This is a genomic window from Synergistaceae bacterium (assembly GCA_017540085.1).
In the GTDB taxonomy this organism is placed as follows: domain Bacteria; phylum Synergistota; class Synergistia; order Synergistales; family Aminobacteriaceae; genus JAFUXM01.
On the sequence record JAFYBQ010000014.1, the window covers coordinates 1 to 42209 of the forward strand.

Sequence of the window (42209 nt, forward strand, 5' to 3'; positions counted from 1 at the left end):
CAACAGAGGAGTAAAAGACGTATTTGTGTTCTGCGTGGACGGCCTAACAGGATTTCCAGATGCGATAAAAGGGGTGTTCCCCAAATCGGACATTCAGCTGTGCATAGTTCATCTTGTTCGGAACAGTTTGAAATACGTATCAAAAGCATCCCAGAAGTGGACAATGCCGATAAGCAACTGGTCAAAAGCATTAAGTCACTTCTATGTGAGATACGCAGACCGTTTCCCGAAAGTGTCATAGAAAAATCTCATACACAGTTTACTTGACAGACCCCATTCCGAGAGTCATGAAGCTGTAGAGGAAGTACGGCCTCATTGAGCGCACGACATTCGCGAAATAGAAAACGGGACGGCGTGAAATTCCTGCGGCGACTCTTCCCGCGTCAACGTAATAGAACACAGCGCACACTACAGCAAGGAGTATCACAAGGAAAAATTCCCAGCTCGTGAAAAAATCTTTTACCTTCTTCATGGCCTATATATTCCTCCCTCCTAAATCCTGCTTTGCTGAAATCCTCTGCAATATCACGTTGAGTAGAATCGCGAACAGTAACAGAATGCCTTTAATGAACTCCGTAATCATTGAGTTACCGATTCCCATCTGAGGAATCGCGCTGTCAATGAACGCCACCATAAGCGCACCGATTACGACTCCCGTGATTTTCCCGTAACCGCCCGTAACGCTGACTCCTCCGAGAACACATGCGGCAATCGTGAACATCTCATCACCTGTTGCGCTCCCTTTCTCGATAGCGGCATAGAACGCAAGCCACATTATTCCCGCAAGCCCCGCTGAAGCTCCGCATATCGTGTGAGCGAGGACTCGAATCTTGTTGAGATGTACTCCGCGCATTTGTGCCGCCTCAGCGTTTGAGCCGACAGCGTAAAGATTCCGGCCTGTTCGCGTGTAGTTGAGGAATATTGCAGTCCCAATCACAACGAGTACAGCAAGCCACACGAGGAACGGAAGCCCTAAAAATTCATGATTGATGAGGCTGTCTTTGAATGACTGTGTGAGCTGAGTCGGGTTGACTTTGTTCATGCCTAGTAGCCAGTTCATTGGGATTAACGCCCGGACTATATAGCTTGTGCCTAACGTAACAATAAGCGCGATGACTCGTCCGTAGCTCATTAAGACTCCGTTCACCGCACCGATAGCCGCGCCGATTGCAATTCCAAGCACGAACATCAATAACGTATTCTGAATCACTCCGAGTCCCATCAGTTTTCCCGCGACAGCTCCGGCGAACGCAAGCACAGCCGTTGTAGAAATGTCGATTGACCCGACAAGAAGGACGCAGAGCATTCCGCAGCACATCACCATATTTATTGAGCCGTTCTTGAGGACGTTTAGCCACGAATTAGCGAGATAACCCGGCACTCTCACATTCACCGCGAAAAGCAAAAGCGCAAGCACTCCGAGAAGGGGAAGCTCTCTGTGTTCAATCAGGAATGAATAGACCGATTTGTGTTTAGCCATTATGATTCCTCCCTCCCTATGACGCTTTCGACTGAGGCATGGCCGCGTTCAAGATTATTTCTTGCGTGAGGCTCTTTGTGTCTGTGAACTCGGCTGTGATTTTCCCCTCGCTCATGACATATATACGGTCTGACATGTTGATGACTTCTGGCAATTCTGAACTTATCATGAGGATTCCGAGTCCCTGCGAGGCTAAGTCGCTCATAATTTCGTAGATAGCGGCTTTGCTGCCAACGTCGACTCCTTTTGTCGGCTCATCAAGAATGATCATCTTTGGATTCGCGGCGAGCTGTTTCGCAACAACAACCTTCTGCTGATTTCCTCCGGATAACGCGCCCGTTAATGTGTCAGTGTCAGGGGCTTTTATCGCGAGAAGGTCTTTCATTCCGTCTGAAAGCTGACGTTCTTTCTTGGGACTGACAAAGATTCCGTTCTGGCATTCTTTAGCCATTACAGGGAGCGAGATATTATGATTGATTGACCACTGCAACAATAAGCCGTCTTTCTGCCTGTCTTCAGGAAGGTAGCCTAATCCTTTTTCCATCATCTGAGTCGGCGTATGTTCGTGAATTTCCTCTCCCATGAAGAAAATTTTTCCTGAGTCCGGCTGATGGACTCCGAAAACTGACTCCATTACCTCAGTGCGTCCTGCTCCTACAAGCCCGGTGAGTCCGACAATTTCCCCGGCCTTCACGGAGATGTTCACGTCCCGGAAAAATCCTGTCCGGCTCAGATTCTCAAGCCTCAATAATTCCCCGCCTGTTTCGGTTTCCTTCTTTGGGTAAAGCTGATTGATGTCCCTTCCGACCATCTGATGAATCAGGAATGACTGCTCGACCTCGTGAAGATTCCACGTGCCTATGTACTGAGCATCGCGGAAAACCGTAACACGTTCTGCGAGTCCGTAAATGTCCTCGAATCTGTGAGAGATTAATATTATCCCGGTGCCGTTGTCGCGGAGTCGTAACGCTATCTTGTAGAGTGCTTCTGCCTCGCGCTGAGATAATGCCGCTGTAGGTTCGTCCATGATGAGAATTTTTGCGTTCATTGAGAGGGCTTTTGCGATTTCTATAAGCTGCTGCTGCGCTACTGAGAGCGAGCCAACGGAAGCGGTTGGGCTAAAATCCGCGTCAACAGCTTCAAGAAGTTTCTTTGCCTCGCGGTTCATTTTCGCCCAGTCGATAAAAGGCCCGATCTTGTACTCATGGCCGGCAAAAATATTTTCTGCGACGCTCAAATCAGGGTAGCTTGCGGCGTGCTGATATATTGCGGCGATTCCTCGTTCCTGAGCGATTATAGGGTCAGACATCACGACTTTCTCACCGTTAAGGATGATTTCTCCTCCGTCAGGCTGGTGCGCTCCCGTGATGACTTTTATGAACGTGGATTTTCCCGCGCCGTTTTCACCTGCGAGTGCGTGAATTTCTCCGGCCTTCAAGTTGAAGTGAACATTGTCGAGAGCCTTAACGGAGAGTCGACAATCCTGACTACTTTGGTTGGGATCAAGCGTACGTAACGTATCCGGCAGTTTTCCCAACAGTTTTAGTTCCTATCGAGGCAACTAATGAGCTGTACAGATTAGCGGCAGAGGCACGGGGAAAATCAGTAGAGCAGGATAAGGAGGTTTACGATTTCTTCATTGGCCTGAATGGTTTTCTTCCGCTGAAGACTGACACGTGCATTGAGTTTCTGGACTATAACGGTATGTCGTACGTAATTGACATTGACGATGATGCTCTTCCTAAAGTCCGTAAGGTTCTTGATGAACAACTAGCAAGACATGGCCAATCCGTTGAGGGATTGCTGGAAGAGGCTGAAAAGGTCATGAGGAGATAGCCATATGAGCAACGTCAGTGTAGAGGAAAAGAAGGCTGAGGCTCTCCATCGCATGAAAAGTCTCGGCCTTTTCACGGAAGCTAAAGAGTTCGACAGAACAGGAAAGGTCAGATTGTTTTTGCAAAATGCTGACCTGTTCTTATGCGTTAAAGGAAAAGAATTAGATCAGATCAGAGCATTCGAGCTAAGTTATAACGCTCTTGTGTTTGCAGTCATTCGTACCTTTACGAGTGGTGGCATGATGGACAGCTACTTGTTCGTCGGTGATTATCCTGAAGAATGGGCTGATGACCGCAGGCTTCTGTTGGAAGGTGAAGCAACGGCATATGTCTATAACCATGACGTGCCTTATTGCTCGGAGGTAGGAAGCGTCGGTATTAAGCATTTGCCCGGTTCAGGCTTGTATCGGATTTGGTGAGAGGAGGTGAATATTGTGAAAACATATCAGGTCAATTGGGAAAAGTTATACGGAAGATGAAGTCATTGCTATTCATAGCATGTGGCAGAACATTCAGGATCGAAACAACATTAGCGAGTGTATAGAGCTTGCTCTTGCCATGCTGGGTGATGGTGAGGTCTCTGAATACGCTCGCAATAACAAGTTCCACATCATAGAGCAATGTTTGGAAGATTTGCCTGAGTGGGGTGTCTGGCAGGATGAATGCTTGAGTCAGAATTGTCTGTTGCTTGATTATCTCATTGCGGACAAGTTGAAAGCGATGTACGAAAACCACAAGAAGGAGTCCTAGCCATGAAGGAGTACACGATCAGAATCAAAGAAACGCTGGAAATGCGTGTCTTTGTCGAAGCCTCATCTGTACAAGAGGCAAAAGACAAAGTGCAAACGGCTTGGGAAAATGGCGATTACATCCTTGATGCAGAGCATTTTCAGGGCGTAACTTTTAGCATTGCGCGTAGGAGGTAACAATGTGAAAGATGTAGTTTTTACAACGAGTGGCGTAACGAGCTGGGGTTATTCGTGGGAATGGACTTTTGACGGCGGTGTTGATCTCAAAGCTCCAGACGGACACACACTCTTAGTAACTGACTTGCATACGCAGGTTCCAGAGTACAATTTCGAGGATGACTTATACGACCGTAATTTCTCGATGTCTCAGGCTCAAGATGCCGAATGGGGGCAAATATGCTGGAATTGCTATTTGCTGGAATCTGCGATTTACAGCTTGGCTTGGGAGAGCTTCAGGTCATGTGCTGGTCAGGTTGTTCAGGACTTCAAAGCAAAGAATCCACAGGCGCATTGCTTAACTGAGGATGAGTATGAAGCTATATTAGCGTCCTGCCTGAATGCTATCAGGAAACAGCAAGGTTGGGATTCTGAGAAGTTGGAATGGCTGTTTGATTGCAATGGCTCTATTAATGAGGCTGTTGATGAGTGGCTTACGGATTCTCTGGAAAGACAGGGACTCATGTAATGTCATGTTCGTGTCTGTAAACAAAAAGCAATGAAGTTTTAGCGTAAAATTTTTCTCGTATGTCTTTCTTGAAGGTCTTTATTGAAAGTGTTGACAAATACGCCTTAAAGTTGTATTATATAACCATAGAGAAAGAAAGTAGAGGCAAACTCGGCCTACTATCAAGAATGAATATAATACAGGCAGTACAACAAATAATGCTAAACCGATAAGTACCGCTCCTCTCATGGAACGCTTCACGTTAAACAACTCCTCGAATGAAAATTTATGATGGCTGTGATTTCTGCCCCTTCAGCCTGTAAACGAACGCTAAGACCTCAGCGACTCCCCTGTAGAAATCTTCGGGGACTTCCTCGCCTATCTCGACATTCTCATACAATGCCCACGCAAGCGGCTTGTTCTCTATGACCGGGACAAGATTATTCTGCGCGATTTCGCGAATCCTCTGCGCTAAGTAGTCCGCTCCTTTTGCGATAACCTGCGGCGCGCCCATCACCCCGCGGTCATATTGCAGGGCGACGGCTATATGTGTCGGGTTCGTGATTACTACGTCAGCTTTCGGGACATCGGACATCATTCGGTTTCGTGCCATTTCTCTTTGCTTCTGACGGATTTTCTGCTTGACCTGCGGATCTCCTTCCATCTGCTTGTACTCGTCTTTGACTTCTTTCTTGCTCATCTTGATAGACTTCTCAAAGTCCCATTTCTGATAGGCGTAATCCGCGAACGCCATCACCAGCAGCATTAGTGCCAGTCTCATGGCCAAAGTCCAAAGCATATCCCAAAATTGTCGGCTCCCAATCTCTAACGGCATCTGCATTGCTTTTGACGACATCGGCAGATAGTTCTTGATTGCGTTGTATATCATCACGGCAAAAATTGCTGACTTCAATAACCCCTTCAGGAGTTCCACGCACGAGCGCATAGAGATAATTTTCTTCATGCCGGAAAAAGGATTCAGCCTGTCGAATTTCGGCACAAAAGGCTCTCCCGTGAACGCGAATCCTACCTGCGCTATCACCGCGCTTGTCGCAAAAAGAACAACGAGTCCTCCCAGCGGAAGCCACGCCGCAAAGTAATCCTTGATTGCCTCCCATGATACCCACGAGAACCACCCATCCTGCAAGATTGCCCGGTCGCCTATCGCCATGAACATGAAGCGAATCATTCCCGTTAGAGTCCGCCACACTGACGCGCCCAATAACGCAAGAGCCAATAACGCCGTAATGATAGCCACCGCGGCGTTTATGTCCTTGCTGACACATACACGGCCTTCCTCGCGGACTTTCTCGCGCTTGTGAGGTGTTGCTTCCTCTGTGCGTTCCTCAGCCATTTACGGGCCTCCACATTCGCAGAACGCTTAGGGCAAATTCGACCCACCGCTCAAAGTTTGCGTGAATCAAATCCATCATCAATGGGATTACAGCCGCCAATACCATGAATCCGAGCATGACTTTCACGGGGAGTCCAACGACAAAAATATTCATCTGCGGGACAGTCCGCGCCAGAAATCCGAGTCCCACGTCAGACAAGACTAACGCGCAGTAAAACGGGATAACCATCCTCAAAGCCAGCACAAAGAGACTCTGAAGCCACGTCCCTAACTGCAAATCGCCTGACGGGAATAATGAGAGCTGGCCGGGCGGTACAAGTTTCAGCGTCTCAATTAATGCCTGAATCATAATCAAATGCCCGTTCCACCGAAAATAGAACCACATAGCGACAAAGAAATTTAGCTGTCCCAAAATTGATGTCTCACTCTGCGTTGAAGGATCCATCACCTGAGCCATAGAGAATCCGATTGTCGTCCCGGTCTGCTCGCCCGCTACCCTCAGCGCGTAAAGTGGCAATGCAGAAATGAAGCCCAGCGCGACTCCTATCAGCAATTCGCGAATGAATACCGCGGCGATAAATATAACCTCGTCAAAATATATCATCGGGATGTCCTCAGCCTTTATGATTCCGACTGAACACACCGTGAGCATTACGGCGAAAAGATAGCGGAAGGGAGTCGGCGGCATTGTTGATGTGAAAATCGGCGAGCTGAACACAAGCCCGATGTATCGCAGGTGAAGGAGCATGTAGACGGCTAATAGCTGAGACGGTAATTCAAGCCCGCGCATTTGCGAGTCAGTTTATGAATCTTTCGAGCTGGCCTAAAATTTCGCGGGTCATTACGAGCATTCGCTGACCTATCCACGGCGATAACAGCACTATGCAAAGGAAGACCGCCAAAATTTTCGGGATAAATATCAATGTCTGCTCCTGAATTGATGTCGCTGTCTGCAAAATTCCTATGAACAGTCCGATTACCATAGCCACAAGCAAAATCGGAAGCGTAACAGAAATCATTGTCCATATTGCCCCCGTCATAATATCGGGAAGGCTTAATGTTGTTACTGTATTCATTTCTCACACTCTCTTTTACGGTACGTTTGTGAAGCTCTTTAACACGCTCATCACTACGAGATTCCATCCGTCAGCCATGACAAATAATAACAGCTTGAACGGAAGCGAAATCATCATAGGCGGAAGCATCATCATTCCCATAGCAAGAAGGACGCTCGACACGACCATATCAACAACAAGGAACGGAATATATATCACGACTCCCATCTGAAAGGCCGTCTTCAGCTCGCTTAACATGAACGCGGGAATCAAAATTCTTGTGGGAACCTGCGACTGATTCGCGGGGCGGTCTGCTCCTGCCATTGAGATTATGAGCGATAATTCTTCCTGCCGGGTGTAACGGAACATGAAATTTCTTACGGGTTCTATTGACCTGTCCCAAGCCTGTTGAGCGTTGATATTGCCGGATAAATACGGGTTGAGGCCGTTATCGTAGACCTGAGTCCAAGTCGGATACATCGTGAACATTGTGAGGAATAACGAGAGTCCCGCTATGACTTGCTGAGGGGGGGACTGCTGTAGACCTATTGCCCGCTGAACGAATCCCACAACGATAATTATACGGGTGAAGCTCGTAACCATCAGCAATATTGCCGGAACGAGACTAAGCACCGTCATTAACGCTAAAATTTGGAGCGTCAATGCCACGTCCCGCGGGGAATCTGCCTGGCCGAGTCCGAGTGTGATTGAGGGTAATGGGATTGTCCCGGAAAGCTCCGGCGGTCTCGGAGGGTTGAGAATTGCCGCTGATGATACCCCGTGAAGTATCAGCACAAGCAACATCATAACGGGCGCGAGGATTCTAACAGTCCGCTTCAGCTTGGGATTTAGTCCATTCGGCATAGCTCCATCTCCCTATGAGGCTTGATCCGTGAGGCCCTGCAGTGAACGCGACAACGTCAGGCCCGCAGCGCACAACTAAAAATATATCCCTGGCAGTCAAGCGCAGGGACGTTATTATTTCAACGTTTTGCGAACCTTTCGCGTTTGGGTTGTTCTTCCTGAAATATTTTGTGAGGACGAAAGCGCACAAGGCCATCAATATCAGCGCACATACAGCCCGAATCAAATAGGCTGTGAGACTCACGCTCTGTATTTCTATGACAGCACCTTCGTTATTGCTTCTATGACTCTCTCAGGCTGGAAGGGCTTGACGATGAAATCATTTGCCCCGGCCTGAATCGCCTCGATTACCATGGGCTGCTGACCCATTGCCGAGACCATTACGACTTTCACGCTGGGATCGAGTGCCTTTATTGCCTTTACCGCGTCAATGCCGTTCATTTCCGGCATAGTTATATCCATTGTGATGATGTCGGGCTTGTATTTCTGGAACGCCGCGACTCCTGCCTTCCCGTTTTCAGCCTCTGCGACAACCTCGAAATCGTTTTTTGTGAGAATGTCTTTCAGCATCATACGCATGAACGCCGCGTCATCGACTATCAAAACTTTCTTGCCCATTCAAAAACGCTCCTTCAACGTAATTATATTTTGTGGATTTGCCCAGCATTATAACACGAAACGAGGCGAAAAATTTACGAGGCCGCCCGCGCCGCTCCTCCCGGTATTATGTCAGTGATACGGACTCCGAAATTCTCATCAATCACGACAACTTCACCATGAGCGATTAATTTCCCGTTCACGAGAATGTCAACAGGCTCTCCCGCCATTTTGTCGAGTTCAACAACCGCGCCTGCTGTGAGGGCTAAAATTTCTGATACGCTCTTTCTTGCCTTCCCAAGCTCAACCGTAACACGCACGGGAATGTCCGCGATTAAGTCAATCGGACTCGGTGCGCCTCCCCCGCTCCCGCCTCCCAAAGGCTGAAACGCCGCGGGCCTCACGTCAACCGCCGGGCCTGCGTTCTGTCTTCCTCCGCTCATATTTCCGCCTCCCATAGGGTTATTGTTCGATGCCTGGGACTGCGGCTGCTTCCCTTCGAGGGCATCACGCATAAATCCGGCTATGTCAAGCGCGTTGTCAAGCGTCAGGCATGTCCAGATATTGAACGGCTTTAGTCCGTCAATCGTAACATTAACGGGGCTGCACCAAATTTTTTTGTCGGCAGGCTCAAGCGACAGTGCGCGCCAGTCATCCTCGCCAAGTGCTGATGTCGTGTTTTCGGGCATGAGCCTTTTCCCGGCCATGAGTCCCGCAAGGCTCGTGAATGCTGACCCTACAACCTGACTCAATCCTTCCTGCGCCGCGTTCCAATATAGGTCGCTGGGTTCGGGAACGTCCCCGCCTCCGCCGCCCATCATGAGATCCGCGAGAGTCAATGCGCCTTTCTGGTCAACAACAAGCGCGAGCGGCCTGTCATCGAGTCCGCCGAAAGTTGTCGAGAAGAGAAACGGAATCTCAGCGAACTTTCCCCGGAAGTCGTCCTGCGTCAAAATTTCGGGTGTTCCAACGTTCGTGATAACATTTTTCCCGGCAAGCATGTTGATTACGCTGTTTTCGGAATTTGCGAACGTGTCAGAAACTTTCGCGAGCTGTTCCGCGTCCGCGTCTGAAATCTCGTCAGCGTCGCCGAAATCCCCTCCGCCTGAAAGAAGCGCGTTTATCTCATCGGGACTCAGTAAATCATCAGACATTAATCATTTCTCCTTTCATGCGTCATCGTCTTTTGCTGAAACCTGCGGAATTTCCCGCGTCAAAACTTTCGTCAGCTCAACCGCCATATGACCGTTCAATGTTCCCGGCCTGGCTTTGAAGCGCACCTGATTGCCGACTCTCACATCGATATGCGAGTCTTTTAGCTCGTCAAGTTTTATTACATCGCCAACCTGAAGCGCGTAAACGTCAGCAAGAGACAGCACCGTGTGTCCAAGCTCCATAGCAAGCGGCATGTTGACCTGCATAATAGAATTACTGAGCCAAGTTTTGACCTCGTCGTCTCCCTTGTGGCTTGTTGACGCGAACCACTGCTGACTCGAAAGCCTGTCCATAATCGGCTCAATCAGGAAGTACGGAAAGCACAAGCTCACCATTCCTTCAACATCTGAGACTCTCAGCTTCATTATGACAACAAGAACCATATCACTTGGAGAACATATCTGCACAAAGAACGGATTACTTTCCATCGACTCGAACCTGAAGCGGACATCAACAACAGTACTCCAGCTGTCTTCAAGCAATTCTAATATCCTCATGATTACGCGCTCGATGACGGTTTTCTCAATGTCGGTAAGCTCTCTTACATTGCCGGAAAATGTCCCGCGCCCGCCTAACATACGGTCTATTATCGTGAAGACTAATGACGGGTTAATCTCTATGAGCATTGAGCCTTCAAACGGGTGCATTTCGATTAAGCCTATAACAGTGGGCTGGACCATGTAATTCACGAACTCTTCATAGGCGAGCTGCTCAACGGAAGCAATTTCCGCTGACACAATCGAGCGTATCAGGGTAGAAAGTACCGTAGTCATCTGCCGGGCGAATGACTCGTGAATCATCTGTATCGCCCTGAGCTGATCTTTGCTGAATTTGTCGGGACGCTTGAAATCGTAGACCTTTAACTTTGCGTACTCGTCAGCCTTAGCGGCGATTTCGTCAATGTTCGCGCCGCTTGAGATTGACTTCATTAAAGCGTCAATAGCGTCCTGTGATAATACGTCGGGCATTTGTCAGAGCCTCTTACTGTAAAACTATGCTCTCGAAAAGCACGTTTGTTATTGGAGCTTCCCCGCCTACGTCCGGGAGCATTCGGTTCAGTGAGCGTTTTATGTCTCCGGCAAACTGCAGAGTCCCTTCCGCGCTTGTGAGGTCGTCATATACTCTGTCTTTCACGAGCATGAAAACTTCATTGCGTATCCTCATGAGCCATCCGGGAGTCTGAATTAATGCCGCGGCTCCTTCCTTTTCTGTAAGCTCAAGAGAGAGTCCGAAACTGATTACATGACGGCCTGCCCCTGCCAAGTTGCTGGTGAACTCGCCTATTGACACGACCGGGCCGGGGTTCTGTATGACTTTTGCGGTGCCTATGGCGTTTGTGTCTTCGGGTGCCATTGTCCTGCCTAGAATGAGTCCGCCCCCGAATCCCGCGCCGAACATTACGAGTCCTACTACTGCAAAAATTATTATGCGCTTCAAGTTTTATTGTCCTCCCTGATGAATAGTCTAGAATATTGGCGGAAGTCCCGCGTCCTTGCATACTTCATTCGCTGATATTCTGTCGAAAATTGTATGACGCTTAACCGCTACGGCTCTTCCGTCCGGGTGAACATAAAAGCTGTGGCGTTTCCCTTCACGCTTCAGATAAAAGCCGCACTGCTCTAAATACTTTACGACATCCCTGCGCTTAACTGACATGTACCATCAATGCCTCTTCCTCAGATGGTATACATTCAGGCGCAACCGATACGGACATCGGCTCAAAAATCAGCGGGATATACGGGATCTTTCTGCCGTCTTCCTCGTAAAGTTCTGCCATTTCTCCGGCTGCTTCCTGCAAAAGTTCCCGGCAGTCGTCAAGATCTTCACCCTCTGTAATAACTCCCGGCCATTCAAGAAGCCTCCCTAAATAACCGTGTTCAAGTTTCCTGTAACAAGCTGTAAATTGCATCGTAAATCCCTCCTTCAGCGTTTAGGATACTGCGACAAGAATACTATCTCCACCCGCCTGTTCAAGGCTCTGTGTTCGCTTGTGTCATTGGGTACTATAGGCTGTGCCGAGCTGTAGCCCGTCGCCTGAAGTCTCACGGGGTCAAATCCGCCCTCATGCTCCATGTAACTGGCAACCGCCGCCGCCCTCATGGCCGATAATCCCCAGTTGTCGCGGTAAGGCCCTCCGCGAAGGACTCCCGAATCCGTATGACCCTCTACCGCCGCAAACGGCACACGATCCCGGACAAGCTCCGAAATTTTGTAGAGTGCGCGCCTTCCTTCCGGCCTAAGCTCCGCGCTTCCCGGCAGAAACATGAACTGATCGCTGATTGAGACGGCGACCCCGCGCTGATTGATTGACACCTGTATGTCCCTCGTGAGATTCTCAGACCGCAGAAAGGAGTTGAGCGTGTACGCAACGTGCCTCGTGTCAATTTCTACACGCTCACTTGCCCCCGGGCTTGTGCCAACTTCCCCGCTTCTGTTCGGGTCGGTCGACTCCTCTGTCGTTACGCCGCCTTTGAGGATTCCCAGAGAACCCCGCAGGGACAGTAACGCCTTCTGAAATTTCTGCGAGTCAATCGAGGACATAGCGAACAGCAGAATGAAGAAACACAATATAAGCGTAACCATGTCCCCGTATGTACCCATGTAGAAAGGTGCTGAGAGTCCCGGCTCTTCCGGCTTTTTCTGACGCGCCATAGTTTAGCCCTCCTCCTGATTGAAGGCTTCGCGCATTGCGGGAGGAAGATATACTTTCAGTTTCTCTTCAACGATTCGAGGGTTCTCCCCTGCCTGTATCGCTAGTATTCCTTCTACCATCAATTCCATCGATTTGACTTCCTGCGCTGAACGTGCCGCAAGTTTTTTGCTGACGGGAGACCCGAACATGTTAGCCATCATTGAGCCGTACATTGTCGTGATGAGTGCGACCGCCATACCGGGACCGAGCGCGTTAACGTCCGAAAGGTTTCCCAGCATTGCTATAAGTCCGATAAGTGTACCGATCATTCCGAACGAGGGAGCGAACTCCGTCAAGTGGTCAAAAACTGCTTTGTTCGCGCTGTGCCTGTCCTCAAAGTTTCCTATCTCAGTGTCAAGAATCGCCCGCACTAATTCCGGGTCTGTTCCGTCAACAACAAGCTGTATTGCCTTCCTCATGAAGTCGCTCTCAACCTCGGCAATGTCAGCCTCAAGCGATAACAATCCCTCGCGCCGTGCTTTTTCCGCAAAGCTCACAATCATCTGAACCATTCCGACTAAATCAGGCTCATGAAACACAAATACATTCTTCAGGCATCCGGTCATAGCTTTGAGCCTTGCGCCGGGGTTTGAGATTATTGTCGCGCCGATTGCACCTCCGATTGTGATCATCAGTGAGGGAACGTCTATATATGCTCCGATGTTGCCGCCGGAAGCCATTGACGCAATAACTAGTATCCATGTCGCCAAAAATCCGATGAGACTCGTTAAATCCAATGTGTATGCACCTCTGACGCTGTATTATTCTGGTTTGTCTGCTTCGTCCGCAGTGTTTGCTATTATGCAGGTATAGCCCGCCGCTTTCCTGAAGGCTATTATTTTCCTGTACACGTCCTTCACTTTCTCTTTTACCACATAGCGGTGGCCGTTGAGGAGACGCAGTACAGTATCAGGCGTTACATCAATGGTTTCAATCATGTCGGAATTAAGCAGGAATGCCTCGCCGTTCAGACGATGTACTTCAATCATTATATTACAACGCCAGCCCTTCGCTTGAAATTTCTTAATCCGTAATATTATGCCGGGATAATCAGCTTAATATTATACGATTTTGAAGGCAAAAAGCGATAAAATAATCACACGAAAAATTTTCCCGGAGGTGCAATAAAAATTCACCATGCCAGAAAATATTAATGACCTTTACAATCATGTAGACTTTATCATTAACGGCGGGGCAGTGAAGACTCTTGCCGACTATCTCGAAAGCGCGGGCATTAAGGCGGTAATCGCAGAGTCTGGGACTCCAGGTCTCCTGAATGTTACAGGAGCGGCCGGACTCATGCCGTCATCCCTCACAATCAAGGACGAAATCACCGTGCTGTTCGCGAAATCACCCGCAAAAGAATCGTACCAGCTCGAATTTTCCGCAGGCAATGACACATGGCCGGGTGTCATCAGAATCAGGGGGGCATATTGGGAGCTGTATATACTCCTCAAAGACAAACCCGAAAATCCCGACTCCCTCCTCAAAGACCTAAAGCCCTACGCCGGACTCATAATGCTGTGGGAAAACATGCGTAACATTTCCGAGACAGAGAAAAAATTATCCCGTCTGTCGTATATGATCCTTGCCACAAAAAGCACACTCGCGTCAATCTTTGAGCCTATGCCGCTTCAGTATTTCGCCTCGTTCCTTGCTGACGTTCTGCAGGAGAGCCTGTTCCCGAAATCCGTCGCAATCCTCAAAGATGAGGGAAATTATTTGACGGTCTTCAACGGAAAGGCCGACTCCATTCCCGAACGCAGGGGAGTTTACGCGGAACAGATTCTCCCGCCCGCGCCTGTTGTCGTGAAGAGCGACTCGCCCGCTGAAGTTGTCCTGCCTGTCGCTGAAGGTGATTGCAGGCTCTTCTGCCTCATGACGTGGGACAAGCTCCCGGACAAAGAGACGATGAATTTCATTGAGCTGCTTGGGAATCTCGCAGTCCGTGCAATCGCAATCAACAATTTACGCACCCAGTCCCGGCAGGCTGAAGCGTCAATTTCCGCAGGGGAGTTCACGGTTCTTTCACTGTCGAACGTCCTGAAAGTTTTGCGCGGTGCTGAGGACAGGTCAAAATTCTTCTCGCTCCTTGTCGATATATTCATGGAGCAGTGCAGAATGAACAGCTGCATTCTCGCCACTTGGAGCAATTCCCGCAAAGGCTACGCGCTCTCGGAGCAGAGACGGGGACACATCAAAGCCGAGGCTGAGACAACATTACTCCCGTCCCCTGAAGGCCCGGTGAAGTCCGCCAATGTCGGAGAAGCATATTATGATCTCGGAGCGATGAGTCCTGACTCCGTGTTCAGGTCATGGGGGCTTGCGGGGTGTCCGTGGAAAAACGCCCTCAAAGAGTCGTCAGCAAAATACATTTTCCCCGTCTGCGATGACAATTCGCTTGTAGGAATAATCGCGCTCGGTTCGGGGACTGAAGGAAGGAATGCGCTTGACCGTTCGCAGCTGGCTTCCCTGCAATTAATCGCACAGTTTGCGGCGTATGAGTTCAGGCGGTTCGCATAAAGAGGAATTACCCCCCTCCGTAAACGGTGTCCCCCCTAAGTTAGGGGAGAGGGAGCAAGGCGGAAGAGGGGTAAACATAAAAGTGATATGAATTTTCTGCGACAAGGATTCACACATAAAGACCTGCTGAATATCGATGATGACAAACTGCCCCTGCTGGCTGACGATGTGAGGTCGGTTGTTGTTGACACAGTGAGGAAAAACGGCGGGCATTTAGGCTCATCACTCGGAGTCGTTGAGCTGACAATAGCAATGCTGAAAGTTTTTGACCCACTCAATGACCGCATAATTTTTGATGTCGGCCATCAGTCCTACCCGTACAAGATTCTCACAGACAGGTTTGACCGCTTTCACACTCTCCGAATGAAGGACGGAATATCAGGTTTCCCCCGCCGGAATGAGTCGCCCTATGACCATTTCAACACGGGACACTCAAGCACATCAATTTCTGCGGCACTGGGTTACGCAAAGGCGCGGGACTTGCTTCACGAGGACAGGAATATTATTGCCTTCATCGGGGACGCTTCATTGATTAACGGGCTTGCGTTCGAGGCACTGAATTACGTCCGCGAGACAAACACCCGCCTGATTATCATCCTCAACGACAACAGGCACTCAATCAGCAACAGGGTCGGGGGATTCTCTACGGTTCTTGCGGAGCTGTCAGCCAACACGATATACAGGAGGGCAAAAAACTTTTTCCGGCGGCATTTTGGAGGCAACAGCAGACAGCCTTACGCGGGGAACACGAATCTTTTAGCCCGCGCAAGAAATTTCTTCAAGGCATTCACCAGGCCGATAAACATTTTCGACAAGCTCGGAATAAAGTACTGGGGGCCTTTCGACGGCCACGACATGAAGACCGCTATCCGTATGATGACGCTGGCCAAGAATTACTACAGGCCGGTGATACTTCACTTCAACACCGTGAAAGGCAAAGGACTCCCGGAAGCAGAGTCAGACCCGACAAAGTATCATCAGCTTTCACCCGCAGGGACTCCGAAATTTCGAACATGGAGCGAGGCGGCCTCAGAGATTGCCGAAGAGTTAGCCATGAACGATGACAGAATAGTCTGCTTCACGGCGGCCATGATGACGGGGGTGAAGCTGGAGAAATTCTCGCGGGCATTTCCGGGACGGTTCTTTGATGTCGGAATCGCCGAGTCTCACATGCTCACGATGGCGGCAGGGCTTGCGGCGGGAGGTATGCGCCCGTGGGTGTTCATATACTCGACATTCTTGCAGAGGGCTACGGATCAGCTAATGCACGACATTGCGCTTCAGAATCTTCCTGTTGTGATTATGGTTGACCGCGCCGGGCTGTCAGGCTCAGACGGCGACACACATCAGGGAATGCTCGATATTCCGTGGGGCAGGCCGGTTCCGAACCTCGAAATTTACGCCCCCTGCGATGAAGACTCCCTCCGTGAATGTATGCTCATTGCCTCAAAACGTAACGGCCCGACATTGATACGTTACCCCCGCGGGAAAATCCCGGACGGAAAAATCACAGTCAGCACAGAAAATGGAATCGCAAAAATTTCTGACGGTCATAACTGGGCACTGTTCGGGAACGGCGCAGGCGTGAATATCATGCTTGACGTTCGTGAAACGGCGCGGCGTGAAGGCGTTGACGTTCCTGCGGTGTATGACGTTCGGAGGGTCAAGCCGATTGACGCGGAGGAATTGCGCGGGATTCTGGGACGGTACAAAGTTGCAGCGGTGATTGAGGATAACTACATGGCCGGGGGATTCGGCGAGGCTTTCGGGGCATTAATCGCGGAGAAGGGACTCGGCGTGAAATTATTGCGTTTCGGAGTGCCTGATGTCTGCGTGAAACATGCAACACAGGAGGAACAGCGCGAGCTTTACGGAATGACCGCCCGGAATATCATTGACACGTACAGGAATGAAGGACAAACAGAGACTCGATAAATTACTGCCTGAGCTGGGACTCGCTGAAACACGCGCAAAGGCTCAGGCTCTTATTATGGCCGGAAAAGTCCGGGTGAACGATCAGACCGTAACAAAAGCCGGAGCTATGTATGAGCGCGGGATAAATATCACGGTTGACGATGTGCCGAAATGGGCGGGGCGTGGTGCGCTGAAATTATTGCGGGCGTTCGAGGTTTTCGGGCTTGACGTCGCCGGGAAGGTCTGCGCTGATTTCGGAGCGTCAACAGGAGGATTCACGGACGTATTATTGTCGAACGGTGCGCGGAAAGTCTACGCGGTTGATGTCGGTTACGGCCAATTGATATGGAGGCTTGCGAGTGATTCGCGTGTTGTCGTAATGGACAGGACTAACGCAAGGTATTTGACCCGTGAAAATTTCCCTGAGACGATAATTTTTGCGGGGTGTGATGTCTCGTTCATATCGCTGAAACTGATTCTCCCGGTGCTTGATGATGTGGCTGACTCTGAAGCCGTCGTGTTAATCAAACCTCAATTTGAGGCCGGAAGGGACAGAATTTCGCGGGGGGTAGTCCGGGACAAGTCGATTCATGCAGAAGTTATTGACGAAATATTGAGCTTCATACGGGAAAAAACGCGGTTCAAAGTTGCCGGGCTTACGTATTCGCCTGTAAGAGGGCAGGAAGGGAACATAGAATTTTTGTGCCATATTACGCACGGCGGAGAGGATAAAAAGTTTGCCGTTAATGATATAGTTGACGAGGCGCACGAAAAAACGGGGAGTGATTAACGTTACATGAGGCAGAAAGAATTTCTTGAGCTTTGCGCGAATGGCAGACGTGAAGAGATAGAGTCAGCAATAAAATCCGGGATTGACGTAAACAGGAAGGCATATATATACGGGGCGAAAGTGCCGCCGATTTTTGTCGCAGTAATGGAGGAAAACGCCGAGGCCGTAAAACTGCTGCTTGAATATGGAGCGCGCTCCGGGGACGGTTTCACGGCTGCTGTGGTAAAGGGGAAAAAGAAGCTGCTGAAGCTCCTTGTTGACAGCGGCGGGGACATCAGCCAGGACGACTCGAACGGACATAATCCCCTGTTCCTTGCGGTAGTCTCGAACAAAGCAAAGGTAGTGCGGTGGCTCATTGAGCTTGGCGCGGATGTCAACAAACGGAATGAAGCGGGCTATAACGTTCTGACATACACTGTGCTTGCTCAGATGAAAGAAATGCGCGAGGACAGGAAGCAGTTTGACCCCGAAATAATACGCGCCCTCATGAAAGCCGGGGCAGATTATGACGAGGCTATGATTATCGCGGTGAAATCGGGAAATATTCCCTTCATCGATATTATTCTTGACTGCGGAGCGGACATCAACAGGCCGTGCGATTTTGAGGACGAGCAGACTCCCTTAGCGGCGGCCATGTTCACGGGAGAGAAGCCAATAGACGCTGAGATGGTGAAATTTCTTGCTGACAGGGGCGCATACCTCGATGAAATTTTCGAGTTAAGCCCGGAAGTTATGACTAACGCCCTGAACGTTTCAATCACAGCGAATCGGCCGGACATCGCAGAAATTCTCCTTTCACACGGAGCTGACCCGAATTTTCAGGATCCTACCGGGCGCACCTCGCTGGTATATGCCGTAGTTACGGATGAAGACATTGTGCGGTTACTGCTTGAGTACGGAGCTGACCCGAATATAGCGGACAAAAACAGCCGCACTCCCCTAATGCTGGCGGCTCTTGATGTCGGCACTGAGCCGGGAATAATGGAGTTGCTGATACAGCACGGGGCAGACATAAACGCGCAGGACGAGGACGGAATGACGGCACTTTTGTGGGTTGTCGCGGGCAAGGACAGGAGTCCCGGCCTCACAATGTCATCACTGATTCGGACAGGGGGCTTCATGGCTGAGGGGTGGCAGTCATGGTTCAGGCTTCTTGTGGTTTACACGGCGTTGAAGCGCGAGGCACAGCTCGACAGCATTCGGCTTCTTGTGAATCACGGTGCTGATGTCTATATGCCTGACAGCAAGGGGATAAACGCATTGATGTGCGCGATGATGAATTTCGATGACGAGGCAGCAGAAATTATGACAAACAATAAGGATGAATAATATTTTGTTTCTGCAATGGTTAAAACGCTGGATAAAGCCGGCCAAGCTGGGACAGTTCGACATGATAATAGAGCCGAACAAAACGACAGCAGATTTCATTTACGAGCTTGTGAAGTTCCGCGAGCTTTTTGTGTTCATGGCACTGCGCGACATTCTTGTGAGGTACAAGCAGACTGTCATAGGCGTTGCGTGGAGCGTTATACGTCCGCTTCTCAGCATGGTGATATTCACCGTGATATTCGGGCGTGTGGCAAAACTTCCCAGCGAGGGAGTCCCGTATCCGATAATGGTATTCTCGGCTCTGCTTCCGTGGCAGTATTTCGCAAACTCAATATCAAGCAGCTCCGAGTCATTCCTGAGAGCGTCAACAATGATAAGCAAGATATATTTCCCGCGCATAATTCTTCCCACGTCAGCCGTGTTAGTGAGTGCGGTTGATTTCGTAATATCGTTCGTGCTTCTGTGTATATTGATGCTGGTGTACAGGTTCATGCCGTCGCCAATGATATTTTTGCTTCCCGTGTTCTTTATCCCCGCAACGACAACGGCACTGGGCATAGGCTATTTCTTCTCCGCTGTGGGAGTGAGATACCGCGATTTCCGGCACATTATGCCCTTCATTGTGCAGTTCGGGCTTTATGTTTCGCCTGTAGGATTCTCAAGCTCCGTAATCCCGGACAGATGGCGGCTTCTTTACAGCCTGAATCCTATGGTAGGAGTCATTGACGGCTTCAGATGGTGCATACAGGGCACGGCCTCTTCTCTGTACCTTCCCGGCTTCATAATATCGCTGATAAGCTCAACGCTCATTTTCTGGTACGGCCTAAAATATTTCAGGAAGACTGAGCGGACATTTGCCGACTACATTTAGAGGGGGCATGAGAAATGTTAGCACTGAAAATTGAAGACCTGGGAAAACGCTATGTGATAGCCCACAGGGGAAATAATCGGCTTTATGATGTTCTTGCGGATTATACAGCGAGGCTTGCGCGCAGGGTCAGGCATCCTTTTGCGCCGAGGTCAAAGCCGAAAGGAGTCGAAGATTTCTGGGCGTTGCGGAACATAACATTTGACGTTGAGCAGGGCGAGCGAATCGGAATCATCGGCCATAACGGTGCGGGAAAGTCAACACTTCTGAAGCTCCTAAGCCGCATAACAGATCCCACAGAAGGCAGGATTTCCATCAAAGGAAGAGCGTCAAGCCTGCTTGAAGTCGGTACGGGATTTCACCCGGATTTGTCAGGCCGCGAAAATATTTACATGAACGCCGCGATTCTGGGAATGAAAGTACACGAGATACGCCGCAATTTTGACGCTATCGTTAATTTTGCCGGGGTCGAGAAATTTCTTGACACGCCCGTGAAACGCTATTCGTCCGGGATGTATGTCCGTCTTGCGTTCGCGATTGCCGCTCATCTCAATTCCGAAATACTGATTGTTGATGAGGTTCTTGCTGTCGGTGATATGAACTTCCAGAAAAAATGTCTCGGAAAAATGGACGAGATTAGCCGCGGGGAAGGGCGCACCGTTCTTTTCGTCAGCCACAATATGGGAGCTATCATGCAGCTTTGCAACAGGATAATATGCCTCGACAGCGGCAGGATGATTCTTGATACGCCTGACGTAAATGAAGGTGTCGAGAAATATATGGATATGTCCCATCTTCAGACGACAGATGCGGAATGGAACAATCCCGGCGGGAAATTCGATAACGATTACTTCACGCCGCTTAGATTCGGAGTGTATAACGCTCAGGGGGAAATCAATCTTTCGTCAGTCAGACGCAATGATGAGCTGTATGTTGAAATTGAAGGCATAGTGAAGAAACCCGAAAAGGGACTCGGAGTCGGATACTCGCTTTACTCGCAGGAAGGAATATTGTTATACAGGACGTACCAAGCTGATCAGGACGACACGCCCGGAGCACTTCCGATTCTTGAAGGCCGCGTAGTTCTGCGGGGAAGGCTTCCGCTTGAGGTGCTTAACATGGGTCAGTTCAGGCTTGATTTGTCGGTTACCATGAATAATGTGAGCTGGATTGTTGTCCCTAACGTGAGGGGTAACCCGTCTGTGTCATTCACGATTGAGCCTCACCTCGACAGCTCATCGCCATACAGGACAATAAAGAAGCCCGGCCCTATGATGATAAACAGCAATTGGATCCTCAAAGGAGAGTAGCGCATGAAGAAAGCATTAATCACAGGAGTTACGGGGCAGGACGGTGCATATTTGACGGCGTTCCTGCTGAAGAAGGGCTACGAGGTTCACGGCCTGAAGCGGAGAAGCTCAATCTTCAACACAATGAGGATTGACGAGTTCTATAAGGACTTGCACGAGGAGGGGCATAAATTTTTCCTGCATTACGGCGACCTTACCGACTCCAGCAACTTAATACGAATGGTGCAGGAGATTCAGCCCGATGAAATATACAACCTTGCGGCGCAGAGCCATGTAAAAGTCTCGTTCGAGGAGCCTGAATACACCGCCGACTCTGACGGACTCGGAACACTCAGACTACTTGAGGCCATAAGAATACTGGGGCTTGAGTCCCGCACGAAATTTTACCAGGCATCAACGAGCGAATTATTCGGGAAAGTCCAAGAGACTCCGCAGAAAGAGTCAACGCCCTTTTACCCCCGAAGTCCATACGCCGCTGCGAAATTATATGCTTACTGGATAACGGTAAATTACCGTGAAGCCTATAACATTTTCGCCTGCAACGGAATACTCTTCAACCATGAGTCAGAATTACGCGGGGAAACTTTCGTAACGCGCAAAATCACAAGAGCCGCCGCCCGAATCGCGCTGGGTCTTCAGGAGAAAACATATCTCGGCAATCTCAACGCAAGACGCGACTGGGGATACTCTGAAGACTACGTGCGGGCTATGTGGATGATACTTCAACAGGAAAAGCCCGACGATTTTGTGATTGCCACAGGTGAAACGCATTCGGTGAGGGAGTTTGCGACTCTGGCATTCCACGAGGCCGGAATAAATATCGAATGGCATGGAGAAGGCATCGGCGAGAAAGGAATAGACACAGCGACAGGAAGGACAGTTGTTGAGGTTGACTCGCGTTATTTCCGCCCGACTGAAGTAGATTTGCTGCTGGGAGACCCGTCAAAGGCCGAGCGCGTTTTAGGGTGGAAAAGAAAAGTAACATTCCCGGAATTAGTCAAACGCATGGTGAAATATGACATGGAGCTTTTCAGGAAGGATATATTAATCCGGGACGCAGGCTATAAGGTAACAAGCGCGATTGAAGAAGTTTAGCGTAAAAACCGGGGGGCCGGGCTAATTCCCGGTGTCCCCGCCATTTTCATTGTCGTCATCATTCACGGCTTCCCCGCGAAATTCTCCCTTACGGCAAATGCTCTTTATGTGGCAGTAACGGCACCTGCCCGAATCATAATCAGGCAGAAATTTCCCAGTCTCAAGAATCCTCACGGCACACTCCGCGGCGTATTTGCCCTCGTCATTTCTCCCGGCAATGTCAGAATCAAGCGTGATATTTTTCCCGTCATTGTTCAGCTGCGAGAACGGCGCGAAAATTCCCCGTACAGAATCCGTGAACGTTCCCCAGATTCGCCCGTCCTCATGGCCGAGAATGTATACACCCGCGACATCACAGCCGTATTTCTCCCGGAACATGGCCGAGTAAAGCGACAACTGTAGCCCCCGCTCGAACTTGTCGCGCTTTGTGTCAGTGTTCCATGACTTTCCCGCAATATTCTTCATGCCCTCGTCATAGCTTTTTGCCGACATTCTGCCCTCTTTGTAGTCTGCGATAAATGCGGCTTTCGCTCCGTCATTCCCGCGCAAAATCTCTATCCTGTCGCACTGCCCGAAAAATTTTACCCCGCTCAATTCATACTCTAACCGCGCTTCATCCTCAAGCAGTATAGATTCATGGGTGTAATTTTCGTGAAGGGAGTCGAGAATTACGGCTTGGACTCCCGCGAGCCTGTTTGCACGGAATCTCAGCCCCTCACGCTTTCGGGCAAGGCGCGAATCCCTCAGAAGGTGCGAAAACTCAGCGTAAGTATCATCTGCGGACTCTAATTTCTCCCATTCTGATTTTGCGGCTGACATGAATTTTTCACCGGGGGCAGCCATGTCCTGACGGTATATCGTCCACACTGACTCCCAGTATTTATGGAGAAGGTTACCCCATTGGGACGGCGGGACTAACTCCGAGTCGGGCTGGTAGAGTCTCGCGGAATGATGCTGATACCACAAGAACGGACACTCTAACAGCTCCTGTATATCACTCGCGCCGACTGATTCAGCCTTTGCCCTTACGCACGGAGTCTTACGGGAAATTTTTCCCCCCGCGTCAATTTCCGGGAACGTGAAGCCGTCTGACCCAAGCAATATATTTATCCCCTCGGATTTCTGCGGTACTTTCTTCCATCCGGGCATGTCGTTAAGGAATTTCGGCATAAACGGCGACTCAGATACCGGCCTTCCCTCGTCATCAAGAAGCGGGCGCGTAATAATCGTTAGAGTCTCCCCTGTCATGATTAATCGCCGGAATAATGCCTCGCGCTGTTCTGCCTTCTCCTTTGTGCGCGGGAGAAATGCTCCGTTTTCGTTGAGCTTTGAGCGTTCCTCGTTGCCTAAAAGCGGGGAGGCTTTCTCGTTCGGAGACCATGATTTTTGTGTTACGCCTGACATTATCCACACGGGGAATGACTCTAGGACAGGAGGATTCCCGGAGAATACAGCGACCGAGTCCGACAACTGAATCGGGGCGCGTATGTGGGAGTTCCTGCACCAGTCCTCAAGAAATGTATACGCTTTCTCGTCCTCTAACTTGTCATCTTTCGCGCTGCCCAAGTCCGGCAATAATTCATGAAGTGCCGTAACTTTCTCGCTGACCGTCTCAATTGCGCTGGCCGTGAATCTCAATGACTCGTCAAGCTCCGGGAACGGCGAAATATTGTCCCTGCGGTTAAGCCAGATTCCCGGCGTGTGAAGGAAGCTGTCAAAAGCCTCCATGATTTTCCGGGGAGTATGCCTGCCGTTAAGGACACTGCAGAAAGTTTTGACCGCCTCGACTGCTACAAGTGCCGTGCGGAATACATCGGGTGATTTCTCGTCAGGGTCATTGATTCGCTCCGTGAGATATTCCGCCCAGTTATCGAGACCCGAACGCCCCGCCCTGTATGCCCTCATCACGGGGAAGCTAGTCCCGGCGAAACATGGCTGTGTCAGCATTATGGCAGTGTCATACGCCGGAAAGTTACGGGTGCTGAGATAGCGCAATGACGAGACAACGCGCCCGGGCAAAGTCTCATTTATCGTAACGCCGTCCCTAAAGTTATACGGGACTCCGTAGCGCGTGAATGCCTCCGCGAAAGATTCCCCGCGCCCCTCGTCAATCATGAGTCCGATTTTGCCGAATCCCGGAAAATTCCCGGCCATGTCCCATTTCCCCGAATGCCAAAGCGAAAGAGTCCGGGCGATAATTTCGGGTTCGAGTCCGGGTTCTGCTGACGGAATTTCGATTATCCGGCCTGCTGACGGGGGAGCCTTCACAGTTTCGCCGAGCTGAATACCTGCGTCATGAAATCCGCACATGTTGGCTTCAGGCTTCAGGACTCGAACGTCATAGCACCTGTCGCACACTGCCTGAACGAGTCCCAACTGCGAATGATTGAACGACAAGAAGCCCGCGAAAATCAACACTAGTCCTTTTCCCCAGTCCTGATTTGCGATTATGGCTTTATGCGCCTCGGAGTAGACCTGCGCGCTGTCTAACAGTCTGTAATCCTCAAGATATTTCAGGTAGTCGCGGTAAATTTCAGGGAGGAGAAATTCTGCGGGGTTATCACTTTCCGGGACTAATGGAAGGCTATCGGGACTCACTCCTTCATTCAGCAATTCACGTATATCACTCGACAGCACTGACAGAAAGCCGGAACGCTCGACTCCGGGCAATGCCTCTATTTTGTCGGGATGATTCGCGGTTGCGTCATCAAGAATCCTGCGGAGTATCAATAAATGGTCAGGCGGTGAAATTGTGCGCCTGCGTTTTTCGGGAATGATAATATCCTCGTATATATCCTGCCACGTCCAAATATTTTTGTCGTCATGGCCGGGGATTAGGCGTTTGTCTTTTCGGGAAGGGACAACAAATTTCAGAGTGCGCCCGGAAAATTCCCGCTTAGTGTCATAAATTATGCGGTCAAAATCATGGCCGTTGTTGTAGGAAAGAGTCAGCATGATGATACCTGCCTTTGCGATTCTGGAATGCGGTAATTATATCAGCGCACAAAAAAAGCACCCCCCGAATGCTTCCCGGAGAGTGCCGGAAAGTTTCAGCCTATATCAGCGCACCCTGCCTGACTAATTCCCGCCTGACTGACTCGGCATTAACGCTCCCTGTTTCACCCTGCAACGCCGCCGCGACTCCCGCCGCATGTCCCGTAGCGAAACACGTACCCATTACACGGGAAGCCGCCATAGCCTGAGAGTCCGCGCATATCATACGCCCCGCGCCGTAAAGATTCTCGATGTCAACGCTCTGAATGCACCCAAGCGGAATGTCATAGTAGCTTGCCCCCGGGACATCGAGATACGTTGCGGCCTCGTTGAGTGAGGAATGTATTTCGGGCTTCCATCCTCCGCGGGCGATTCCGTCAGGGGATTTTCTGCGGTTGAGTACGTCATCTGCGGTGAGCATGTATTTCCCCGCAAGCCTGCGAGTTTCCCTGAAGCCGATTGACGGCCCAATCATAGTAAGCTCGGCATTCTCCATCCCAGGCATGAAACGCTTGAACGCCTCAAGATAATACAGAGCCTGAGAGCGCGTAAACTTCTCCATTCTCGTCAATTCCTCAGCGTTAAGCCCTTCAGGTATCACGCTCGGCAATAACACTATTACTTCCTGTGAGCCTGTAATCTTGAGGATAAATCCGCGCTCCCTCGTGAGGTTCGGAATGCCTGCGTCCTTTCCTGCCTTCACTGCGCGTTCAACAGCCGCCGGAGTCATGTCTTTTGTGATGTCGACTCCGCAGAGCCTGAACGGTAGAGTCGCCGCCATTACCTGCCCGCGTTCGTCGCCCCAGAGAGTTTTAGCCCCGGCCATGTGAGCGAGGTTTGCGTCCCCGGTTGCGTCAACAAAAGTTTTTGCGTTTACTGTGAAGCGCAACTCGTCATCCTGGCATGTTACGGACTCAATCACATTCCCCGCCCGCTTAACGCCGATAATATTTGTGTGGAGGAAATATTTTGCGTTGTTCCTGTCCATCAGGTTATCTAGGGCTACTTTCATGTATTCGGGCTTGAAATTGATGTTTTTGTTGCCCGCGGCGGAAATTATTGTTTCGGTTGACGTTGGTGAAAGCCTCTGCATTTCCTCAAGCACCGACTCGCAGACTCCCGCAACGCATTTCACCGGGTTGTCCCCGCAGGTGTAGACCGCGCACAAAGCACCGACTCCCGCGTTCGTACCCTCTCCGCCGAGATACGCGCTCCGCTCGATGAGTAGGACATTTGCCCCGGCCTGCGATGCTCCGATTGCCGCAGAGACTCCCGAAGTCCCCCCGCCCGCTATGAGTACGTCAGCAAAATATTCTGTCTGCATGGCCTAAATCATCCCTATAATCATTTCGCCGAGAGGATAGCCCACGAACGTAAGCACAAGAATCGCCATCACCGCGAAAAATCCGCCCCATATGAACATGTCTTTTGCAGTCGTCCAGCCTGAGCCTATCGCAACAGTGTTGATTGTGGACTGACCTGCCGGAGTCATGTTGCAGACCGCCGCCGAGAATCCTACCATCATCAGCACAGCTCCTACGCTCACGCTTCCTGCGGGCATTGCCGTTAATACTGAGAGTGCCACCGCGCTGACTACTGTTGTTGTTACTATGTTGGACGAGAAATTTGTCTCAAGTATTGCCCACGTCATGAAGAAGAGTATCATTGCGGTTAATGACATGTTAGCGGTGAGAGGCTGAAGAGTCGCCGTGAGCCATTCGGAGATTCCCACGTCCTTGTTTGTGAGACATGCGCCCAGCCAGGTAGCCGCGCCCGTCATTAGGATAGACCCCCATAATATTCCCTTTGATGTTACTTCCCGGAAATTCATTATGCGCTCGCCTTTGTCTTTGAGAATGTAGAGTATTATGCAGCCTAAAAGCGGAGGCATTGCGGTTGTGTAGCTGTTGATTGTCTTGTAGAGGTCGGGGAATGCACCGCGTATAAGGCTCGGCCCTACCCACAAAAGAACAACGAGTCCCATTGTCGACAGAATGATTTTCTCGCGCCTGTCAGCAGGAGGAACAGTCCCGCGCAGAGCCATAGCCTTTGACGGGTCAATGTCGTGAATATCGTCCGGCCTGTAGAAGAGTCTGAACACGAGAATCAGCAGCACAATCAGCAAAATTCCTGTAGGGATTCCGAACGCCATAAACTGAAATTGATTTATGTCATGTCCTGTTGCCGCCGCGTAATATCCGATTGCCATTGTCGGCCACACATGCCCGATTGCCGTCATGCCCGATGACAGACTGATGCATATTGCCGTACCCATCATAATCATGTTGCCGGTCTTGCCGCCCTTTTTGACCTCAAGCACCGAGAATATATCCTCAAGAAACGGCATGAACGCCACGAAAAGCACAGACGGAGAAATGAACAGTCCCATGAACGTAACCGCCGCAAAAAGGAAGCAGACGAAATGCCACGCTCCCCGCCTCGCCACGGCGTTTGTGATAAATGCGATCGTGCAGCGTCTGACGAAATTAGTTTTTGACAGGGGATATACCAGCGCGAATGTGAAAAGCAAGAATGCAACCGTCGAATTTCCGAACGCCCCCGCAAAAGTTTTCCCGAACCCGAAAACAGGAAGGAATCCCAGCGCAAGAAGCGTAATCATGCTCGGCCAGTCAATAGAAATCGTGATCCACATCAGCAATGACCCGAAGAAGACTCCCAGTACAGCCCAGGCATTTGGAGTCAGCCCGCAAAATTCCGGCATGAAACGAGAGCCGATAATCAGCGCAAGCGAAAGAACGAGGAAAAAATTATCCTTCTTCAATTTGTGATTCTCCTTTTGTGTTATTTGGGATAAGTGAATTGTATAATGATTGTGCCATAAATGGAAATACCAGATATTTCACAAGTCCATAAAATTTTTGCGGGGAGTGAGATTAATGCAGATGTCTCACCTGAGATATTTTGCCGAAATAGCCCGCGTGAAAAATATGACTCTCGCCGCAAAGAATCTCCATGTCTCTCAGCCGTCGCTTACATACGCGGTAAGAGTTCTCGAAATGAGCTTGGAGTCCCGTTGCTTTTCCGTCATCCTCACTCAATATCGCTGACAGAGGCGGGCGAAACTTTCGCGGCTCAGGCAGAACGCATAACAGCTTCAGCCGATAATCTCGCGGGAATGATGAAGGGATATGCCGGTCTCACTGCGGGAAATTTGCGGCTTGGTGTGCTGTGGATAGGGGGATATATGGAGATATTCACCCTGCTGAATGAGTTTCGCGGAATTTTGCCGGGAGTAACATATGAGCTTTCGTTTGACGGGAGCGACATACTGATTGACAGCCTGAAAAGAAGATGCCTTCACGGAATTTTTGTTGTGAGTTCGCCAGCGTATCTTGAGAATGAGAAAGATTTTCACAGCGTCAGAATAAGCGCGGAGGAATACAAGCTCATAATCCCGAAAAGTAATCCCCTGTCGCAGAAATCAGCCGTAAGCATACGTGATTTAGGGCGTGAGACAATAATAATGCCGTCAGAGAAGACTCTGTTATACCGTCAGTTGAGCGTGATGTTTCAGGCTGAAGGTGTGAGTCCGCGTGTGCTTTGCTCAACGAGTCAGAGCGACATAGCCGGGCAGTTAGCCGGGGCGGGATTAGGGATAGCGTTTGCGTCATCGACAGTTGCGGGGAAAATTTGCGGGGAAAATTGCAGGGTGATAGATTTCGGGGAGGGAGCGAAAATTCACAGGATAATATATTTTTTGATGCCGCGTGAATTTCTTGATTACCCGCTGACAAGGGCATTTTTTGAGTTTGCGGAGAAAAAATTTTCCGGCCATGAAGAAAAATTAGAGCCTCACGATTTCCGCAAGGCTCAGTAATTTATTCCCTAGTCAGGACAATCTCATACCATCCGTCAGAAGGCACTGTATATTTCCACCGTATAGATGTCTCACTCTCAAGCGTAATAGTCTGTTCCTGATATGAAGTTCCATTGCTGACGATGAGCCTGTATGTGCCGCTGCCGATATAGCTGAAGGCTTTACCGCCCGTGAAAGTGAAGTCGGCCTGCCTTCCCGGAGATTCTGCGACTGAGTATGAGATTCTGACCGCGCCCCCGCCTTTCGCGCCGCTGTTGATGACGTTATCGCCCGTGAGTGTCAGCGAGAATAACCCGGCGTAATCCCCGTAATATGTCGCAAAATCATTCTGCGTTACGCTGAGGCCGATTGCGCTGTCGGTTACTTTGGGCGTGTAGGTGAGGTGAGAGACATAGACTCTTCCTGAGACGGTCTGTGATGTGAGTCCGCTGCCTGAAGTGATTTTCCATGAGCCGGAAATTTGCGGGGGGAAGTCGGATTGTGTGTTAGTGTTGGTGTTTGTGTTGGGAGTCGGTGATGTGTTAGTGTTCGTGTTAGGGGCGGTGTTGTTGGTGTAGTCATCAGGGTTATAGCTGCTTCCTGCTCTCTTTAGGACGATTTCATAGTGATATGCGCCGAATGAAAGCCCAACGTCAATATTATCATTGTCTTCTGCCTGCTCAATCCATCGCATTGTATTTTCGTCTTCAAGTTTCATGACAAACTCGCCGTTCATGAGATTGTCATTCGCGCCGTTGCCGTCAAAATCATCTCCCGCGCCCATTCGGTAAACGCCGCCGCCCTCGTAGGTGAATGCCCCTGTCGTAAACATTATTTCCTGCTCGTAGCCGCTACTGTCGTCCGTGAAAAAAACCGCAACCGCAACGCCCATAGCTACGTTTTTGCCTTTAAGTCTCGGAATGTGATAATTTCCTGTCTGTGTCATCTCAATTTCGACCGACTCATTTTTCCCGGCGTATGTCAAGGCCTGTCTTCCCGATGACCTGTCGCGTGATATTACCGCATAGCCCGATACAATCTCCCACGTTCCATTGATTTCCGCAGACTGCCCGCCGTTATTGCCCGCAGAATTTCCGCCTCCGCCGCTCCCGCCTCCGCAGCCGCCCGAAATGAACGCAAGAAACAGTATCAACAGAAGAATTTTGCACAGTCCATTTTTCCTCAAGCGCATAAAATCCACACTCCCCGCCGAAAAATTTTCATCACAAATTAATATTGCACGACCATACTTAACCCCCCTTCACTATGTTATAATGAACACAAGCAGGAAGGCGGCAAATTATAGCCGTGCTAAAGTACTGTAATCCTAATCCTACAGACAGTATTTTAGCATAAGCCTTCCGATTTTTATATCTTCACGCCGTCCGCACAGCTTCACCGCAATTTTCACACATTCCCGAAAAACGCCCGCGCAAAAAATATATACCTCGTCCGCCTAAGTTGCCGACAGAGAGTCAAACCTAAGAATAATACGCATAAATTTTTCATTTAACCTGTATATTCACAAAATAAATACAAATGAGATAATATGCGGTCAGCACTCCCAATAAAAATTTCACGGAAGGAATGATATACCCTGTTCAACGGCACAACAATAGTATGCGTGAGACGAGGAAACAGAGTCGCAATGGCGGGAGACGGACAAGTAACTCTAGGCTCACAGGTCATAAAGTCAGGAGCGAGGAAGGTCAGAAAACTTCTTGACGGAAAAATTCTGACCGGGTTCGCGGGTTCAACGGCTGACGCTATGACTCTGCTTGAGAAGTTCGAGGACTGCTTAGAGCAGGAGAAAGGCGACCTCATGCGCGGGGCTGTGAAGCTCGTCAAAGAATGGCGGCTCGACAAAGCATTACGCAGACTCGAAGCTATGATGCTTGCGGCGAACACTGAGACAACGTTACTCCTCAGCGGAGCTGGCGATGTCTTAGAGCCTGAAGGGGACGCGGCTTCTATCGGCTCCGGCTCAGGATATGCGCTTGCGGCGGCTCGTGCGCTTTGCGAGTCAACCGACAAAAGCCCGGAGGAAATCGCACGGCGTTCAATCGAGCTTGCGTCAGAAATCTGCATTTACACGAACAATCATATAATAGTCGAGGTACTAGAATAACAATGACAACAGAAATCACAACAGAGAAAAAGACCCTCAATCCGGAATTAACTCCGGCGAAAATCATCGAACACCTTAACCGCTACATAGTCGGCCAGGACAAAGCAAAACGCTCCGTAGCAATCGCTCTCCGTAACAGAATCAGGCGGCGCGCCCTTCCTCCCGAAATGGCTCACGAGATTATGCCCAAGAATATTCTGATGGTAGGGCCTACGGGAGTCGGGAAAACTGAAATCGCCCGCAGGCTTGCTACCCTGTCAAAAGCTCCGTTCGTGAAAGTAGAGGCCACGAAATTCACGGAAGTCGGCTACGTAGGCAGGGACGTTGAGACTATCATACGCGATCTCACAGAGTTTGCGGTCTCAATGGTACGCAAGCGAATGATTGAGGGAGTGCAGAAGCCCGCGCTTGAGAAGGCAGAGCAGAGACTTCTTGACGCAATGCTCCCGAAGCCTGAGCGGAAATTCTCAATGCCCGACTTCATGAAGGCTTTTTCCGGCAAAGATGACGACGACAACAGCAACAAGGAAGAAGACCCCTCAGAGGCCGCCCTCGAACAGGAGAAGAACGAGAGAACCCGCAAAAGATTCCTCAAGATGATGAGGGAAGGAAAACTTGACGACCGCGAAGTAGAGATAGAAATCAACGACAGCACATCGCCGATTTCAGTCTTTGGCGCACCCGGAGTCGATATTATGGGCATGGGCATAAATATCAACGAAATGTTAGGCGGGATTATGCCCAAGAAGACAAAAAAACGCAGCATGAAGGTGAAAGAGGCACTCAGAATCCTTCAGCAGGAGGAAGCAGAGAAGCTCATTGACACCGAGGCCATGTCAAAAGAAGCGTTAGACCTGGCGCAGGAAGATGGGATAGTGTTTCTTGACGAGATCGACAAAGTTGTCGTGAAGGGAGGATCATCACACGGCCCGGACGTTAGCCGCGAGGGAGTACAGCGGGACTTGCTGCCCATCGTTGAAGGCTCTGTGGTTCAGACACGCTACGGCCCCGTGAGGACGGATCATATACTGTTCATTGCCGCCGGAGCTTTCAGCGGGGTGAAGCCGTCAGACCTTATCCCCGAATTGCAGGGGCGATTCCCGATTCGCGTTGAGCTTGAGCCGCTGACAATCGAGAACTTACAGCGGATACTGACTGAGCCGGAGAACAGTTTGATTCGACAGTACGAGGCGTTAATATCGACAGAAGGCACAGAGCTGACTTTCACGGACGAGGCGACTCAGGAAATCGCAAAACTTGCCCACAAAATGAACTCCGAAATGGAAGACATCGGAGCGCGCCGGCTTCATACCATGATGGAGCAATTGCTAGAGGAAATCAGCTTCAGCGTCTCAGACATGGCCGAGGAGAAAATCGAAATCACAGGCGAAATGGTGAAGGAAAAACTTTCGTCCCTTGTCGAAAACCGCGACATACGCCGCTACCTGCTGTAGGAGGAGTGATTCAGAAATGGTTGACGCGCTGAATGAGCTTCTGAAGAAAACGCGCAGGGTTGGCCGTGCGTTTCAGGCGAAAAGGGAGGGCGAGCCGCTGAATTATTATCACCTCGCCGAAATGCTGTCGGAGTTTTCCACCGCAAATGTGTATATTGTCGACAAGTCCGGGCATCTCTTGGGTTATCACTGGCTGCCCGATTACACGTCAAAAGCACTGTCGGAAAGTTTCCGTGACGGAGTAATGCCGGATGAGTTTGTCGTGAGAATGAACCGCTGCCGGGACTCTGAGATTCACGACGAGGACGCGCCATTGTTCGATGATGATTACGAGGGAGAGAAGCCCGAAAAGCATTTGATGTATGTCCCTGTTATCGGGGCTGGTGCTGAGAGGCTCGGAACGATAATGCTTGTGCGGGAAAAATCGCCGTTCCATGTTGAAGACATACTGCTTGCCGAATATCTCGGAATGCTGGCGGGAATTGAAATCCTCAACGAGCGCGCCAAAGTCTTGGAGGAGACAGCAAGAAGCCGGCTTAGTGTGCAGATGGCTATGCGGGCTTTGTCGTATTCGGAGCTTGAGAGCATGAAGCATATCATAGCCGAACTGCGCGGGCCGGAAGGTGTTGCGATTGCGTCAAGAGTCGCTGACAGAGTCGGGGTAACGAGAAGCGTTATCGTGAACGCACTGCGGAAACTTGAGAGTGCCGGATTGATTGAGAGCAGGAGTCTTGGCATGAAGGGGACGTACATAAAGATTCTGAGTCCGTTCCTGCTTGAGTATCTCGACAGGCCGAAAGGTGATTGACGCTGACTGAGAATTAAGAGACCGGGAGAATAATTCCCGGCCTTTTTTGTCTCTTCACACACACAAAAAAACAGGCGGGGGAAAATTTCTCCCTCACCTGCTGTAACTGTCCCTGAAGTTTACGCTTTCTTCTTGGCTGGCGCAGCTGCCTTCGCGGGAAGTGCCTTGCGTGATGAGCTGCTCTTCTTTGTGGCTCCCTCATCCTCAATGTGGAACTGTGAAAGGGCTTCCGTAATGCTCTCAACAAGACCGGTCTGATCAACTGCTCCCGTTGCGGCCCTCTCTGCGATTAATGCGGTCTCGTCCATGTCATTCTTGATGCTTTCGAGGTTCTCAAGAATTTCTGTCGTGGCCTTCGTTACGTTGTCGATTCCGGCGGCTATCTCACGGCTTGAGGCGGCCTGCTCCTGTGCGACTGCGGCGATGTTCTGTATACGGTCATTCGCTTTGTCGATCTGCCCGATTGCCTCGGCGAGTGAATCCTGCGCCCCGTTTGCTTTCTCGGTCGTCTCGTCAAGCAAAACTGCTGTCTCATCGCTTGATGTCTTTGTCTCTCTCACACTGAGCTGTAATGACTCAATCAGCCCCCGGACATTCTCAGCGGCGCGGCTTGAGTCCTCAGCAAGTTTTCTGACTGACTCGGCGACAACCGCGAATCCTCTTCCGGCCTCACCTGCTCTTGCGGCCTCGATTGCGGCGTTCAGTGCAAGAAGGTTAGTCTGATCTGCTATTGACGTAATTTCGCCGATGAACTCGGAAATCTTGTTGGAGTTTTCGACAAGCTCCTGCAATTTTTCTCCGCTTTCTTTCGTCTTCTTCTGGAGGATTACGATGTTTGCGATTGCCTCTTTAACCGTGTCGACCGCATTCCCTGTTACCGTTGTCATGTTGGAGATGAACTCGGCGCAGTCTGTCGCTGCCTGTGCGCTTGTCATTGAGGCGGCTGACATTTCCTCTGTTCCTGCATTGGACTCCTGGAGCGATGACGCGTTGCCCTCCATGAGCTTGACGACATTGGCGACATTGGAGCGCACGTTGTTGGCATACTCGGTGTTCTTTGTCGCGTCTTCCTTCATGTTTGCTGAAGTTTCGTGGCTCTGAATTGCGAGTCCGCGAATGTCCCCGATTGCGGTGCTGAGTGAGGCGAACATTTCCGACAGAGCATCGCCCAGATTGCCGAGTTCGTCTTTGCCCTCGTAGCGGAAATCAGCGCGGGTAATTGCCATTTCTCCGTTGCTGGCTTCCTTGCAGAGTTCAACAACACGCCCAAGAGGAGTCGAGATTGATTTTGCGATATACAGCGCGATACCAATGCCCAATATGATAGCGACAGCCGCCAGTGAGATAACAAGCGTCATTGTGCTTCCGAGCGAGTCATTAACGCCCTGCGACAAGCTGACTATTCTGCTTGTGCCTGCGTCCGTTATCTTGTTTGTTATGTTCACGAGGTTGAGTCCGTCACCAAGCAAAGTCGCGAACATTGGTTCAGTCTGCGTAAAGGAGTTGAGAACATCATTAAAGCCGTTTTTCAGCGTTGTGAATGTCCCGCGCCCGGCCGTCATAAGGTCTCTGATCTCCTTCATCGTTGAGCTTTCGTAGAATCTGTTGTACTGGTTCTCGCCGTTCACAAGCTGCTGCACGATGTCATTCATCATTTTTGCGTCCCTTGTGTCGAGTGCGACCGCGTAATTTCTCGCTGTTACTGCAAACGCTGTAGTGAGAGCTTCGGCCTGCCTTATGCGGTTGATGTATGTCTCCATGCTCGTGCCTTCAAGATTTGTCTTGAGCTGGCTGAGTGTTACTTGGTACTGCATATCTACAACGCTCGTAAGAAGGTCTATCATCTTGTCGATTTCCTTGTTGAGTGTGTTGGAGACCGTGCGCTTTGTGCGAATCATCTGATATACCTTGTTTGCTGTGGAGTTGGCGTTGCGTAAAATCCGCTCCATTTCCGGAAGGTTTTCAGACAAAGTTACGAGTGAGGAATCCTGCGCGTACATCTGCTTCCCGCTGTCTATGAGCGTCTGAAGCCCGGACAAGAAATTCTGTAGCCTGTCTATGTCTTCATCGCTTTCTGAGAACTTCAAATCCCTGACACATGCCCGTATCCAGCTTATCTGGTTGGTGAGCTTGACTGCAAGTGTTACTGTAGTGTCAACAACCTTCTGAAGGTAGGCAACATCCGACTGAACTGCTGAAATGCTCGTCCATGAGAAGAAGACAGCAACGCCGAAAAGCGCAAGGACAATCCCGAATCCTATTGTGAGCTTGCCCGTGATCTTGAAATTGTTTAACATGAAAATTTTTCTCTCCTGTAGTGAAATTTTTTGTGATATGAAAACGGATACCCTTTAGCGCGACATGAAAGCGTTATCCTTCAGGGGCAATCCCCTCCTTAGCCATGAGCCACGAGAGAGCCGCAAAAGTCTTCGAGTCCCGTATTTTTCCCTCACGTATCATTTTCGGCACGTCAGACAGCTTCACTTCACTGACTGAAACATTTTCGTCCTCATCCTGCGGAAGCGATGACCGTTCGAGTCCCTCAGCAAGATACAGCGTGAAAATCTCCGTGCAGAATCCCGGCGAGGCGTAAAACTCCCCTATTCGGTGAAGCTCAGAGGCTTTGACGTTCAGCTCCTCTTGCATTTCGCGTTCGGCGGCCTGGGCTGGATTCTCTCCCGGCTCAATGAGTCCCGCGCAAATTTCGAGGGTCTCCTCATGCACGGCGTAACGGTACTGCCTCACAAGAAGGACTGTTTTCCTGTCGGTGAACGCTATCATTCCTACGGCGGGTTTGTGTTCGACAACTTCCCGCGAGGCGTGATGCCCTGAAGGTGTCAGAACCTCATCGCAGCGGACGCTCAATATTTTCCCGTCAAAGATTCGGTTCTCTTTAACGCAGACTTCTTCAATGCTGGATTTTTTTCCCTGCGGCATAAGAACACCTGCCCTTTTCTGTTTGCTGTGAATTTCCGTAATTATAGCGCATATCCTCAAACTTTACACAATTTGAGCCGGAGTCCTGCTGACCATTCGCGCCCGGTCATTTTCCTTTTTCCCTCGCTCTGTACCTCGCACAATTCAACGCCGAAATCAGCGCACATCACAACGGGATTGCCCTCCGTTTTCACGACATGGCCGCATTCCCCCGAAATATCACGCCTCACGCAGGCACGCCAGATTTTGACCCTCTTCCCGCCGATGACAGCATAAGCACCGCCGGACATGTCAAGAGCGCGGACAGTGTTCACGAACTTCAACGCCGAGTCCGTGAATGACAGCGCAAATTCTGACTTCTCTAATTTCGGGGCGTATGTCGCTTTCGAGTCATCCTGCGGGGAAAATGTCATCTCACCTTTCAGAGCCTCGCACGCAATCTCACTCCCAATTTCAGCAAGCCTCGTGTAAAGGTCTGACGCATTCTCGGACGGGTCAATGTCAATTTCTGACTGAGCTAGAATTTTCCCTGCGTCCATTCCCGCCGACAGCCTGAACACCGTAACGCCCGTATGAGTCCTCCCGTCAAGCAATGCCCGCTGAACAGGTGCCGCCCCGCGGTATTCCGGCAATAATGACGGGTGAATGTTCAGGCACATGCGCGACAAAAACGGCTCGCGTATAATCTGCCCAAAGTCCACCACAAATATAATGTCAGGATTCTCAGCCTCCAACGCGGAAATTAATTCGTGATTCTCGGTGAGCTTCCCTGTTCTTGTTACTGTGAGTCCGAGATTGCCCGCTGTGATTTCGACAGGGGAAGGATTTTCGCGGCTGTTCCTGCCTGAACGAGTCGGATTTCCCGTGATGATTCTGGTGAAAGTGAGTCCCCTCCGCGTGAGTCCCTCAAGACATAGCGAGGCAAATTGCCCCGTGCCTGTGTACCATATATTCACCTAGAAATGCCCCCCGGTATGTTTGGCGGCCTTCTTCTTGATGGCGTTGCGCTTTAGGTTCGACAGGTAATCAATGAAAAGTTTTCCCGACAAGTGATCCATTTCGTGAAGGAATGCCCGCGCCGTGTAGCCCTCGCCCTCAAATGTTACTGTCTCCCCGTTAAGGTCATTGGACTCGATTTTCACCCACTGAGGCCGGACGATGTTGGCATAAATTCCCGGAAAACTGAGACAGCCTTCTTCACCTTCCTGAATGCCTTTCTGATCTATGACTCTGGGATTGATTAGCACGTAGCTTTTTCCGTCATATTCGACAACGGCAATTTTCTTGAGGACTCCGACTTGAGGCGCGGCGAGTCCGACTCCGTCATGAACACGCATTGACGAGAACAAAACTTTAACGAAGTCCGCTAATCCCTCGTCAAAAACTGTAACAGGCTCTGAAATTTTCTTCAGCACGGGATCAGGGTACTTCCTTATTTCTAGGATGCCCGATGATGATTCAGATGTCAAATTTTTTCACGCTCCCTTGAATTTTATGCCGACAATTTTATGTGATTAGGGCTAATAGTCAATTTGCGCGGTTGATTATGATTGACCTATCAAATATAATGCGGCTCGTAAAAATTCCATTGACACAAAGCAGGTGATTCAGTTGCAGAATTTATCACACGACATAGAGACATACATACTAGGCTTGCTTGAGGACGAGGACGAAAATTTTATCAGTCTCAGGCGCAAAGAGCTTGCCGAAATGTTTGAGTGCGTTCCGAGTCAGATAAATTACGTTCTCCGCAGCAGGTTCACGCCGGAGCAGGGCTATCTGACAGAGAGCAGGAGGGGTGAGCATGGCTACATAAAAATCTTCAGGATAACCTGCGAGAAGACAAGCGAAAAACTCAGGCACATCAACGAAATTATAGGCAATGAGATAACGTACAGGGGAGCGCGGAAATTATTGGCGACATTGCAGGACAGGGGAATGATTACGGGGCGGGAGCGTCTGATTATCGAGGTGGCATTGAAATATATCACCGACTCCGGCCATGACGAAGACACACAAGAGACTGCATACCTTCTCAAAAACATGCTGGGCGGTCTCATGAAAGCACAGGGAGGACAAATATAACATGTGGCAGTTCTACACGGAGAGGGCGAAAAGGGTCATACAGTTAGCACATCAGGAAGCGTCAAATATGGGTCATTCTATGGTTGAGCCTGAGCACCTGCTCATAGGGCTACTCAGCGAGGGAGGCGGGACAGCCTGCCAGGCACTTGAAGAATTAGGGGTGAATACGGAAAATCTTGCTGACCATATCCGCGAGCTTATCGGGAAATCTCATGACATCCTCGCAAAGCCCGTTGACCTTCCCATGAGTCAGAGAATGAAGCGTGCGCTAGAGCTGGCCATGATTGAGGCGCGGAAAATGGGCGTGAATTATGTTGACACAGAACACATACTGCTTGGGATTCTCGCTGACGACTCCGGGCTTGCGGTTCAGCAGTTCAGGGTGATGGGCCTTACTCCGTCGACAGTATCGAAACAGGTTGCGGAAATTCTTGCTGACGGTGCCGGGAAGCAGATTGCCTCGTCAAATGTCGACTCAAAATCCAAGAGGAAAGCCAAAGTTAAGACTCCGACTCTTGACCATCTCGGCACAGATTTGACCGAACGCGCCAAAAACGGCGAGCTTGACCCCGTTATAGGCCGTGAGAAAGAAATAAAGCGCGTCATGCAGGTTTTGTGCCGCCGTACGAAAAGCAATCCCGTACTCATCGGCGACCCGGGAGTCGGAAAAACAGCAATAGTTGAGGGACTCGCAAGACAGATAGCTTCAGGGACAGTCCCGGAGCCTTTGAGAGAGAAAAGAATCGTACAGCTCAATATGGGAACGCTTGTAGCCGGGACGAAATATCGCGGAGAATTTGAAGAGAGACTCCGCCGAATCGTGAAGGAATTAACCGACAGCAAGGGGGATGTTATTCTTTTTGTTGACGAGGTACACACAATAATCGGCGCGGGGAATGCTGAAGGCTCAACGGACGCGGCAAATATCCTCAAGCCTGAGCTATCTCGCGGGGCGTTTCAGCTCATCGGGGCTACTACGCAGGACGAGTACCGCAAATACGTGGAGAAAGACGCGGCATTAGAGCGGAGATTCCAGCCTGTGCAGGTTGACGAACCTCCTGTTGATGACGCTGTGAAAATCCTTCAGGGCCTCAAAGACAGGTACGAGAATCACCATCATGTAACCTACACTGAGGACGCAATAAACGCGGCGGCGAAACTGTCATCGCGCTACATTCAGGACAGATTTTTGCCGGACAAGGGTATAGATCTCATTGATGAGGCCGGAGCAAGAACGCGGCTTCTTGGGCTTGAGCCTCCTGAATATGTGAGGGAAATTGAGCGGAGACTCGCAGACGTTCAGCACCAGAAAGAAGAGGCCGTATTGTCGGAGCAGTACGAGCTTGCTACAGACTTGCGCGACAAGGAGCGGAGAATATCGGACGAACTCGACTCAGCCCGCCAGGAATGGCACAGGACTCAGCGCAGCGAGAAATACCAAATCACAGAGGAAGACATCGCCGCAGTTGTGGCAGAACAGACTGGGATTCCAGTGAAGCAATTGACGGAGGCCGAAACGACTCGCCTTCTCAAAATGGAGGAAGAAATTTCCCGGCGGCTAATCGGACAGGATGAGGCAGTCAGCGCGGTATCACGTGCGATTCGCAGAGCGCGTACAGGACTCAGGGATCCCCGGCGGCCTATAGGGTCATTTCTCTTCATGGGTCCTACTGGAGTCGGAAAAACCGAGTTAGCCCGGTGCCTTGCGCGGTTTTTGTTCGGGCGTGATGACGCTATGATTCGTATTGACATGAGCGAGTTTATGGAGCGTCATGAAGTCTCGAAACTTGTCGGCGCGCCTCCCGGCTATGTCGGCCATGAATCCGGCGGGAAATTGACCGAGATGGTCAGGAGAAAACCTTACAGCGTGATTTTGTTTGACGAAATCGAGAAGGCTCACCCGGAAATCTTCAACATATTGCTTCAGGTTCTTGATGACGGGAAATTGACAGACGGCCAGGGCAGAAAGGTAGACTTCCGAAACACCGTAATCATAATGACAAGCAATGTCGGAGCGAAAGAAGCGCAGAAGGGAAACTCATTAGGCTTTGGGATGAGCGCGGAGTCTCAGACGGAAAGAGACTGGGAGCGCACAAAGTCAATCATACTTGAGGAAGCAAACCGAACATTCCGGCCTGAGTTCCTCAACCGTATTGATGAGATGGCTGTCTTCCGTCCGCTGTCGCGTGATAACCTTCTGAAGATTGTTGACACTATGCTTGATGATTTGTCGCTGAGGCTCGACACAAAGGGAGTCAAAATCAGCGTGGCCAATGATGTAAAAGCCAAGATTCTGGAGAAGGGATACAAACCGAAATACGGGGCGCGTCCGTTACGCAGGGCGATACAGTCAATGTTAGAGGATAAATTATCGGACTTCATGCTTTCGGGGAAACTTCCTGAAGGCAACCCTACAATCAGCGTAAACCTCAAAGGCGAGGAGCTGACATGCGAGCTTGTGTGATACGCCGGGCATTTCATGACACGCTCCCGGTGATGGCCGGCTATATAGTGCTGGGAATGGGATTCGGAATCCTCCTCAGCGCAAAAGGCTACGGGGTATTGTGGGCTGTAGTCATGGGCATAATGATTTACTCCGGTACAATGCAGTTTGCCGCGGCGGAAATGTTCGCTGCGGGGACGGGGCTGGCTGAGACGGCAATAACGGCGTTCATGATGGGCGCGAGGCATATATTCTACGGCCTCACGATGTCGGAAAAGTACAGGAACATTCACGGCCTGAAGAAAGCCTACATGATTTTCGCCCTGACTGATGAAACGTATTCGCTTGTCTGTGAGTCAGATGATGAGGATTACTGCTTCTGGGTCTCATTGCTGGATCATTCATACTGGCTAACGGGCGGTGTAATCGGCACATTAATCGGGGAGATTCTTCCGTTTGACTCGCGTGGGATAGATTTCGTGCTGACCGCGTTATTCGTGAGCATATGCACGGAGCAATGGCTTGACGCGGAGAATCATATTCCGGCGATTATCGGGTTCGTGTCAAGCGTTGTATGCCTTGTGATATTCGGGGCGGGGAATTTCCTGATTCCGGCCATGATAATTATTGCGGTTATGCTTATTGCGCTTAGGGGGAAAATTGATGTTTGATGTTCACGCGGGATATATCGTGATAATTTCGGGGGCTGTTACGGCATTTCTGCGGTTCCTGCCGTTTTGGGCGTTCGGGAAAAAGAGGCCGGGATTCATTCTGTATCTTGGCCGTGTACTTCCTCCTGCTGTGATGGCTATGCTTTCGGTGTACTGCCTGAGAGGGACGGAGATTTTCACAGGGGCGCACGGAATCCCGGAAGCTGTAGCGTGTATTGCGGTTGTGATTCTTCACGTGTGGAAGCGTAATACCCTCCTGAGCATTACGGCAGGGACGGTAATATACATGTTCATGATACAGGCTGTATTTTCGTGAAATGGAGTCCCCGCCGGAATATGATGGGGATTTTTCACTCATCAATTCAGTATCTTTATTTTTGACAACCGCAATTTGTACGATACGTATTTCAAACTGTTCCGAACAAGATGAACTATGCACAGCTGAATGTCCGATTTGGGGAACACCCCTTTTATCGCATCTGGAAATCCTGTTAGGCCGTCCACGCAGAACACAAATACGTCTTTTACTCCTCTGTTG

General features: G+C 50.2%; 44 protein-coding genes and 2 pseudogenes. 20 read left to right on the forward strand and 26 right to left on the reverse strand.

All coding sequences use genetic code 11. The features are described 5' to 3' along the window. Positions 1-142, forward strand: a pseudogene (locus IKQ95_02745) (transposase). 117 nt (positions 143-259) lie between these two features. Here IKQ95_02745 and IKQ95_02750 read toward each other — a convergent pair. Genes IKQ95_02750 through IKQ95_02760 form a run of 3 tightly spaced genes read right to left on the reverse strand, consistent with a single transcriptional unit; the run spans position 260 to position 3017 of the window. Then, positions 260-472, reverse strand: coding sequence for a hypothetical protein (locus IKQ95_02750; protein MBR4195613.1), 213 nt, complete (start codon positions 470-472; stop codon positions 260-262). 3 nt (positions 473-475) lie between these two features. Further along, positions 476-1480 (reverse strand): ABC transporter permease, encoded by a 1005-nt coding sequence (locus IKQ95_02755; GenBank protein ID MBR4195614.1) that lies wholly within the window; start codon positions 1478-1480, stop codon positions 476-478. Positions 1481-1496: 16 nt separating this feature from the next. After that, complete coding sequence (locus IKQ95_02760) at positions 1497-3017, reverse strand: sugar ABC transporter ATP-binding protein (GenBank protein MBR4195615.1); 1521 nt, start codon at positions 3015-3017, stop codon at positions 1497-1499. Positions 3018-3320: 303 nt separating this feature from the next. On the opposite strand from IKQ95_02760, the gene IKQ95_02765 reads away from it, so the two are divergent. The 3 genes from IKQ95_02765 (at position 3321) to IKQ95_02775 (ending at position 4749) form a co-directional block, all read left to right on the forward strand. Further along, the gene (locus IKQ95_02765; protein MBR4195616.1) at positions 3321-3734 is read left to right on the forward strand and encodes a hypothetical protein; all 414 of its coding nucleotides are present in this window, start codon (positions 3321-3323) and stop codon (positions 3732-3734) included. A gap of 333 nt (positions 3735-4067) precedes the next feature. Further along, a complete protein-coding gene (locus tag IKQ95_02770; GenBank protein MBR4195617.1) occupies positions 4068-4241 on the forward strand; it encodes a DpnD/PcfM family protein in 174 nt (57 codons plus the stop codon). Between the two features lie 4 nt (positions 4242-4245). After that, the gene (locus IKQ95_02775) at positions 4246-4749 is read left to right on the forward strand and encodes a hypothetical protein (GenBank protein MBR4195618.1); all 504 of its coding nucleotides are present in this window, start codon (positions 4246-4248) and stop codon (positions 4747-4749) included. A gap of 265 nt (positions 4750-5014) precedes the next feature. On the opposite strand, the gene flhB is transcribed toward IKQ95_02775, so the two are convergent. The 14 genes from flhB to IKQ95_02845 all read right to left on the reverse strand — a co-directional run bounded on the left by flhB (position 5015) and on the right by IKQ95_02845 (position 13494). Continuing rightward, positions 5015-6082 carry a flagellar biosynthesis protein FlhB gene (flhB, locus tag IKQ95_02780; GenBank protein MBR4195619.1) on the reverse strand — a complete coding sequence of 356 codons (1068 nt, stop codon included), beginning with the start codon at positions 6080-6082 and terminating at the stop codon, positions 5015-5017. Next, the gene (locus tag IKQ95_02785) at positions 6075-6872 is read right to left on the reverse strand and encodes a flagellar biosynthetic protein FliR (protein MBR4195620.1); all 798 of its coding nucleotides are present in this window, start codon (positions 6870-6872) and stop codon (positions 6075-6077) included. Before IKQ95_02785 ends, flhB begins: the two co-directional genes overlap by 8 nt. 7 nt (positions 6873-6879) lie before the next feature. Then, on the reverse strand, positions 6880-7158 hold the full coding sequence (locus tag IKQ95_02790; protein MBR4195621.1) for a flagellar biosynthetic protein FliQ: 279 nt from the start codon (positions 7156-7158) through the stop codon (positions 6880-6882). Positions 7159-7173: 15 nt separating this feature from the next. Beyond that, the gene (gene fliP, locus IKQ95_02795) at positions 7174-7941 is read right to left on the reverse strand and encodes a flagellar type III secretion system pore protein FliP (protein ID MBR4195622.1); all 768 of its coding nucleotides are present in this window, start codon (positions 7939-7941) and stop codon (positions 7174-7176) included. A 19-nt stretch (positions 7942-7960) separates the two neighbouring features. Further along, positions 7961-8245, reverse strand: a complete 285-nt coding sequence (locus tag IKQ95_02800) for a hypothetical protein (protein ID MBR4195623.1) — start codon at positions 8243-8245, stop codon at positions 7961-7963. 11 nt (positions 8246-8256) lie between these two features. After that, positions 8257-8619, reverse strand: a complete 363-nt coding sequence (locus IKQ95_02805) for a response regulator (protein MBR4195624.1) — start codon at positions 8617-8619, stop codon at positions 8257-8259. 74 nt (positions 8620-8693) lie between these two features. Beyond that, positions 8694-9752, reverse strand: coding sequence for a flagellar motor switch protein FliN (gene fliN, locus IKQ95_02810; protein ID MBR4195625.1), 1059 nt, complete (start codon positions 9750-9752; stop codon positions 8694-8696). Positions 9753-9767: 15 nt separating this feature from the next. Beyond that, the gene (gene fliM, locus IKQ95_02815) at positions 9768-10781 is read right to left on the reverse strand and encodes a flagellar motor switch protein FliM (protein MBR4195626.1); all 1014 of its coding nucleotides are present in this window, start codon (positions 10779-10781) and stop codon (positions 9768-9770) included. Between the two features lie 13 nt (positions 10782-10794). Beyond that, positions 10795-11250: a flagellar basal body-associated FliL family protein gene (locus IKQ95_02820; protein MBR4195627.1), complete on the reverse strand. Its 456-nt coding sequence runs from the start codon at positions 11248-11250 to the stop codon at positions 10795-10797. A 27-nt stretch (positions 11251-11277) separates the two neighbouring features. Further along, the gene (locus IKQ95_02825; GenBank protein MBR4195628.1) at positions 11278-11469 is read right to left on the reverse strand and encodes a type II toxin-antitoxin system HicA family toxin; all 192 of its coding nucleotides are present in this window, start codon (positions 11467-11469) and stop codon (positions 11278-11280) included. Next, positions 11459-11722: a type II toxin-antitoxin system HicB family antitoxin gene (locus IKQ95_02830; protein MBR4195629.1), complete on the reverse strand. Its 264-nt coding sequence runs from the start codon at positions 11720-11722 to the stop codon at positions 11459-11461. The genes IKQ95_02825 and IKQ95_02830 overlap by 11 nt, the downstream gene beginning before the upstream one ends. A 14-nt stretch (positions 11723-11736) precedes the next feature. After that, on the reverse strand, positions 11737-12465 hold the full coding sequence (locus IKQ95_02835; GenBank protein MBR4195630.1) for a flagellar motor protein MotB: 729 nt from the start codon (positions 12463-12465) through the stop codon (positions 11737-11739). 3 nt (positions 12466-12468) lie between these two features. Next, positions 12469-13185 carry a motility protein A gene (locus IKQ95_02840; GenBank protein MBR4195631.1) on the reverse strand — a complete coding sequence of 239 codons (717 nt, stop codon included), beginning with the start codon at positions 13183-13185 and terminating at the stop codon, positions 12469-12471. 81 nt (positions 13186-13266) lie between these two features. Next, complete coding sequence (locus tag IKQ95_02845) at positions 13267-13494, reverse strand: flagellar FlbD family protein (GenBank protein ID MBR4195632.1); 228 nt, start codon at positions 13492-13494, stop codon at positions 13267-13269. Positions 13495-13642: 148 nt separating this feature from the next. Between IKQ95_02845 and IKQ95_02850 the strand changes: the two genes are divergently transcribed. From IKQ95_02850 to gmd, 7 genes are all read left to right on the forward strand, one after another. Further along, positions 13643-15028 (forward strand): GAF domain-containing protein, encoded by a 1386-nt coding sequence (locus IKQ95_02850; protein ID MBR4195633.1) that lies wholly within the window; start codon positions 13643-13645, stop codon positions 15026-15028. Between the two features lie 87 nt (positions 15029-15115). Beyond that, positions 15116-16963, forward strand: coding sequence for a 1-deoxy-D-xylulose-5-phosphate synthase (locus IKQ95_02855; GenBank protein ID MBR4195634.1), 1848 nt, complete (start codon positions 15116-15118; stop codon positions 16961-16963). Beyond that, positions 16938-17732 carry a TlyA family RNA methyltransferase gene (locus IKQ95_02860; GenBank protein ID MBR4195635.1) on the forward strand — a complete coding sequence of 265 codons (795 nt, stop codon included), beginning with the start codon at positions 16938-16940 and terminating at the stop codon, positions 17730-17732. Before IKQ95_02855 ends, IKQ95_02860 begins: the two co-directional genes overlap by 26 nt. Positions 17733-17738: 6 nt before the next feature. Then, complete coding sequence (locus tag IKQ95_02865) at positions 17739-19061, forward strand: ankyrin repeat domain-containing protein (protein MBR4195636.1); 1323 nt, start codon at positions 17739-17741, stop codon at positions 19059-19061. A 4-nt stretch (positions 19062-19065) separates the two neighbouring features. Further along, complete coding sequence (locus tag IKQ95_02870) at positions 19066-19932, forward strand: ABC transporter permease (GenBank protein MBR4195637.1); 867 nt, start codon at positions 19066-19068, stop codon at positions 19930-19932. A 14-nt stretch (positions 19933-19946) separates the two neighbouring features. Continuing rightward, a complete protein-coding gene (locus IKQ95_02875; GenBank protein MBR4195638.1) occupies positions 19947-21239 on the forward strand; it encodes an ATP-binding cassette domain-containing protein in 1293 nt (430 codons plus the stop codon). A gap of 3 nt (positions 21240-21242) precedes the next feature. Then, the gene (gene gmd / locus IKQ95_02880; protein MBR4195639.1) at positions 21243-22334 is read left to right on the forward strand and encodes a GDP-mannose 4,6-dehydratase; all 1092 of its coding nucleotides are present in this window, start codon (positions 21243-21245) and stop codon (positions 22332-22334) included. Positions 22335-22355: 21 nt separating this feature from the next. Here the strand turns inward: gmd and IKQ95_02885 are convergent, their stop codons facing one another. The 3 genes from IKQ95_02885 to IKQ95_02895 all read right to left on the reverse strand — a co-directional run bounded on the left by IKQ95_02885 (position 22356) and on the right by IKQ95_02895 (position 28110). Beyond that, on the reverse strand, positions 22356-25289 hold the full coding sequence (locus IKQ95_02885) for a PD-(D/E)XK nuclease family protein (protein ID MBR4195640.1): 2934 nt from the start codon (positions 25287-25289) through the stop codon (positions 22356-22358). Between the two features lie 100 nt (positions 25290-25389). Next, positions 25390-26652, reverse strand: coding sequence for an FAD-dependent oxidoreductase (locus IKQ95_02890; protein MBR4195641.1), 1263 nt, complete (start codon positions 26650-26652; stop codon positions 25390-25392). A gap of 3 nt (positions 26653-26655) precedes the next feature. Further along, the gene (locus IKQ95_02895) at positions 26656-28110 is read right to left on the reverse strand and encodes an anion permease (GenBank protein ID MBR4195642.1); all 1455 of its coding nucleotides are present in this window, start codon (positions 28108-28110) and stop codon (positions 26656-26658) included. A gap of 115 nt (positions 28111-28225) precedes the next feature. Between IKQ95_02895 and IKQ95_02900 the strand changes: the two genes are divergently transcribed. Then, complete coding sequence (locus IKQ95_02900; protein ID MBR4195643.1) at positions 28226-28396, forward strand: LysR family transcriptional regulator; 171 nt, start codon at positions 28226-28228, stop codon at positions 28394-28396. Further along, the gene (locus tag IKQ95_02905) at positions 28363-29166 is read left to right on the forward strand and encodes a LysR family transcriptional regulator substrate-binding protein (GenBank protein ID MBR4195644.1); all 804 of its coding nucleotides are present in this window, start codon (positions 28363-28365) and stop codon (positions 29164-29166) included. The genes IKQ95_02900 and IKQ95_02905 overlap by 34 nt, the downstream gene beginning before the upstream one ends. Before the next feature lies 1 nt (position 29167). Here IKQ95_02905 and IKQ95_02910 read toward each other — a convergent pair whose 3' ends face one another. Next, entirely contained in the window at positions 29168-30337 is a 1170-nt protein-coding gene (locus tag IKQ95_02910) for a hypothetical protein (GenBank protein ID MBR4195645.1), read from the reverse strand. Positions 30338-30742: 405 nt separating this feature from the next. On the opposite strand from IKQ95_02910, the gene hslV reads away from it, so the two are divergent. Genes hslV through codY form a run of 3 tightly spaced genes read left to right on the forward strand, consistent with a single transcriptional unit; the run spans position 30743 to position 33535 of the window. Next, positions 30743-31273: an ATP-dependent protease subunit HslV gene (gene hslV / locus IKQ95_02915; GenBank protein MBR4195646.1), complete on the forward strand. Its 531-nt coding sequence runs from the start codon at positions 30743-30745 to the stop codon at positions 31271-31273. A 2-nt stretch (positions 31274-31275) separates the two neighbouring features. After that, positions 31276-32727: an ATP-dependent protease ATPase subunit HslU gene (gene hslU / locus IKQ95_02920; protein MBR4195647.1), complete on the forward strand. Its 1452-nt coding sequence runs from the start codon at positions 31276-31278 to the stop codon at positions 32725-32727. A gap of 16 nt (positions 32728-32743) precedes the next feature. Further along, positions 32744-33535 carry a GTP-sensing pleiotropic transcriptional regulator CodY gene (codY, locus tag IKQ95_02925; protein ID MBR4195648.1) on the forward strand — a complete coding sequence of 264 codons (792 nt, stop codon included), beginning with the start codon at positions 32744-32746 and terminating at the stop codon, positions 33533-33535. 119 nt (positions 33536-33654) lie between these two features. Here codY and IKQ95_02930 read toward each other — a convergent pair whose 3' ends face one another. The 4 genes from IKQ95_02930 to def form a co-directional block, all read right to left on the reverse strand. Continuing rightward, positions 33655-35832 carry a HAMP domain-containing protein gene (locus IKQ95_02930; GenBank protein MBR4195649.1) on the reverse strand — a complete coding sequence of 726 codons (2178 nt, stop codon included), beginning with the start codon at positions 35830-35832 and terminating at the stop codon, positions 33655-33657. Positions 35833-35905: 73 nt separating this feature from the next. Beyond that, on the reverse strand, positions 35906-36472 hold the full coding sequence (locus tag IKQ95_02935) for an NUDIX hydrolase (GenBank protein ID MBR4195650.1): 567 nt from the start codon (positions 36470-36472) through the stop codon (positions 35906-35908). 56 nt (positions 36473-36528) lie between these two features. Then, complete coding sequence (locus tag IKQ95_02940; protein MBR4195651.1) at positions 36529-37428, reverse strand: methionyl-tRNA formyltransferase; 900 nt, start codon at positions 37426-37428, stop codon at positions 36529-36531. After that, entirely contained in the window at positions 37429-37941 is a 513-nt protein-coding gene (gene def, locus IKQ95_02945) for a peptide deformylase (protein ID MBR4195652.1), read from the reverse strand. It lies immediately after the preceding gene. 142 nt (positions 37942-38083) lie between these two features. On the opposite strand from def, the gene IKQ95_02950 reads away from it, so the two are divergent. From IKQ95_02950 to IKQ95_02965, 4 genes are read left to right on the forward strand one after another with little or no spacing between them, the layout of a single operon-like run. Continuing rightward, entirely contained in the window at positions 38084-38557 is a 474-nt protein-coding gene (locus IKQ95_02950) for a CtsR family transcriptional regulator (GenBank protein ID MBR4195653.1), read from the forward strand. A 1-nt stretch (position 38558) separates the two neighbouring features. Next, a complete protein-coding gene (locus IKQ95_02955; protein MBR4195654.1) occupies positions 38559-41021 on the forward strand; it encodes an ATP-dependent Clp protease ATP-binding subunit in 2463 nt (820 codons plus the stop codon). Further along, positions 41006-41671, forward strand: a complete 666-nt coding sequence (locus IKQ95_02960; GenBank protein MBR4195655.1) for an AzlC family ABC transporter permease — start codon at positions 41006-41008, stop codon at positions 41669-41671. The genes IKQ95_02955 and IKQ95_02960 overlap by 16 nt, the downstream gene beginning before the upstream one ends. Beyond that, positions 41664-41987 carry an AzlD domain-containing protein gene (locus IKQ95_02965; protein MBR4195656.1) on the forward strand — a complete coding sequence of 108 codons (324 nt, stop codon included), beginning with the start codon at positions 41664-41666 and terminating at the stop codon, positions 41985-41987. The genes IKQ95_02960 and IKQ95_02965 overlap by 8 nt, the downstream gene beginning before the upstream one ends. Before the next feature lie 80 nt (positions 41988-42067). Here the strand turns inward: IKQ95_02965 and IKQ95_02970 are convergent. Further along, positions 42068-42209 (reverse strand): annotated as a pseudogene (locus tag IKQ95_02970) (transposase).

What these genes read in the sequence shown, in the direction of transcription:
- IKQ95_02750 (MBR4195613.1), bottom strand. Translation starts at nt 472, where the DNA reads ATGAAGAAGGTAAAAGATTTTTTCACGAGCTGGGAATTTTTCCTTGTG.
- IKQ95_02755 (MBR4195614.1), bottom strand. Translation starts at nt 1,480, where the DNA reads ATGGCTAAACACAAATCGGTCTATTCATTCCTGATTGAACACAGAGAG.
- IKQ95_02765 (MBR4195616.1), top strand. Translation starts at nt 3,321, where the DNA reads ATGAGCAACGTCAGTGTAGAGGAAAAGAAGGCTGAGGCTCTCCATCGC.
- IKQ95_02770 (MBR4195617.1), top strand. Translation starts at nt 4,068, where the DNA reads ATGAAGGAGTACACGATCAGAATCAAAGAAACGCTGGAAATGCGTGTC.
- flhB (MBR4195619.1), bottom strand. Translation starts at nt 6,082, where the DNA reads ATGGCTGAGGAACGCACAGAGGAAGCAACACCTCACAAGCGCGAGAAA.
- IKQ95_02785 (MBR4195620.1), bottom strand. Translation starts at nt 6,872, where the DNA reads ATGCGCGGGCTTGAATTACCGTCTCAGCTATTAGCCGTCTACATGCTC.
- IKQ95_02790 (MBR4195621.1), bottom strand. Translation starts at nt 7,158, where the DNA reads ATGAATACAGTAACAACATTAAGCCTTCCCGATATTATGACGGGGGCA.
- fliP (MBR4195622.1), bottom strand. Translation starts at nt 7,941, where the DNA reads ATGTTGCTTGTGCTGATACTTCACGGGGTATCATCAGCGGCAATTCTC.
- IKQ95_02805 (MBR4195624.1), bottom strand. Translation starts at nt 8,619, where the DNA reads ATGGGCAAGAAAGTTTTGATAGTCGATGACGCGGCGTTCATGCGTATG.
- fliN (MBR4195625.1), bottom strand. Translation starts at nt 9,752, where the DNA reads ATGTCTGATGATTTACTGAGTCCCGATGAGATAAACGCGCTTCTTTCA.
- fliM (MBR4195626.1), bottom strand. Translation starts at nt 10,781, where the DNA reads ATGCCCGACGTATTATCACAGGACGCTATTGACGCTTTAATGAAGTCA.
- IKQ95_02825 (MBR4195628.1), bottom strand. Translation starts at nt 11,469, where the DNA reads ATGTCAGTTAAGCGCAGGGATGTCGTAAAGTATTTAGAGCAGTGCGGC.
- IKQ95_02830 (MBR4195629.1), bottom strand. Translation starts at nt 11,722, where the DNA reads ATGCAATTTACAGCTTGTTACAGGAAACTTGAACACGGTTATTTAGGG.
- IKQ95_02835 (MBR4195630.1), bottom strand. Translation starts at nt 12,465, where the DNA reads ATGGCGCGTCAGAAAAAGCCGGAAGAGCCGGGACTCTCAGCACCTTTC.
- IKQ95_02840 (MBR4195631.1), bottom strand. Translation starts at nt 13,185, where the DNA reads ATGGCTTCCGGCGGCAACATCGGAGCATATATAGACGTTCCCTCACTG.
- IKQ95_02845 (MBR4195632.1), bottom strand. Translation starts at nt 13,494, where the DNA reads ATGATTGAAGTACATCGTCTGAACGGCGAGGCATTCCTGCTTAATTCC.
- IKQ95_02850 (MBR4195633.1), top strand. Translation starts at nt 13,643, where the DNA reads ATGCCAGAAAATATTAATGACCTTTACAATCATGTAGACTTTATCATT.
- IKQ95_02855 (MBR4195634.1), top strand. Translation starts at nt 15,116, where the DNA reads ATGAATTTTCTGCGACAAGGATTCACACATAAAGACCTGCTGAATATC.
- IKQ95_02860 (MBR4195635.1), top strand. Translation starts at nt 16,938, where the DNA reads ATGAAGGACAAACAGAGACTCGATAAATTACTGCCTGAGCTGGGACTC.
- IKQ95_02865 (MBR4195636.1), top strand. Translation starts at nt 17,739, where the DNA reads ATGAGGCAGAAAGAATTTCTTGAGCTTTGCGCGAATGGCAGACGTGAA.
- IKQ95_02875 (MBR4195638.1), top strand. Translation starts at nt 19,947, where the DNA reads ATGTTAGCACTGAAAATTGAAGACCTGGGAAAACGCTATGTGATAGCC.
- gmd (MBR4195639.1), top strand. Translation starts at nt 21,243, where the DNA reads ATGAAGAAAGCATTAATCACAGGAGTTACGGGGCAGGACGGTGCATAT.
- IKQ95_02885 (MBR4195640.1), bottom strand. Translation starts at nt 25,289, where the DNA reads ATGCTGACTCTTTCCTACAACAACGGCCATGATTTTGACCGCATAATT.
- IKQ95_02890 (MBR4195641.1), bottom strand. Translation starts at nt 26,652, where the DNA reads ATGCAGACAGAATATTTTGCTGACGTACTCATAGCGGGCGGGGGGACT.
- IKQ95_02900 (MBR4195643.1), top strand. Translation starts at nt 28,226, where the DNA reads ATGCAGATGTCTCACCTGAGATATTTTGCCGAAATAGCCCGCGTGAAA.
- IKQ95_02910 (MBR4195645.1), bottom strand. Translation starts at nt 30,337, where the DNA reads ATGCGCTTGAGGAAAAATGGACTGTGCAAAATTCTTCTGTTGATACTG.
- hslU (MBR4195647.1), top strand. Translation starts at nt 31,276, where the DNA reads ATGACAACAGAAATCACAACAGAGAAAAAGACCCTCAATCCGGAATTA.
- codY (MBR4195648.1), top strand. Translation starts at nt 32,744, where the DNA reads ATGGTTGACGCGCTGAATGAGCTTCTGAAGAAAACGCGCAGGGTTGGC.
- IKQ95_02930 (MBR4195649.1), bottom strand. Translation starts at nt 35,832, where the DNA reads ATGTTAAACAATTTCAAGATCACGGGCAAGCTCACAATAGGATTCGGG.
- IKQ95_02935 (MBR4195650.1), bottom strand. Translation starts at nt 36,472, where the DNA reads ATGCCGCAGGGAAAAAAATCCAGCATTGAAGAAGTCTGCGTTAAAGAG.
- IKQ95_02955 (MBR4195654.1), top strand. Translation starts at nt 38,559, where the DNA reads ATGTGGCAGTTCTACACGGAGAGGGCGAAAAGGGTCATACAGTTAGCA.
- IKQ95_02960 (MBR4195655.1), top strand. Translation starts at nt 41,006, where the DNA reads ATGCGAGCTTGTGTGATACGCCGGGCATTTCATGACACGCTCCCGGTG.
- IKQ95_02965 (MBR4195656.1), top strand. Translation starts at nt 41,664, where the DNA reads ATGTTTGATGTTCACGCGGGATATATCGTGATAATTTCGGGGGCTGTT.